The organism is Sphingomonas brevis, from assembly GCF_023516505.1.
Taxonomy (GTDB): domain Bacteria; phylum Pseudomonadota; class Alphaproteobacteria; order Sphingomonadales; family Sphingomonadaceae; genus Sphingomicrobium; species Sphingomicrobium breve.
Genome location: NZ_JAMGBB010000001.1, coordinates 497,628 through 554,300, shown reverse-complemented (window position 1 = coordinate 554,300; position 56,673 = coordinate 497,628). Strand labels below are relative to the sequence as shown.

General features: G+C 63.8%; 55 protein-coding genes (2 of these 55 running past the window's edge). 25 read left to right on the top strand and 30 right to left on the bottom strand.

Features of this window, described 5'->3' with window-relative positions; genetic code table 11:
• On the bottom strand, window positions 1-1,323 hold the 5' portion of the coding sequence (gene guaB / locus LZ518_RS02965) for an IMP dehydrogenase (protein WP_249914549.1). It extends 153 nt beyond the left edge of the window; only the first 1,323 of its 1,476 coding nucleotides appear in the window; the start codon lies at window positions 1,321-1,323; its stop codon lies off the left edge, out of view.
• Between the two features lie 39 nt (window positions 1,324-1,362).
• Entirely contained in the window at window positions 1,363-2,169 is an 807-nt protein-coding gene (locus LZ518_RS02960) for an HpcH/HpaI aldolase/citrate lyase family protein (protein ID WP_249914548.1), read from the bottom strand.
• Window positions 2,170-2,232: 63 nt separating this feature from the next.
• On the opposite strand from LZ518_RS02960, the gene LZ518_RS02955 reads away from it, so the two are divergent.
• Genes LZ518_RS02955 through LZ518_RS02945 form a run of 3 tightly spaced genes read left to right on the top strand, consistent with a single transcriptional unit; the run spans window position 2,233 to window position 5,496 of the window.
• Complete coding sequence (locus tag LZ518_RS02955) at window positions 2,233-3,192, top strand: SPFH domain-containing protein (protein ID WP_249914547.1); 960 nt, start codon at window positions 2,233-2,235, stop codon at window positions 3,190-3,192.
• Window positions 3,189-3,644: an NfeD family protein gene (locus LZ518_RS02950; protein ID WP_249914546.1), complete on the top strand. Its 456-nt coding sequence runs from the start codon at window positions 3,189-3,191 to the stop codon at window positions 3,642-3,644. Before LZ518_RS02955 ends, LZ518_RS02950 begins: the two co-directional genes overlap by 4 nt.
• 19 nt (window positions 3,645-3,663) lie before the next feature.
• Window positions 3,664-5,496 carry a DUF885 domain-containing protein gene (locus LZ518_RS02945; RefSeq protein ID WP_249914545.1) on the top strand — a complete coding sequence of 611 codons (1,833 nt, stop codon included), beginning with the start codon at window positions 3,664-3,666 and terminating at the stop codon, window positions 5,494-5,496.
• On the opposite strand, the gene LZ518_RS02940 is transcribed toward LZ518_RS02945, so the two are convergent.
• A complete protein-coding gene (locus LZ518_RS02940) occupies window positions 5,493-5,939 on the bottom strand; it encodes a hypothetical protein (RefSeq protein ID WP_249914544.1) in 447 nt (148 codons plus the stop codon). The two genes, LZ518_RS02945 and LZ518_RS02940, sit on opposite strands and share 4 nt — an antisense overlap.
• Window positions 5,940-5,986: 47 nt before the next feature.
• Window positions 5,987-7,594: a phosphoenolpyruvate carboxykinase gene (locus tag LZ518_RS02935; RefSeq protein WP_249914543.1), complete on the bottom strand. Its 1,608-nt coding sequence runs from the start codon at window positions 7,592-7,594 to the stop codon at window positions 5,987-5,989.
• A 168-nt stretch (window positions 7,595-7,762) separates the two neighbouring features.
• On the opposite strand from LZ518_RS02935, the gene LZ518_RS02930 reads away from it, so the two are divergent.
• The 8 genes from LZ518_RS02930 (at window position 7,763) to LZ518_RS02895 (ending at window position 14,001) form a co-directional block, all read left to right on the top strand.
• Window positions 7,763-8,488 carry a response regulator transcription factor gene (locus tag LZ518_RS02930; RefSeq protein ID WP_249914542.1) on the top strand — a complete coding sequence of 242 codons (726 nt, stop codon included), beginning with the start codon at window positions 7,763-7,765 and terminating at the stop codon, window positions 8,486-8,488.
• Window positions 8,457-10,031 (top strand): sensor histidine kinase, encoded by a 1,575-nt coding sequence (locus LZ518_RS02925; protein WP_249914541.1) that lies wholly within the window; start codon window positions 8,457-8,459, stop codon window positions 10,029-10,031. Before LZ518_RS02930 ends, LZ518_RS02925 begins: the two co-directional genes overlap by 32 nt.
• Window positions 10,028-10,465 carry an HPr kinase/phosphorylase gene (locus LZ518_RS02920; protein WP_249914540.1) on the top strand — a complete coding sequence of 146 codons (438 nt, stop codon included), beginning with the start codon at window positions 10,028-10,030 and terminating at the stop codon, window positions 10,463-10,465. The genes LZ518_RS02925 and LZ518_RS02920 overlap by 4 nt, the downstream gene beginning before the upstream one ends.
• A 3-nt stretch (window positions 10,466-10,468) precedes the next feature.
• Window positions 10,469-11,401 (top strand): RNase adapter RapZ, encoded by a 933-nt coding sequence (rapZ, locus tag LZ518_RS02915; protein ID WP_348538663.1) that lies wholly within the window; start codon window positions 10,469-10,471, stop codon window positions 11,399-11,401.
• The gene (locus LZ518_RS02910; protein ID WP_249914539.1) at window positions 11,402-11,809 is read left to right on the top strand and encodes a PTS sugar transporter subunit IIA; all 408 of its coding nucleotides are present in this window, start codon (window positions 11,402-11,404) and stop codon (window positions 11,807-11,809) included.
• Window positions 11,806-12,078 (top strand): HPr family phosphocarrier protein, encoded by a 273-nt coding sequence (locus LZ518_RS02905; protein ID WP_249914538.1) that lies wholly within the window; start codon window positions 11,806-11,808, stop codon window positions 12,076-12,078. The genes LZ518_RS02910 and LZ518_RS02905 overlap by 4 nt, the downstream gene beginning before the upstream one ends.
• Before the next feature lie 94 nt (window positions 12,079-12,172).
• A complete protein-coding gene (locus LZ518_RS02900) occupies window positions 12,173-12,973 on the top strand; it encodes a TrmH family RNA methyltransferase (RefSeq protein WP_249914537.1) in 801 nt (266 codons plus the stop codon).
• Window positions 12,974-13,002: 29 nt separating this feature from the next.
• On the top strand, window positions 13,003-14,001 hold the full coding sequence (locus LZ518_RS02895) for an META domain-containing protein (protein ID WP_249914536.1): 999 nt from the start codon (window positions 13,003-13,005) through the stop codon (window positions 13,999-14,001).
• Between the two features lie 173 nt (window positions 14,002-14,174).
• Here the strand turns inward: LZ518_RS02895 and LZ518_RS02890 are convergent, their stop codons facing one another.
• The 3 genes from LZ518_RS02890 to LZ518_RS02880 all read right to left on the bottom strand — a co-directional run bounded on the left by LZ518_RS02890 (window position 14,175) and on the right by LZ518_RS02880 (window position 17,490).
• On the bottom strand, window positions 14,175-15,512 hold the full coding sequence (locus LZ518_RS02890; protein WP_249914535.1) for a DNA recombination protein RmuC: 1,338 nt from the start codon (window positions 15,510-15,512) through the stop codon (window positions 14,175-14,177).
• A gap of 70 nt (window positions 15,513-15,582) precedes the next feature.
• On the bottom strand, window positions 15,583-16,938 hold the full coding sequence (locus LZ518_RS02885) for an alpha/beta fold hydrolase (RefSeq protein WP_249914534.1): 1,356 nt from the start codon (window positions 16,936-16,938) through the stop codon (window positions 15,583-15,585).
• 237 nt (window positions 16,939-17,175) lie between these two features.
• Complete coding sequence (locus tag LZ518_RS02880; protein ID WP_249914533.1) at window positions 17,176-17,490, bottom strand: hypothetical protein; 315 nt, start codon at window positions 17,488-17,490, stop codon at window positions 17,176-17,178.
• Window positions 17,491-17,745: 255 nt separating this feature from the next.
• Between LZ518_RS02880 and LZ518_RS02875 the strand changes: the two genes are divergently transcribed.
• On the top strand, window positions 17,746-18,288 hold the full coding sequence (locus tag LZ518_RS02875) for a hypothetical protein (protein WP_249914532.1): 543 nt from the start codon (window positions 17,746-17,748) through the stop codon (window positions 18,286-18,288).
• Here the strand turns inward: LZ518_RS02875 and LZ518_RS02870 are convergent.
• Window positions 18,285-19,532 (bottom strand): bifunctional alpha/beta hydrolase/OsmC family protein, encoded by a 1,248-nt coding sequence (locus tag LZ518_RS02870; protein ID WP_249914531.1) that lies wholly within the window; start codon window positions 19,530-19,532, stop codon window positions 18,285-18,287. The genes LZ518_RS02875 and LZ518_RS02870 overlap by 4 nt on opposite strands.
• Before the next feature lie 104 nt (window positions 19,533-19,636).
• Between LZ518_RS02870 and LZ518_RS02865 the strand changes: the two genes are divergently transcribed.
• Window positions 19,637-20,026, top strand: coding sequence for a four-helix bundle copper-binding protein (locus LZ518_RS02865; protein ID WP_249914530.1), 390 nt, complete (start codon window positions 19,637-19,639; stop codon window positions 20,024-20,026).
• A 105-nt stretch (window positions 20,027-20,131) separates the two neighbouring features.
• On the opposite strand, the gene LZ518_RS02860 is transcribed toward LZ518_RS02865, so the two are convergent.
• Genes LZ518_RS02860 through recR form a run of 3 tightly spaced genes read right to left on the bottom strand, consistent with a single transcriptional unit; the run spans window position 20,132 to window position 21,679 of the window.
• The gene (locus tag LZ518_RS02860) at window positions 20,132-20,503 is read right to left on the bottom strand and encodes a DOPA 4,5-dioxygenase family protein (protein ID WP_249916482.1); all 372 of its coding nucleotides are present in this window, start codon (window positions 20,501-20,503) and stop codon (window positions 20,132-20,134) included.
• Window positions 20,503-21,051, bottom strand: a complete 549-nt coding sequence (gene def, locus LZ518_RS02855) for a peptide deformylase (protein ID WP_249914529.1) — start codon at window positions 21,049-21,051, stop codon at window positions 20,503-20,505. Before def ends, LZ518_RS02860 begins: the two co-directional genes overlap by 1 nt.
• Before the next feature lie 31 nt (window positions 21,052-21,082).
• The gene (gene recR / locus LZ518_RS02850; protein WP_249914528.1) at window positions 21,083-21,679 is read right to left on the bottom strand and encodes a recombination mediator RecR; all 597 of its coding nucleotides are present in this window, start codon (window positions 21,677-21,679) and stop codon (window positions 21,083-21,085) included.
• 114 nt (window positions 21,680-21,793) lie between these two features.
• On the opposite strand from recR, the gene fmt reads away from it, so the two are divergent.
• Complete coding sequence (gene fmt / locus LZ518_RS02845) at window positions 21,794-22,762, top strand: methionyl-tRNA formyltransferase (RefSeq protein WP_249914527.1); 969 nt, start codon at window positions 21,794-21,796, stop codon at window positions 22,760-22,762.
• The gene (gene truA, locus LZ518_RS02840) at window positions 22,759-23,499 is read left to right on the top strand and encodes a tRNA pseudouridine(38-40) synthase TruA (protein WP_249914526.1); all 741 of its coding nucleotides are present in this window, start codon (window positions 22,759-22,761) and stop codon (window positions 23,497-23,499) included. The genes fmt and truA overlap by 4 nt, the downstream gene beginning before the upstream one ends.
• Before the next feature lie 98 nt (window positions 23,500-23,597).
• On the opposite strand, the gene LZ518_RS02835 is transcribed toward truA, so the two are convergent.
• Together LZ518_RS02835 and LZ518_RS02830 are read right to left on the bottom strand one after the other, a co-directional pair.
• Window positions 23,598-24,815: a pyridoxal-dependent decarboxylase, exosortase A system-associated gene (locus LZ518_RS02835; protein ID WP_249914525.1), complete on the bottom strand. Its 1,218-nt coding sequence runs from the start codon at window positions 24,813-24,815 to the stop codon at window positions 23,598-23,600.
• On the bottom strand, window positions 24,812-26,308 hold the full coding sequence (locus LZ518_RS02830; RefSeq protein ID WP_249914524.1) for an acyl-CoA ligase (AMP-forming), exosortase A system-associated: 1,497 nt from the start codon (window positions 26,306-26,308) through the stop codon (window positions 24,812-24,814). The genes LZ518_RS02835 and LZ518_RS02830 overlap by 4 nt, the downstream gene beginning before the upstream one ends.
• Before the next feature lie 130 nt (window positions 26,309-26,438).
• Between LZ518_RS02830 and LZ518_RS02825 the strand changes: the two genes are divergently transcribed.
• The 3 genes from LZ518_RS02825 (at window position 26,439) to LZ518_RS02815 (ending at window position 28,950) form a co-directional block, all read left to right on the top strand.
• A complete protein-coding gene (locus LZ518_RS02825; RefSeq protein WP_249914523.1) occupies window positions 26,439-26,711 on the top strand; it encodes an acyl carrier protein in 273 nt (90 codons plus the stop codon).
• A 146-nt stretch (window positions 26,712-26,857) separates the two neighbouring features.
• Window positions 26,858-27,919: a DUF47 family protein gene (locus LZ518_RS02820; protein WP_249914522.1), complete on the top strand. Its 1,062-nt coding sequence runs from the start codon at window positions 26,858-26,860 to the stop codon at window positions 27,917-27,919.
• A gap of 14 nt (window positions 27,920-27,933) precedes the next feature.
• Window positions 27,934-28,950, top strand: a complete 1,017-nt coding sequence (locus tag LZ518_RS02815; protein WP_249914521.1) for an inorganic phosphate transporter — start codon at window positions 27,934-27,936, stop codon at window positions 28,948-28,950.
• Between the two features lie 119 nt (window positions 28,951-29,069).
• Here the strand turns inward: LZ518_RS02815 and trxB are convergent, their stop codons facing one another.
• The 5 genes from trxB to tpiA form a co-directional block, all read right to left on the bottom strand.
• Entirely contained in the window at window positions 29,070-30,038 is a 969-nt protein-coding gene (gene trxB / locus LZ518_RS02810) for a thioredoxin-disulfide reductase (protein ID WP_249914520.1), read from the bottom strand.
• 46 nt (window positions 30,039-30,084) lie between these two features.
• Window positions 30,085-30,321 carry a hypothetical protein gene (locus tag LZ518_RS02805; RefSeq protein WP_249914519.1) on the bottom strand — a complete coding sequence of 79 codons (237 nt, stop codon included), beginning with the start codon at window positions 30,319-30,321 and terminating at the stop codon, window positions 30,085-30,087.
• Window positions 30,322-30,506: 185 nt separating this feature from the next.
• Entirely contained in the window at window positions 30,507-32,141 is a 1,635-nt protein-coding gene (gene pyrG / locus LZ518_RS02800; protein WP_249914518.1) for a CTP synthase, read from the bottom strand.
• A gap of 69 nt (window positions 32,142-32,210) precedes the next feature.
• Complete coding sequence (secG, locus tag LZ518_RS02795; protein ID WP_249914517.1) at window positions 32,211-32,555, bottom strand: preprotein translocase subunit SecG; 345 nt, start codon at window positions 32,553-32,555, stop codon at window positions 32,211-32,213.
• A 62-nt stretch (window positions 32,556-32,617) separates the two neighbouring features.
• A complete protein-coding gene (tpiA, locus tag LZ518_RS02790) occupies window positions 32,618-33,370 on the bottom strand; it encodes a triose-phosphate isomerase (protein ID WP_249914516.1) in 753 nt (250 codons plus the stop codon).
• A gap of 81 nt (window positions 33,371-33,451) precedes the next feature.
• On the opposite strand from tpiA, the gene LZ518_RS02785 reads away from it, so the two are divergent.
• From LZ518_RS02785 to LZ518_RS02770, 4 genes are all read left to right on the top strand, one after another.
• Window positions 33,452-35,389 (top strand): peptidylprolyl isomerase, encoded by a 1,938-nt coding sequence (locus LZ518_RS02785; RefSeq protein ID WP_249914515.1) that lies wholly within the window; start codon window positions 33,452-33,454, stop codon window positions 35,387-35,389.
• Window positions 35,390-35,402: 13 nt separating this feature from the next.
• Window positions 35,403-35,987 (top strand): anthranilate synthase component II, encoded by a 585-nt coding sequence (locus LZ518_RS02780; protein ID WP_348538662.1) that lies wholly within the window; start codon window positions 35,403-35,405, stop codon window positions 35,985-35,987.
• A gap of 55 nt (window positions 35,988-36,042) precedes the next feature.
• Window positions 36,043-36,693 (top strand): transcriptional repressor LexA, encoded by a 651-nt coding sequence (lexA, locus tag LZ518_RS02775; protein ID WP_249914514.1) that lies wholly within the window; start codon window positions 36,043-36,045, stop codon window positions 36,691-36,693.
• 126 nt (window positions 36,694-36,819) lie between these two features.
• A complete protein-coding gene (locus LZ518_RS02770) occupies window positions 36,820-37,164 on the top strand; it encodes a VOC family protein (protein WP_249914513.1) in 345 nt (114 codons plus the stop codon).
• On the opposite strand, the gene LZ518_RS02765 is transcribed toward LZ518_RS02770, so the two are convergent.
• A complete protein-coding gene (locus tag LZ518_RS02765; protein ID WP_249914512.1) occupies window positions 37,165-39,231 on the bottom strand; it encodes a ComEC/Rec2 family competence protein in 2,067 nt (688 codons plus the stop codon).
• Window positions 39,232-39,324: 93 nt separating this feature from the next.
• Between LZ518_RS02765 and gltX the strand changes: the two genes are divergently transcribed.
• Window positions 39,325-40,746 (top strand): glutamate--tRNA ligase, encoded by a 1,422-nt coding sequence (gene gltX / locus LZ518_RS02760; protein WP_249914511.1) that lies wholly within the window; start codon window positions 39,325-39,327, stop codon window positions 40,744-40,746.
• 16 nt (window positions 40,747-40,762) lie between these two features.
• Window positions 40,763-42,049, top strand: a complete 1,287-nt coding sequence (locus LZ518_RS02755) for a citrate synthase (RefSeq protein ID WP_249914510.1) — start codon at window positions 40,763-40,765, stop codon at window positions 42,047-42,049.
• Window positions 42,050-42,052: 3 nt separating this feature from the next.
• On the opposite strand, the gene LZ518_RS02750 is transcribed toward LZ518_RS02755, so the two are convergent.
• From LZ518_RS02750 to LZ518_RS02740, 3 genes are read right to left on the bottom strand one after another with little or no spacing between them, the layout of a single operon-like run.
• Window positions 42,053-43,387: a sensor histidine kinase gene (locus LZ518_RS02750; protein ID WP_249914509.1), complete on the bottom strand. Its 1,335-nt coding sequence runs from the start codon at window positions 43,385-43,387 to the stop codon at window positions 42,053-42,055.
• Window positions 43,380-44,384 carry a hypothetical protein gene (locus LZ518_RS02745; protein ID WP_249914508.1) on the bottom strand — a complete coding sequence of 335 codons (1,005 nt, stop codon included), beginning with the start codon at window positions 44,382-44,384 and terminating at the stop codon, window positions 43,380-43,382. The genes LZ518_RS02750 and LZ518_RS02745 overlap by 8 nt, the downstream gene beginning before the upstream one ends.
• Before the next feature lie 44 nt (window positions 44,385-44,428).
• Complete coding sequence (locus LZ518_RS02740) at window positions 44,429-45,628, bottom strand: hypothetical protein (RefSeq protein ID WP_249914507.1); 1,200 nt, start codon at window positions 45,626-45,628, stop codon at window positions 44,429-44,431.
• A gap of 131 nt (window positions 45,629-45,759) precedes the next feature.
• Here LZ518_RS02740 and LZ518_RS02735 point away from each other — a divergent pair, with 131 nt between their 5' ends.
• Complete coding sequence (locus tag LZ518_RS02735; protein ID WP_249914506.1) at window positions 45,760-48,072, top strand: coiled-coil domain-containing protein; 2,313 nt, start codon at window positions 45,760-45,762, stop codon at window positions 48,070-48,072.
• Window positions 48,073-48,081: 9 nt separating this feature from the next.
• Here the strand turns inward: LZ518_RS02735 and LZ518_RS02730 are convergent, their stop codons facing one another.
• The 8 genes from LZ518_RS02730 to nuoK form a co-directional block, all read right to left on the bottom strand.
• Window positions 48,082-48,342 carry a DUF1467 family protein gene (locus LZ518_RS02730; RefSeq protein ID WP_249914505.1) on the bottom strand — a complete coding sequence of 87 codons (261 nt, stop codon included), beginning with the start codon at window positions 48,340-48,342 and terminating at the stop codon, window positions 48,082-48,084.
• A complete protein-coding gene (locus LZ518_RS02725; RefSeq protein ID WP_249914504.1) occupies window positions 48,339-49,979 on the bottom strand; it encodes a ribonuclease J in 1,641 nt (546 codons plus the stop codon). The genes LZ518_RS02730 and LZ518_RS02725 overlap by 4 nt, the downstream gene beginning before the upstream one ends.
• Complete coding sequence (locus tag LZ518_RS02720) at window positions 49,976-50,752, bottom strand: type III pantothenate kinase (RefSeq protein ID WP_249914503.1); 777 nt, start codon at window positions 50,750-50,752, stop codon at window positions 49,976-49,978. Before LZ518_RS02720 ends, LZ518_RS02725 begins: the two co-directional genes overlap by 4 nt.
• A gap of 39 nt (window positions 50,753-50,791) precedes the next feature.
• Window positions 50,792-51,466, bottom strand: coding sequence for a biotin--[acetyl-CoA-carboxylase] ligase (locus tag LZ518_RS02715; protein WP_348538691.1), 675 nt, complete (start codon window positions 51,464-51,466; stop codon window positions 50,792-50,794).
• An 11-nt stretch (window positions 51,467-51,477) separates the two neighbouring features.
• Window positions 51,478-52,914 (bottom strand): NADH-quinone oxidoreductase subunit NuoN, encoded by a 1,437-nt coding sequence (nuoN, locus tag LZ518_RS02710; protein ID WP_249914501.1) that lies wholly within the window; start codon window positions 52,912-52,914, stop codon window positions 51,478-51,480.
• Entirely contained in the window at window positions 52,914-54,437 is a 1,524-nt protein-coding gene (locus LZ518_RS02705; RefSeq protein ID WP_249916480.1) for an NADH-quinone oxidoreductase subunit M, read from the bottom strand. Before LZ518_RS02705 ends, nuoN begins: the two co-directional genes overlap by 1 nt.
• 113 nt (window positions 54,438-54,550) lie before the next feature.
• A complete protein-coding gene (nuoL, locus tag LZ518_RS02700; RefSeq protein ID WP_249914500.1) occupies window positions 54,551-56,602 on the bottom strand; it encodes an NADH-quinone oxidoreductase subunit L in 2,052 nt (683 codons plus the stop codon).
• A protein-coding gene (nuoK, locus tag LZ518_RS02695) for an NADH-quinone oxidoreductase subunit NuoK (RefSeq protein WP_249914499.1) crosses the window boundary here: on the bottom strand, window positions 56,602-56,673 show its 3' end. The gene runs 234 nt beyond the window's last position; the window shows 72 of its 306 coding nt (coding positions 235-306); its start codon lies off the right edge, out of view; it ends in the stop codon at window positions 56,602-56,604. The genes nuoL and nuoK overlap by 1 nt, the downstream gene beginning before the upstream one ends.

Sequence of the window (56,673 nt, the reverse complement as noted above, 5' to 3'; positions counted from 1 at the left end):
CCCGCCGACCATCTGATGGATGACGTCGCGGACGGGCCCCTTGTAGGGCACCTGGCCCTCGATGCCTTCCGGCACCAGCTTCAGCTGGTCCTTGATGTCTTGCTGGAAATAGCGGTCGGCCGATCCGCGCGCCATTGCACCCACCGAGCCCATGCCTCGATACGCCTTGTAGGCCCGGCCCTGGTAAAGGAAGGTTTCGCCGGGCGCTTCCTCGGTCCCGGCAAGCAGCGAGCCGACCATGACGGTCGAAGCGCCGGCTGCCAATGCCTTGGCGATATCTCCCGAGGTACGGATGCCCCCATCGGCGATGACATGGACGCCACGATCGGCCGCGGCCTTTGATGCGGCCATGATCGCCGAAAGCTGCGGCACGCCCACGCCAGCGACAATCCGCGTGGTGCAAATTGAGCCCGGCCCGATACCGACCTTGATCGCGTCGGCGCCTGCGTCGGCGAGCGCTTTCGCCGCTTCGGCGGTGGCGACGTTGCCGGCGACGACCTGGACGCTGTTCGACAGGCTCTTCACCCGCTCGACTGCCGCACCGACTTCGCGATTGTGACCGTGGGCAGTATCGATGACGATGCAATCCACGCCGGCGTCAATCAGCGCTTCCGAGCGCTCGAACCCCTTGTCGCCAACGGTGGTTGCCGCGGCGACGCGCAGGCGGCCCTGAGCATCCTTGGTGGCCAACGGCGAAGCGACCGCCTTCTCAATGTCCTTGACCGTAATCAGTCCGACGCAATGATCCTGGTCGTCGACCACAAGCAGCTTCTCGATCCGCCGCTGATGCAGGATGCGGCGGGCGACATCCTGGCTCGTGCCAAGGCCAACCGTCGCCAGATTATTGTGGGTCATCAGTTCGCTGACCGGCTGCTTCGGGTTTTCGGCGAAGCGAACGTCGCGGTTGGTCAGGATTCCGGCCAGCTTGCCCGATTTCTCGACCACCGGAATGCCGCTGATGCGGTTGGCCTTCATCAGCTCCAGCGCCTCGGCCAGCGTTTGTTCGGGTGTCATGGTGATCGGATTGACGACCATGCCGCTTTCGAACCGCTTCACGGCGCGGACCGCGGCGACCTGTCCGTCTATCTCCAGGTTCCGATGCAGCACGCCAATTCCGCCCAAATGAGCCATGGCGATGGCCATGTCGGCCTCGGTCACCGTGTCCATCGCCGATGACAGGATGGGGATGTTGAGAGGGATTTCGCGGGTCAGGAAACTGCGGGTGTCGGCAGCGCTGGGCAGGACGCCGGATTCGAGCGGCTGCAGCAGCACATCGTCGAAGGTCAGTCCAAGCGGGATTTCGTCGTGGAGAAGGTCGGCCATATCGGCCCATGCCAGCATCTCGGCGATTCGCCAAGGGTGTCAGGCGCGCCCGGCTCTCCTGAGCAGCCGCTCCGCGGACTGAACATGCATCTGTTCGATCATTCCGCCTTCGAAGCGCTGTGCCCCGCCGGTCGATGCCGCCACGAGCCGCTCGGCGCGGGCAATTTCCTCTTCAGTCGGGGCGAAGGCCGCATGACATGGCGCAATCTGGCTGGGGTGGATCAGCGACTTGCCGTCGAAACCCAGCCGCCGGCTCTCCAATGCCTCCGATGCAAAGCCGTCGAGATCGTCGAGCTGGTTGTAGACACCGTCGAATACCGCAATCTCCTGAGCCCTGGCGGCTAGCACAACATGCTGAAGTGCCATCTGCAATGGCTGCCTTCCGGCTCCGGGCGGCAGGCGGAGGCTGGCCGAGAGGTCGTTCGTCCCAACGATCAGGCCCGCTGCTTCGTGACCGATGGCGGCAGCCGCAAGGACGCCCCTGGCCGTTTCGATCATTGCCAGCACCGGCAGGCCGGTCTGATTACGGACGAAGCCCAGTTGATCCTTGGTCTCAACCCGCGGCACTACGACCGCGTTGGGCTTGTCATGCATCACTGCGACGACGTCCGGCCCATGCCATTCGGTGTGGGAGCCGTTGACCCGGATTGCGACCGGCATCGGCCAAGGTTCCTTGAGGGCAGCGACCGCCGCTTCGCGTGCGGAAACCTTGTTTTCCGGCTTCACCGCATCCTCAAGGTCAAGGATTACGAGGTCGGCGTCGCTTTCCCGCGCATGGGCGATCGCCCGCGGATTGCTGGCCGGAAGAAACAGCAGGGCCCTTTTGTCGAACAGGTCGAGCGTCATGCCGATTTTCCTTCACCTAGCCCCAAAGCCGTTCCATCATGGCCGTGAAAAAGGGGTGAGGACATGTTGGAATATTTCCTGATCGCAGCAGTGGCACTGGTGGTGCTCGTCATCATGATGAGCGTCAAGATTGTCAGCCAAGGGTATCGATACACGATTGAGCGGTTCGGCCGCTTCGTTCGTGTTGCCGAGCCGGGCCTGAACCTGGTGACGCCATTCGTCTATCGCGTCGGCCACAAGATCAACATGATGGAGCAAGTGCTCGACATTCCGGGCCAGGAAATCATCACCAAGGACAATGCGATGGTAGCGGTCGACGGCGTGGTGTTCTTCCAGGTGCTGGATGCGGCTAAGGCGGCCTATGAGGTCAGCGACCTTTACCTGGCTATCATGGCGCTTTCGACCACCAACCTGAGGACGGTGATGGGATCGATGGATCTCGACGAAACCCTGTCGAAGCGCGACGAGATAAACGCCAGGCTGCTGTCGGTGGTCGACCAGGCGACCGAGTCCTGGGGCGTCAAGATCACGCGCGTCGAGCTGAAGGACATTCGCCCGCCGTCGGACATTGTCAACGCGATGACCCGGCAGATGAAGGCCGAGCGCGAGAAGCGCGCGGCGATCCTGGAATCAGAAGGGCTCCGAGCGTCGGAAATCCTTCGCGCCGAGGGCGAGAAGCAGGCCAAGATCCTGCAGGCGGAAGGTCTCAAGGAAGCCGCGTTTCGCGAGGCCGAAGCGCGCGAGCGGTCGGCGCAGGCCGAGGCCGCCGCCACTAAATCGGTCAGCGACGCGATCGAGGGCGGCAGCGCCCAGGCGATCAACTATTTCATCGCCCAGAAATATGTTGAGGCGATCGGCCTGTTCGCAACCTCGCCCAACGCCAAGACCATATTGTTCCCGGTCGAGGCGACCCAGCTGATGGGCACGCTGGGCGGGATCGGCGAGCTGGCCAAGGAAGTACTTGGCAAGGAAGCGCCCAAGGCTCCGCTGATCAAATCCGGAGTGCCGAAGGTCGACCAATGATCGACGGGCTGGAACCAGGCTGGCTTTGGGCGATTGGCGGCGTCCTGCTGCTGATCGCCGAGATTATCGCTCCCGGCTTCTTCCTGGTGTTCGTCGGCGCGGCGGCGATCGCCACCGGCATATTCACGCTATTGTTCGATCTCGGCACCGCGCCGCAGCTCGCCCTGTTCGCGATCTACGCGGTACTGGCGGTGATGATCGGCAAGCGCTGGTACGGTGAGCCGCATGGCGGCGACCAGCGTCATGCGATCAACCAACCGGCCAAGCGGTTGGTCGGAAAAACCGTGACCGCGGTGACCGAGATCGACGACCATGGCGGCCGCGTCAAAGTCGGCGATGGCGAGTGGAACGCTCGCGGTGGGCCAGCAGCAGCGGGCGACCGGCTGACCGTTACCGACGTTGAGGGCAATTGCCTGATTGTCGAACCGGTCAAGGCCCTGCCCTCAATGTGATTTATTGGAGAGCGATCAAGTGAACGATCTTAGCTTTTCGCGCCGCCAGGCGCTCGCCACCCTGTCTGCCGGGGTGGCGGCCGTTGCACTTACCGGAACGCGCGCCTTCGCCCAGGCTCCTGCCGGCGAATCCCAGGCCGTGGCGTTGCTCGACACGATCGGCGAAAATCTGGTCGCCCTGTCGCCGGAGGGCGCGACCAGCCTTGGTATCGACACCGGTCTTCGGGCGTCGCTTCGGTCCAAACTGGCCGATCGCAGCCAAGTCGGGCGGGATCGGCTGGCGGCCGTGTTGCGCGCCGACCTGGCGCGGGCCGAAGCGATCGACACCGCCCCCCTCTCCCACTCGACACGGACCAGCGTCGAAGTGGTCCGCTCTGCCTATCGCACCGCGATCGACGGCTTTTCGCAACCCTATGGCGATGTCGCCGTCGGCGGCTGGCGCAACACGCCCTATGTGGTGATCCAGAATGTCGGTGCCTATCTCGACGTCCCGCGCTTTCTCGACGCCGACCATCCGGTCAATAATGCCGCCGACGCCGAGGCCTATCTGGCCCGACTTGAGAGTTTTGCGACGCAGCTCGACGGAGAGCTGGCGCGGCTGAAGGCGGCGGAAGGCAAAGGCCTGATCGCTCCCGGCTTCCTGATCGACAAGGCCGTCAACCAGATGACGATGAGCGTAAAGGGCGCTCGCGAGGGCGGCGGCCTGGTCGAAAGCCTGGTTCGCCGGACCAAGGATATTCCCGGCAATTGGGGCGAGCGCGCCCGGGCGATCTCCCAGCAGAAGATCGCCCCAGCACTCGAACGGCAGCTGGCCGCGCTTCAGGCACAGCGCCCGAAGGCGACGATGGATGCCGGCCTTTGGGCTCGCCCTCATGGCCCGGAATTCTATCAATGGGCCCTTCGCGCCTCGACCACGACAAGGATGACTCCCGACGAGATCCACCAGATGGGCCTCGACCAGGTCGCCGAACTTCACGGCCGGATGGACGGGATCCTGAAGAGCCTTGGCTATACCCAAGGCACGGTCGGGGCGCGGATGACGGCATTGTCCGACGACCCGCGCTACAAGTTCGCCGAAGGCGATCCCGGCCGCGCCGAAATAATGGCTTTCATCCAGGACCGGATAAAGATCATCCGCGCCCAGCTCCCCCGTGCCTTCCGCACGCTGGTTCGCGGCAACCTGGAGGTGAAGCGCTTGCCGCCCGAGGAAGAGCCTGGCGCGCCCGGAGCCTATGGCGGAGCCGGCTCGATTGACGGCACCATCCCGGGCAAATTCTGGATCAACCTGCGGACCACCGACCTGCATCGCAAATATGATCTGCCCGACCTCGCCCACCATGAAGCGATCCCGGGCCACGTCTGGCAGGGCGAATATTCGAACCAGCTCCCGCTGATCCGCGCCCAGCTCGCGTTCAACGCCTATAGCGAAGGCTGGGCGCTCTACGCCGAGCAGCTTGCCGACGAACTTGGCGTCTATGACGATTTCGTCGTTGGGCGGCTGGGCTATCTGCAGAGCCTGGCATTCCGAGCGATCCGGCTGGTGGTCGACACCGGCCTCCACCACAAGCGTTGGACCCGCGAACAGGCCGTGCGTTACTTCGTCGAAACCAACGGCTCCAAGCCCGAGGAAGTGGCGAGCGAGGTCGACCGCTATTGCAGCTGGGCCGGCCAGGCGTGCGGCTACAAAATCGGGCATACCGAGATCGTCCGGCAGCGCGGCCGTGCCCAGAAGGCGCTCGGGTCGCGCTACGATCTGCGCGACTTCGACGATGCGGTGGTCAAAGGCGGTAATGTGCCGATGGACGTGCTGGCCAAGAACGTCGACGAATATATCGCGACGGCGAAGCGCTAGGGCATCGCCGCCAGGTCCGGTTCGACCCAGTTACGCCGAGCCTCGACGCTCATCAGCCGCTCCTTCGACCAAAAGCGGAGCGGCCAGTCGCGACGGCCCATCGGCGACATCAACAACTCGTTGACCAGGTCGTGCACGGGGCGGGCAACGTCTGCCTCGCTCAGGAACAGGCGAATGCCGCGCAAATAGGCGTGGGTGATGGTGTCGTGATAGCCTTCGCTATCGCTGTTCACGCCGCCGACGCTTTCATTGTAGCGAGAGATGATCCCGCGCAGCTCGGTATCGAGGTCGATCTCGGGATGCTTCAGGACAAGGTAGGTCGTCGCGGCAAGATGGGCCTCATGGGTCCATTCCTCGCGCGGCAGGGTGCGGGCAAGCAGGCCCTCGCCGATATGGGCGACGGCTTCGTCGGACAAAAAATGGCGTACTGGAAATTCGGTCATTGATCGGACTTTCTTGGAAGAAGGAGCCCGATCGAATGACCGGGCAATCAGGCGGCCGCCGTCACTTGCGGCCCCGATTGTCGCACGCCCTCATCCACATGCTCGGCAAACTCGGCGAAATTCTCGATGAACAGATCGACGAGCTTGGCCGCTGTGCGGTCATAGTCGGCCTTGTCGGCCCAGGTCGACCGCGGGTCGAGGATCGAAGTGTCCACGCCCGGAACCGCGACCGGCACGTCGAAGCCGAAATTCGGATCCTTGCGGAACTCGACATTCTTCAGGCTGCCGTCGAGCGCGGCATTGAGCAGCGCCCGCGTTTCCTTGATCGGCATCCGCTTGCCGGTGCCATATTTGCCGCCGGTCCAGCCGGTGTTGACCAGCCAGCAATCGACACCGCCCTTGGCGATGCGGTCCTTGAGCAAATTGCCATAGACCGAAGGATGACGCGGCATGAACGGCGCGCCGAAGCAGGTCGAGAAGGTCGCTTCCGGCTCTGTCACGCCGATTTCCGTACCGGCGACCTTGGCGGTGTAACCGCTGAGGAAGTGATACATTGCCTGGTCCGGCGTCAGTCTTGCGATCGGCGGCAGCACACCAAACGCATCCGCCGTCAGCATGACGATGTTCTTCGGGACCGGCCCCATATTCTTTTCCGACGAGTTTGGAATAAACTCGATCGGATAGGCGCCGCGGCTGTTTTCGGCGAGGCTGCTGTCGTCGAGATCGAGGGTACGGTTGACCTCATCCATCACGACATTCTCAAGCACCGTGCCGAAGCGCTTGGTGGTGGCGTAAATCTCGGGCTCGCTCTCGGCCGAGAGGCGGATCATCTTGGCGTAGCAGCCACCTTCGAAATTGAAGACCGCGGTGTCCGACCAGCCATGCTCGTCATCGCCGATCAGGGTGCGATTGGGATCTGCCGACAGGGTCGTTTTGCCAGTGCCGCTGAGGCCGAAGAAGATGGCGGTGTCGCCATCCTTGCCGATATTGGCCGAGCAATGCATCGGCATCGTGCCTTCGACAGGCAGCAGATAGTTCAGCAGGCCGAACACCGACTTCTTCATCTCGCCGCCATATTCGGTGCCGCCGATCAGGATCAGCTTCTCGCTCAAATTGACCGCGATGACGGTCTCGCTGCGACAGCCGTGGCGCGCCGGATCGGCACGAAAGCTCGGCAGGTCGATGATCGTGAATTCCGGCACGAAGCCGGCCAGTTCGGCGGTCTCCGGCCGCACCAGCATCGTGCGGATGAACAGGTTGTGCCAGGCATATTCGTTGACGACGCGAACGTTGACGCGATGCTCGGGCTGCGAGCCGCCGAACAGGTCGGCGACAAACAGCGTCTCGCGCGTCTTGAGATGCGCCAGGAAATCGGCCTTGAGCCAAGCGAAGGCTTCAGGGCTCATCGGCTTGTTCGATTTGCCCCACCAAACCGTATTTTCGGTCTCGGCATCGCGGACGGTAAACTTGTCCTGCGCAGAGCGACCGGTGTGCTTGCCGGTCTTGACGACGATCGGGCCATCCTTGGCAAGCTTGCCTTCGCCACGCGCCACCGCCTGCTCGACCAGCGGAGCGGTCGTCAGGTTCCAGTGGATGGTCGCCGCAGAATCAATTCCCTGGGCTTCCAGCCGGTGCGCGGGGATGCGCTCGCTCACTCCGATTCTCCCTTAAATATCAAGGGCGACGCCCGGCCCTGGACGTCGCCGCCTCGCGATGCGTCGGGCCTATACATATCACAGGGGTCCGGGTCAAAGCGACGTCGGGCGCTTGTTTCGCCCAGCAGCCATGGCTATCGCTCACGTGCCGGAGCCTAAGGAGAGGGAATGAGCCCTGTGATCGCGCTCGTCGATGACGATCGCAACATCCTGACATCGGTGTCGATCGCGCTCCAGGCGGAAGGCTTCCTGACTCGCGTCTATACTGACGGCCAGACGGCGCTCCGGGCCTTTGCCGACAATCCGCCCGACCTTGGTGTATTCGACATCAAGATGCCGCAAATGGACGGGATGGAACTGCTCCGCCGAGTGCGCGAAATGGGCGGCGAGACGGGCGGCATGCCGGTCATTTTCCTGACATCCAAGGACGATGAGCTTGACGAGGCGCTCGGCCTTGCGATGGGCGCCGACGATTATATCGCCAAGCCTTTCTCGCAGCGGCTGCTGATCGCCCGAATTCGAGCGCTGCTGCGACGGCAGGATCTTGCCCGGGGAGCCAGTTCCGTCGATGAACCCGGCGCCGAGGAGCCGCCGTTGATCGAGCGCGGGCGGCTGGTCATGGATCCGGCCCGGCACAAGGTGCGCTGGGACGGGAATGACGTCACGCTGACAGTGACGGAGTTCCTCATTCTGGAAGCGCTGGCCCAGCGCCCCGGCGTGGTGAAGTCGCGCAACCAGCTGCTCGATGTCGCGTACCAGGACGACGTCTATGTCGATGACCGGACCATCGACAGCCACATCAAGCGCATCCGCCGCAAGTTCCGCAGTGCTGACCCCCAATTCGATGTGATCGAGACCCTCTATGGCGTCGGATATCGTTTCGGAGAAGAGTGAAGAGGGCGACCTCGTCCTGACCTGGTCAGGACGGTGGACCCTCGCTCACCGCATCCTGGCGGTGAACGTACTGACTCTGGCTCTCGTCGGTCTCTCGATCGTGTACCTCGACAGCTATCGCAACCGGCTGGAAAAAGAGCGCGTCCACAAGGTCGAGGCCGAAGCCGCACTGGCGGCGGCAGCGCTGCCGAATGTCGTGCCGGCCCGGCGCCAGGAACTGCTGGGCGACCTGGGGCGCAAGAGCGAGGTCCGAATGAGGCTTTACGGGCCGGACGGAGCGCTTCAGCTGGACAGCTGGCGGGAAACCGGGCCGACTTACCGGCTGCGCGATCCGACGACGCAGAAATGGACCAAGGATGTCGCCCGCGCGCTCGACCGGGGGTTCAATGCGCTGGTCGGCGAGGAAAGCCTGGAGGATTTCGTCGAGCCAGCGCATGATCACGCGCAAGCCTGGTCGGAGATCGCGGCTTCGCGCCGGTCCGGCGAGACCGAGATTGAAATCCGCCAGGCGCCGGAACTGACTCCGGTGTTTTCCGCGGCTACGCCAGTGGCGGGCGGATCGACGCTACTGGCCACCGACAATGACCGCGACTTCACCCGCCGCGTCCGCAAGCAACGCGCTTCGTTGCTGATCGCGCTTGGCTGCATCGCCGGCCTGTCGATCCTGCTGTCGCTGTTTCTGGCGCGAACGATCGTCCGGCCTCTGCGCCGCATCGCCATGGCCGCGCATCTCGTGCGCCTGGGCCGGGCACGTGAAGTGAAAGTGCCGCGGCTGCCATCGCGCACCGACGAGATCGGCCTATTGGCCCGCTCGATAAGCGACATGAGCCAGTCGCTGCGGCACCGGATCGACAACATCGAAGCCTTCGCCGCGGACGTGACGCACGAACTCAAAAATCCCCTCGCTTCGCTGCGCTCGGCGGTTGATGGGCTGGAGCGGATTGACGACCCTGGCCTCAAGAAACAGCTGATCGACGTCATTCGCCAGGATGTGGTCCGGCTTGACCGGCTGATCAGCGACGTTGGCGAAGCAGCTCGCACGGACGCCGAACTGGCCCGGGCCCGGTTCGAGCCCGTCGATCTAGGAGCGCTGATCGAACAGCTGGTTTCGGCTTGGGAGACCCGGCGGGAAACCGGTAATGTGAGGATCGCGTTCGCGCGGCCCCGGCGAGCCAGTGCAATCGTGATGGGCGAGCCAGGCCGCCTGGCTCGGGCGATCGATAATATCATCGATAACGCCATCAGCTTTTCGCCGCCCGATGGTCTGGTAGAGGTCGCCGCAACCCATGTCGGCGATGAAATTCGTATCCGGATCGACGATGAGGGCCCCGGCGTTCCCACGGAACTGCGTGAAGCGATCTTCAACCGCTTCCATTCGGTGAGGCCGGATGCTGAAAGCTTCGGCCGCCACTCCGGGCTGGGGCTCGCGATTGCCCGCGCGATCGTCGAAGGGCATGATGGCGAGATTGCCGTGGCCGATCGGGACGATGCACCGTCGGGCGCTCGCTTCACCATCATCCTGAAGGCGGCCGATCGGGCATGACCTCGCGCCTCAGTTCGGAGAATCTGCACGCCTCCTGTGTCGCCCTGGATGGGCGCGCGGTGCTGATCTCCGGTCCGTCGGGTTCGGGCAAGTCCGACCTCGCGCTACGCCTGCTTGATCGCGGCTTCATCCTGGTCAGCGACGATCGGACCATCATTCGCAAGGACGGCGGCAAGCTGATTGCCTCCGTGCCCGACGCGATCAAGGGCAAGCTGGAAGTGCGGGGAATCGGTATCGTCGACGTGGATCAGCTGCAGGATGCGCCGATCGCCCTGGTGGTCGAATTGACCACTGAAATTCCGCGGCTCCCCGATGACAGCCGAGAACGGCAGATTCTCGGCATTGGCGTCCCGCTGATCAGCGTGGATGCAACGACTGCATCGGCACCATCGAAAGTAGCATTGGCACTCGACCGGCTCGGCCTTAGATTCTGAGCCGTGCCAGCCAATCCCTCCCTGCCCCGACTTCTCCTGGTCACCGGCATGTCCGGCGCCGGCAAGTCGACGGTCCTCGACGCGCTTGAAGACATGGGCTGGGACTGCGTCGACAATTTGCCGACCGCGCTGCTCGACCAGTTCGTTCACGGCGAGCGGGAGGCGCGCCAGCCGCTGCCGGTAGCCGTAGGGATGGACGTCCGCAGCCGCGGCTTCGATCCGTTCGACCTTCCTGCGCTGCTTCGCTCGATCAAGGACGTTAAGCCCGAGATTCTCTACCTGGATTGCGCTGGCGCCGAGCTGGTCCGGCGGTACGACGAGACCCGCCGGCGTCACCCGCTGGCGCCCGACCGGCCGCCCGAGGATGGGATCGCCCGGGAACGCGACCTCACCGCTCCGCTTCGCCAGATGGCCGATGCCGTGATCGACACCACCGATCTTAGCCCGGCCGAACTTCGCGAGGAATTGCTTCGCCGCTACGGCGGCGATGTCGACCAGCCGGTCCTTACTGTCGCCTCCTTCGGCTTTGCCCGGGGAATTTCTCGCAGCGCCGACCTTGTGTTCGACATGCGCTTCGTCGCCAATCCCCATTGGATCGACGAACTCAGGCCGCTTACCGGCAAGGACCAGGCGGTGCGCGACTATGTCGCTGAGGACCCGGCCTGGCCCGAAACCATCGATCGGATCGAGGCTCTGTTAATCGGGCTCATTCCCCGCTATTGGGCCGCCGGCAAAAGCTATCTGACGGTGGCATTCGGCTGCACGGGAGGGCGTCACCGGTCGGTGGCAGCGGCAGTCGAGATGGCGGAACGGTTGCGCGGCGCGGGATTTTCACCGAATGTCCGCCACCGCGACCTCCTGTCGCAACCGAGCGATACTATTGAAGGTTCACCCGCGAGTTCAGGGGCGCGGGAAAGTGCTGAAGCGGGTGAGTGAATGATCGGATTAGTATTGGTGACCCACGGTCGGTTAGCGGCCGAGTTCATCACTGCCATGGAACATGTTGTCGGCCCCCAACAGGCGGTCGAGGGCATTTGCATCGACGCCGAAGACGATATGGAAATGCGCCGCAAGGAGATTTCCGATGCGATTCAGCGCTGCGACCAGGGCGAAGGTGTCATCATCCTGACCGACCTGTTCGGCGGGACTCCGTCCAACCTCGCCATCAGCCTGATGAAAAGCGAGAATGTAGAGGTTATTGCCGGCGTCAACTTGCCAATGCTGATCCGGCTGGAGGGCGCCCGAAAAGCAATGTCGGTGCGTGCCGCGGTGGCGGCAGCTCGCGAAGCCGGTCGCAAATATATTTCGGTCGCGTCCGAAATCCTTGGCGAGGCCGCCGCTTGAGTTCGATCTCAAAGACGATCGAAATTACCAACAAGCGCGGGCTTCATGCCCGGGCCAGTGCCAAGTTCGTCAACGTCGCGTCCCAGCTTACGGCCAAGGTGGAAGTCGAAAAGGATGGCAGCCGCGTGGTCGGCACCTCGATCATGGGACTGATGATGCTTGGCGCGGCGATGGGCGACAGCATCACCATTTATTGCGAAGGCGAAGGCGCTGAGGCAGCATTGGCCGAGCTTGCGGAACTGGTCGAAACCAGATTCGGCGAAGAGTGACGTCGATCGTCATTGCGAGCAAAGTAATCCAGCCACTCCTGCTCTGCCGTTCTGGATTGCTTCGTCACTCCGTTCCTCGCAATGACGAATTGTAATGCCTCGCCAGATCACTTCCTTTTCCAACGAGACGGTGAAGCGCCTGCGCGCGCTGCGCGACAAAAAGGCGCGCAAGGCTGACGGGCTGTTCCTGGCCGAAGGCTTGAGGATCCTGGCCGAAGCGCGCGACAGCGGCCGGCTGCCCGAGATCGTCGCTTATGCGCCGGCGGGCGGGGTGCATCCGCTCGCCGCCGAGATCATTGCCGCCGCCGAAGCCGAAGGTGCCGATGTAATCGAGACCACGGCGGACATCCTCGCCAAGATGAGCGGCAAGGACAATCCGCAGGCGATTCTCGGCGCTTATCGTCAGCCCGACACGTCACTGGCGTCGATCGATCGCACAGCATCGCCGTTGTGGATCGTCGCGCAGGCGCTGCGCGATCCGGGCAACATCGGCACGATCCTCCGCACCGGCGACGCAACCGCGGCCGGCGGATTGATCCTGCTCGACGACAGCGCCGATCCTTATTCGGTCGAAGCCGTGCGGGCATCGATGGGCGCGATCTTCACCCAGGCCGTCGTCACCGCGCGCTGGGATGAATTCTTGGCGTGGCTAAGGTCCGGTCCCGGCCAGCTGGTCGGAACCAGCCTCAATACCGACAGCGATTACCTGGCGGCAGAATATCAGCAGCCCTGTTTCCTCCTGATCGGCAATGAAAGTCAGGGATTGCCGGCGTCCTACGAAGCCGAATGCGACCTGCTGGTGAAGATGCCGATGCTGGGCAAGGCCGACAGCCTGAACGCAGCAATTGCGGCGGCCGTGATGGCCTTTCATGTTAGAGCAAGCTGGCGACGCTGATAATGTCGGCCTCAGGGAGGTCAGTTCCAATGAAATTAATCGCCGCATTCCCTCTTCTCGCGCTCGCCCTCGCCGGTTGCGAGCCCTACGGTTACGGGCAGGGCCCGCAGCCCTATCCGCAAGGGCCGCAGGGCTATCCGGAGCCCTACCCCGGCTATCCCCAGCCCGGTTATCCGCAAGGCGGGCCTCCGATGCCGCCGGGCGGACCGGTCTATCCGGGACAGGGCCAGCCGGTCCCCGCACCCGGCTATCCGAACCCTAATTATCCGACCGGTGAGACGAGCTATCGAGCGGTCGGTACGGAGCCATTCTGGGACCTGGAGATCGGCCGCGAACTGATCTTCACCGACCGCGGCAACAATGTCAGCGTCAACGATCCGACACCAACGGCCGTCAACGGCGTCGCCGGCGAAACCTACCGGACACAGCGCCTCGAGGTGAATATCGTCCATCGTCAGTGCAATGACGGGATGAGCGACCGCAGCTACCCCGACACGGTCGACGTCCGGGTCGACGGCAGGCAGCGCTACCGCGGTTGCGGCGCACCGATCGCCTATTTCGACCAGACCAACGAGACCGGACAGCCGAATAGCCCGGCGCAATCATATTACCCACCACAGCAAGGCTATCCGCCACAGCAAGGATACCCCCCGCAACAGGGTTACCCGCCGCAGCAGGGCTATCCCGCCCCCGGCGCCCCCGGCGCAATGATGCTGGGCGGGACCAATTGGCGGGTGACGGCGATCAATGGCCGGCCGACGCCGCCGCAGAGCTTTTACATGAACTTCATGCCCGACAACCGGATCGGCGCGAAGTTTGGCTGCAACACGTTAAGTGCCAGCTTCAGCCAACAGGGCGCCACGCTGACGACCGGCCCGACCATGGCAACCCGCATGGCTTGCCCGGACATGAGCTTCGAAAGCCAGGGCACCAGGGTGCTGGGCAAGCCGATTACCGTGTCAGGGTTCGGCAATCATTTGACGCTGACCAGCGCCAACGGGACGATCGATTTGGTCAGGGCTCACTAAGCCCGACCAAAAGCGAATCTTCACAAATGTTCGCGGTCGCGGCGGATCCAAAAGTCACAAGAGTCGCACCGGCTAGCGTGCGTACGCGCTTGCCCGTACGCACGTGAAGCGAATCCTACGGTTCAATGAGCCGCGGCACGCCAAGCAAATCAATTCCTACATTGGAAGCGAAATCAGGCCGCGTCCTCATTGTCGGCCGCCTTCGGTCCGGCGAGCTTGGTCATGGGGCGCGGCGCGGTCTCGACCATCGGTGGTTCCGGCAACTCCTTGGCGCTGCCGGCACCGAGCGCCTCGAACCGTCGGGCCTGGGTGAATACCTGGCTTTCGAAGCTTCCGACCATCTGGTTGTAGGCGGTGTTCGCGGTGGCAAGGTTCTTGCCCACCCGCTCCATATGCTGCGCCATGGTTGCCAGGCGCGAATGAAGCTCCTTGCCCAAGTCGGCAATTTCCTCGGCCGCTTCGGTCAGCTTCTCCTGCCGCCAGACGCTGGCGACGGTGCGGGCGATGGCCACAAGGTTGGTCGGCGTCGCCAGCAATACCTTGCGCTCGAACGCCCATTCCCACAGCAAATGATCCTGTTCGAGTGCCGCGGTCAGGAAATGTTCGCCGGGGACGAACATCACGACATAGTCGGCCGCATCGCCAAACTGGCTCCAATAGCTTTTCGATCCGAGTTGCTGGACGTGAGTTTTCATGGCGTTGAGGTGCTGCGTGAGGTGCACCGCGCGACGCTCGTCATCGACCTCTTCCGAGGCATCGAGAAAGGCGTTCAGGGAGCATTTGGCGTCGATCACCAGCTTCCGCCCGCCCGGCAGGTTGACGATCGCGTCGGGACGCAGCCGCCCGTCGTCCGTATCGACGCTTACCTCAGTGGCGAAATCGGCATGTTCGACAAGGCCGGCTTGCTCCAAAACATTTTGTAGCGTCTTTTCGCCCCACCTGCCGCGCGCCTTGGGCGAGGAACGCAGCGCATTGACCAGGTTGCGGGTCTCGTCGCGAACCTGGCCCTGCCCCGCACGGACCAGTTCGACGGCTTCACGCAGCCCGGCATAATGGTCGACCCGCTCCTTCTCGACCTTGGCCAGCCCCTCCTCATAGCGTTTCAATGTGGCTTCGACCGGCTGAAGCAGGTTCTGCAGCTTGGCCTGGGTCGCCTTGTCGGCCTCGGTGAAGCGCTCGCCGGCCTTGGCAAGGAAATCCTTGTGCGCCTTTTCCAGCAGCTGATCGCCAACTTCGCGGAACTGCGCGATCAGCGCGTCGCGATTGGCGGCAAGGTCCTTCATCCGCTGGTCGAAATGCTCGGCCTCGGCGCGCAGACGGGCCAGCTCGGCATTCATCGGGCCGATCTCGGCCAAGGCCTTATCCCGCTCGGCAACTACACCATCAAGTTGCATTCGGAGCGATTCGGCGGTTGCCCTGCCCTGCTCGCCGCCGCGCGACCCAAGCAACCAGCCGATCACACCGCCAAGCGCGAGCGCGACGATCGCGACGATGATCAGGCTGGCGTCCATCGGCCCCTCCAACACGCGGAACAAAAAAGGAACTTACAAGGGTTGGACGGCTTCCTCAAGGCCAACGGCATCACTTTTCGATCTTGAACGGCGCCGGCGCCATATCGGCGAAACATCGGTCATCGACCACGGTTGGATCCGCCGTTTCAAGGAAGCGAAGAACTTGAGGGTCGTAGCAGGTGTCAAAGCCACTCAATCCGTCGACGATATGGCCGGCCCAGGGAATGACGATCTGGCGCGATCGGGAGAAGCCCTTCGCCGTTTCGCTTGCCCAGCTGGACGGCGTAACGGGGTCACGGCCGCCAGAAAGGAACAGGACCGGCACCGACGAGCGGATGGGGTCGAAGAACCCTTTGTCGACATGCGCGCGCGGCCAATTGGCGCACGCGGCCTGCTGTCTTTCCAGCCGGTAATATCCGAACATGGTGCGTCGCCCGATTTTCATCGCTTCCTGCTGATCGAACCAGGGCAGGCTCTCCGAGCAGGTGATGGTGAGGTAGACGCCGTCATAATAATTGAAGCCGGCCCGCGCATTGTTCGACACCAATATGGTTGTGCCCCCAAGCGCCAACCGATGGATGATGGACGGAAGCTCGCGCGCTCCGCCGGGCGAATGGAGCTTGGTCCGCAGCCGCTCCATCGCCACCGCCGGGGTAACGCGCCGACCGTCGCGCAGCTTGCGAACCGCGATGCTTAGGTCCGACGGGATGTTCGGATAGGCTGCGCTGCAGGCGCTGTCCGCCCGGCAGTCGGCGATCATATGGTCGAGGGCCTTTTGCGCCGCTTCGGCATGGTGGCGAGGCGGCATGGCGGAAGGCGGGACCGCCGACAGCAGCACCGCGCTTCGTACCCGATCGCCATGAACTGCCACATAGCGGAGAGCGAGCGTCGTTCCATAGGATAGTGCGGAAAGGTCGACCTGCTGATAGCCAAGCGCAGTCCGGACTGCGTCGAGGTCGGCGACAGCATCGTCTGTCGTATAGCGCGTCAGGTCGGCGACCTTGCTCAACCTTTCCCGGCACGATCGAACGGCCGCATCGGGGAACATCGGTTTAAGCGCGCGATCCGCCTCGTCGAATTCCGGGCAATCGAGCGGGTTGGATTCGCCGGTTCCCCGCTGATCGAACAGAACGACATCGCGGGTCGCGGCATAGGGTGCGCCATCGGTCAGGTAAAAACCGACATTCTTGGTGACTGCCAGGCCCGGCCCGCCCTCGAGGTCGAACAAGGCCTGCGGTTGCGGAGCCGGTTTTGCCGCAGGAATGACGATGACATTAAGCCCGATTTGGCGCCCGTTTGGCTTGGCGCGATCCTCCGGCACCGTGACCGTCCCGCATCGCGCCTTCGCCAACTCCGCCGTCGGGCAGGGCTTTGTCGTAAATGTAGGGCTGGCCGCCGCCAGCATCAGGGCAATCGCGCTGAGCATAAATATCCCCCACCGTCGCGCTGCAACTTAGCTACAATGCAATTGCCCGCAATGGGTGGGCCCGGGATGCAAGCGCCGAAATGGCGGCGTGCCAGCCCGGCACAACCTCAAGGAAGCCAGTGGCGCCGCTCGAACCCGATCGGGCATATTGAGGCCGGCGCATTCCGCATGCGTTTCGTGAGAGTATCGGCCCTCGGCGTACTTTCCCCACGCCGGGGGCCTTGTCAGCCCAGGGATTTAGCCCGCATCCCGTTCGGCGTCGTAACGCAACCTTTTCAGCTCCAGCCGCGCCTCCTCGACCGCCAGGCCGATCAGGCTGACCGCATCGCCAACATCGCCGCCTTGCCGCAGCGCCACGGCGGCAAGCGATATGGCCGTCAGGCTTTGCCCCAGCTGCTCGACTGTCGCGATACGGTCGGCGTGGTGCCGTCGAGTCTCGGTCGGCGCCGCCCGAGTCCGGGTGCGATCGTGCCTCGCCCGCGAGATCCCGGGCTGGTCCTCGTGGTGAACGATCATTCCACCGATCGAACTATTGAGCGGGCGAGCATTCATGCGCAGATTCCTGCCGGCACAATGACAAGCCAGCCCAAAATGTTCCGCCCAGATAAGCTGATTGTGCCCGCCGCCGATGTCCGGATCGGGGACATTTCGAACCGCGATGTTGCTTCGGCCCGCCGCCCTTGCAATCAGGGAGCAATGCCGTCGACAATGGGGTTTCGCCGGATGGTCCGTCGGTGGCAATTGGTACATGCTTAGGCTGGCACGCCCACGTGCGCTTGACCTTAACCCTGGGAAAGGGAAACGTTCGTGCCTAACTGCGTTAAGGGTGTGATGTCAGGTACCTATCGTACGATCTTCGCAAGGCCCCTTGCGCTTGCCGCCGTGCCGATCGCGATGCTCGGCTCCGCATCCGCTGGATCCGCGGCGGTCGAATTGCCGTCAGATCCGATGCGTTTCTTCGAAGGACGCACCGAAAGCACCAGTACCGTCAAGCTGTTCATGCATCGGCCCTTCAGCTCCCGGTCGATGGGCCAGGGCGAGATTGCCAACGGCGTGCTGAACCTTGTCCAGCGAGTGGAGGAGGATGGCAAGACGCCTTTCGACCGTCGGTGGAAGATGCGTCAGGTGGGCCCGGGCCACTTTACCGGCTCCATGAACGAAGCGGTCGGGCCGGTCACGGTCGAGGAAGTGGGCGATCAATATCGCTTCCGCTTCAAGCTGAAGGGCAGTCTTTCAGTGGAGCAGTGGCTGACGCCCCTCCCCGGTGGAAAAGTTGCCCGAAGCAAGACGACCATCCGCAAGCTGGGAATGACGGTCGGACGCTCCGATGGGACTGTTCGCAAGCTTTAGGGGTTGCGGTCGGCGACCCGGCCCATCGCCTCGGCGTGGGCCTCCGGCGGCTCCATCGGCGCCGGCTCCATGCTTTCCTCGAAAGTGAAGCGCGCTCCATCGGACAGCGCCTTGTGCACCGGGCATTTGCCGGCGATTTCAACCAGCCGCTCGCGCTGTTCGGCGTCCAGGTCGCCGTCGAAGGCGATGCGGACATCGAACCGGTCGCGAGGGGTCTGATCGAGTTCGCGGGTGTGGCCGACGGACGATCGGATCCGTTTCAGCGCCCATTGCTTCTGTTCGGCATAGAGGCGCACCGTCATGGTCATGCACGCAGCCAATGCGCTGCCCAGCAGCTGAAACGGCGACGGCCCGCTGTCGAGGCCGCCGAAATCGACGGGCTCGTCGGCGAACAGCTGATGCTTGCCGGTCTTGATCAACAGCTGGAACTTGCCCCGCCCGGTCTCGACCGCCTCGACGTCGGCCGGCAGGACAGCGTCCGGCGCTGGCTCGATATAGGCGTCGCCCCAGGCGGCGATCAGATTTGCCGCGCGCGCGGCATCCCCCTTGCCCGTCAGCAGATGGTCGGCCTTGTCGAGTGAAATGAAGCTCTTGGGGTGGCGTGCAGTGGTATAGATTTTGGTCGCATGATCGATCGACACGGTATTGTCAGTCGGGGCGTGAAGCACGAGCAGCGGCCGGTGCAACGAGGCGATCCGCCGCCCTTGTTCCTGGTCGCGCAGATTCTCGACAAACTCCCTGCTGATCCGGAACGGCCGGTCGGCCAGGCGAACCTCGGCGATGCCGTCGCGCTCGATCGCCGCAAGGTCGTCTGGCGCGAACTGCGACAGCGCGTGGGCGACGTCGAACGGCGCGTTGATCGTGGCCACGGCCCGGACCGTGGCGCAATTGCCGGCGGCGGCCAGTACCGCCGCGCCCCCCAGGCTGTGCCCGATCAACAGGCTGACCGGCCAGCCTCGCTCAGCCATGGCCGAGCAGGCGGCGACAATGTCCCCAACGTTGGACGAGAAGCTGGTCTCGTGGAATTCCCCGTCGCTTTCGCCAAGGCCAGCGAAGTCGAAGCGGAGGACGCCGATTCCCTGCCCCGACAGGGTACGGGCAATGCGGACCGCCGCGAGATTATCCTTACCGCAAGTGAAGCAGTGGGCGAATAGCGCCCAGCCGCGCACGCGGCCCGATGGGGATTCCAGCTTGCCGGAAAGCCGGCGGCCTTCGGCCCCACGAAACTCGAGCGAGTCGATCATTTCAGCCCGTCATTGCGAGGAACGAAGAGACGAAGCAATCCATTGGGGGGTGCATGGATTGCCGCGCCCGGCTATGCCGTGCTCGCAATGACGGGAGAATTCTATTGTCCATCCGCAAGATGATCGCGCTTCACCCGGCATCCAAGGACCATGTGAACCAGCCGCTCGGCGATGCGGTCCATCATTTGATGTACTGCGCGAAGATGTGCCTGAGCTGTGCCGACGCCTGCATGGCCGAGGCGATGGACATGACCCAATGTGTCCGGCTGTGCCTCGATTGCTCGGACATCTGCGAGGCGACCGCACGCCTGGGCCTCAGGCGAACCGGCAACGACCAGCCGATCCTGCGCGAGCTTCTCCAGCTGTGCGCGCGAATGTGCGAGCAATGCGCCGCCGAGTGCGAGCAGCACGACCATGAGCATTGCAAGCTGTGCGCGCAAATCTGCCGCGAATGCGCCAGCGACTGCGCCAATGCGGCGGCGAGCCTGGCCTAAATAATTTCCGTCATTGCGAGCGTAGCGAAGCAATCCAGCGTCGCAACTGGATTGCCGCGTCCCCCGGACCAAGTCCGGGGTCCTCGCAATGACGAAGACGGCCGACTAGAAATCCGATTTGCCGAAGCGCGGGACGCCCTGGTTGATGCCGGGCGGATCGAGCACCGACACGTCCAGTTCCAGTGGCTCGCCGATCCAGTGGGCCAGCGTCGTATGGTCGACAAGGTCGTCGTTGGTCAGCGGATGGACCAGCGCGCGCAGGCCCGATGCTTCGATCGCGGCGATGACGCTGTCGCGCGACGATCCAAGGAAGTGCACCTCATATTGAGGGATCGGGTGCGGGCCAACGCCGCGGTCGGTCATCTGGCCGGTGAACAGGATTTCGGGGCGGGCGGTGAATTGATCGCGCAGGGCACTCGCGGCCGATCGTTCCCCGTCGGAGTAATAAATATGGGCGTGATAGGGCGCGTCGCCCATCAAGCGGCGCGCAATCCGCGCTCTTTCCGCGCCTTGGCCAGCTTTTTCAGGACCATGTCGCGCTTCAGCTTCGACAGATGGTCGATGAAGAGAATACCCTCGAGATGGTCCATTTCATGCTGCAGGCAGACGGCCAGTAGCCCGTCGAGGTCCTTCTCGTGGCTCTTGCCATGCTCGTCGAGCCAGCGGGCGCGGATCCGGTCCGGCCGCATCACCTCGGCATATTGGTCGGGCACCGACAGGCAACCCTCGGTGTAGGGCACTTCCTGATCCGAGTGAGAGATGATCTCGGGATTGATGAACACACGTGGCTCGCGGATCGGCTTGCTCTCCGGATCGTCCTCATCCTCCGGCTCCTGCAAGTCCATCACGAGAAGCCGCTTGGGAACGCCGACCTGCACCGCGGCAAGGCCGATGCCCGGCGCGGCGTACATGGTTTCGAACATGTCGGCGATTAGCGCGCGCAGCTCATCGTCCACCTTTTCGACCGGCGTCGAAATCTGGCGGAGCATCGGATCGGGCGTCTCAAAGATGGGCAAAAGGGCCATGGCGGCGATTTAGTCTTTCAAGTGAAGGGGTTCAAGCAACGGGTCGCCGCGCGCGCAAGGCCTGGGCGAGCGTCCCCTCGTCAAGATAGTCGAGCTCGCCGCCAACCGGAAGACCGTGGGCCAACTGCGTGAGACGAATAGGAAATTTCTCCAGCCGCTCAGCCAGGTAGTGGGCCGTGGTCTGGCCCTCCAGCGTCGCGTTCATGGCGAGGACGACCTCGTCGATCCCGCCGGCGGAAACGCGCTGGACCAACCTGTCGATCGACAAATCCTCGGGCCGCACCCCTTCCAGCGCCGACAGCCGGCCGCCTAGCACATGGTAACGGCCGGGAAACAGCCGCGAACGGTCCAGCGCCCACAGGTCAGCGACTTCCTCGACCACGCACAGCAGGCGGTCGTCGCGCTTCGCGTCTCGGCAGATGCTGCACGGATCGCTGGTGTCGACATTGCCGCAGGTCGAACAGGTCGACAGCGTATCGGCGACGGCTCGGAGGGCGGCCAGCAGCGGCTCAAGCGAGGCCTCGCGCTTCTTCATCAGGTGCAGCACCGCCCGCCGCGCGGAGCGCGGGCCAAGGCCGGGGAGCCTGGCAAGCGCCTGCGTGAGCGCCTCTATTTGGTGGCTAGCCATGACTGGATTGCTTCGCTTCGCTCGCAATGACGACAGAGATACCGTCATTGCGAGGAACGCAGTGACGAAGCAATCCATGTAGGAATTTTCCCTCTGCTCGGCCATAGGGCGCCGATGCGGATCATCTTCATGGGCAGCCCGGACTTTGCGGTACCGACGCTCGAGGCGCTGGTCGACGCCGGCCATGAGGTGGTCGCGGCCTATACCCAGCCGCCTCGCCCCGCCGGCCGCGGCAAGGGCGAGCGAGAGACCCCGGTGCAGCAACGCGCCGAAGAGCTGGGCATCGAGGTTCGCTATCCGAAGTCGCTCAGAGGTGAAGCGGAGCAGCAGGCCTTCGCCGAGCTGGAGGCCGACGTCGCGGTGGTCGCCGCCTATGGCCTGATCCTTCCGCAAGCGATCCTGGATGCCCCGATGCTGGGATGTTTGAACGTCCATGGCTCGCTGCTGCCGCGCTGGCGCGGCGCCGCGCCGGTACAGCGGGCGATCATGGCCGGCGATGAGGCGACCGGCATCACCATCATGCAGATGGAGGCGGGCCTCGATACTGGCCCGATGCTGTTCAAGCGCGCGGTTGAAATCGATGACAAGAATGCTGCACAACTCACGGAAGAGTTAGCGAAATTGGGCGCGGCGATGATGGTCGAGGTGCTCGCCGACCTGCCCAATTACGATCCGATCGAGCAGCCCAAGGATGGGGTCACCTATGCCGGCAAGATCAGCAAGGCCGAGGCGCGGATCGACTGGTCACGGCCAGCGGCCGAGCTGGTCCGCCTCGTCCGTGGCCTGGCGCCCTTCCCAGGCGCCTGGTTCGAAGCCAATGGCGAGCGGATCAAGATCCTGGCCGCGGAAGTTGAACCTTCAGCTTGTCATCCCCGCGAAAGCGGGGACCCAGCGGACCAAATAGAAGATCTGGGTTCCCGCTTTCGCGGGAATGACGGACAGGTATTGGACGATGGCTTGCTAATCCAGTGCGGCAATGGCGCCCTTAGGCCGACGCTCCTGCAGCGCGCCGGTAAGGGCGCGATGAGCGGCAACGAGCTGCTTCGAGGCTTTGCAATCGCAAAGGGCACGATGCTTCAATGACCCGCTGGCGCCTGACGATCGAATATGACGGCGGGCCGTTCATGGGCTGGCAGCGGCAGGACCATGGCCCGTCGGTGCAGGAGGCGCTGGAGCAGGCGGCGTTCCGGATGACCGGGGAGCTGGCCACGATCCATGCCGCAGGGCGCACTGACGCGGGCGTGCATGCGCTGGCGATGGCGGCCCACGTCGACGTTATGAAGACGCTGACTGAACATCGGTTGCGCGAGGGGATCAACGCATTGGTCAGGCCCGCCCCGGTCAGCGTGACGGCGGTCGAGCCGGTTGCCGACGACTGGCATGCGCGATTCAGCTGCGTCGGCCGGCGATACCTCTATCGGATCCTGAACCGCCGCGCCCCTCCCGCGCTGGACAAAGGCAAGGTGTGGCATGTGCCGATCGCATTGGATGCGGAGGCGATGGCCGAGGGCGCGGCGCACCTTGTCGGGCGCCATGATTTCACCACCTTCCGATCGGTCCATTGCCAGTCGCAAAGTCCGTTGAAGACGCTCGACAGCCTGACGGTCAGCCAAGTCGGCGAGGAAATCCATATCCGCGCCGCCGCCCGGAGCTTCCTCCATCACCAGGTGAGATCGATGGTCGGCTGCCTGGCCCTGGTCGGGCGCGGTCGGTGGACGCCGGGGGATGTGAAGACCGCGCTGGAGGCGAAGGACCGGCAGGCGCTCGGCCTCAACGCGCCGCCGGAAGGGCTGTATTTCGTCGAGGCGGTGTATCCCTGATTCCACCGTCATCCCAGCGAAGGCTGGGATCCACGTCATTCAAAACAAGCGTTGCGGAGCGACATGGGCCCCAGCCTCCGCTGGGGTGACGGTTCGAGCTAAACAAGCATCTCCCTCGCCATCGGCTGGTTGAGGAAGCCGGTCGGGCTGGCGCTGAGGCCATAGGCGCCGGCGCAGAAGATGGCGACCAGGTCGCCGACCTCCGCCCGGGGCAATATCGCCTCGTCGGCCAGGAGGTCGAGCGGGGTGCACAGGCAGCCCGTAATGGTCACTTCTTCCTCGGCCTCAGCGCCCATTCGACTGGCGATGGCGACAGGGTAGTTGCGGCGCAGCAGCTGGCCGAAATTGCCCGAGGCCGCGAGCTGGTGCTGGAGCCCCCCGTCGGTCACCAGGAAGGTCTTTCCGCGGCTCTCCTTCTTGTCGACGATGCGGGTCAGATAGACCCCCGCCTCGCCAACCAGCCATCGGCCCAGCTCAATTGCAAACTTAGTGTCGCGAAGAATTTTAGGTCGTTCCGTCAGAGTCTTGGCAAGCGATTCTCCCACCGCTTCGACGTCAAGCGGCTCGTCCTTGGAGAAATAGGGAATGCCGAAACCACCGCCGAGATTGACGTGCGGAGGCACTTGGCCGGCCTCCTCGCAAATCGAGGCCGCCAGCGCGACCGTTTCGCGCTGCAGCTCGATCAGCGCATCGGCCTGAAGCGCCTGGCTGCCGGCAAATATGTGCAGGCCCTGCCAATTGGCGCCTGCCTCGACGATGCGACGGACCAGTGCCGGGACGCGGTCATGGTCGATTCCGAACTGGCTCGGGATGCCGCCCATCTTCTGCCCCGAGCCCTTGAGCCCGAACGGCGGATTGACCCGCACCGCCAGCTTGGCCTCCAGCTCCTCGCGCTTGCAGATCGCCAAAGCCCGCTCCGCTTCGCCTTCGCTTTCGAGGTTGATGGTAATTCCCGCGCGGATCGCGGTCTCAATTTCAGGCGAGCGCTTGCCCGGCCCGGCAAAGCTGATCGGCAGGCCGAGATGCGCGACCTTGCCGAGCTCACCCGACGAAGCCACGTCGAAGCCGTCGACCAGATTTGCCATGGCTTCGAGTAGCGGCGCGTAAGGATTTGCTTTGACGGCATAATGCAGCCCCAACTCCGGAAACGCCGTCCGCAACCGCCGGACCTGCAGGGCGATCCGCTCGCTGTCATAGACGAACAACGGCGTGCCACCCGCATGTTCGACCAACGTCTCGACATCATGGCCCCCGATCAACAGCCGGCCTTCGCCGTCATTCTCGAAACCAGGCGGGATCGGTCCCAGCGCCTTCATGCGAGCTCAGCCTTCAAGGCAGCGCGGTCCAGCTTGCCGTTCGGCCCGACAGGCAATTCCAGCTTCCACATGACCCGCTGCGGCAACATGTGCGCGGGAAGCTCGCGCCGGAACCAGGTCAGCAGCCTCTGCTCTGCGTCCTGACCCTTGGCCACCGCGACAAGCAGGATGGCCTGCCCCAGCCGCGCATCAGGCACGCCGAATGCCGCTGCCTCGCTTACCGCGCCGCTGGCGAGAGCTGCTTCCTCGATTTCGGTCGGACTGATGCGATTGCCCGCCACCTTTATCATTGCATCGTCGCGGCCGCGGAAGCGCAGCAACCCATCCTCGCCCTTCGCTACCGTATCGCCCGACCAGACGGCGATGCCGCCAAGCCTGCTGAAGCCGGGCGCCGGCTTGAACCGTTCGGCGGTGCGCGTCGCGTCGTGCCAATAGCCTTGCGCGACGAGCGGCCCGGCATGGACCAGCTCGCCTTCCTCGCCAGCTGGCGCTTCGCTTCCGTCGGGGCGAACGACCATCAGCTCGGCGAAAGGAATGGCCGAGCCGACGCTGTCGGGATTCGCGTCGACCAGCGAAGGATCGAGGCTCGATGAGCGGAAGGCTTCGGTGAGACCGTACATCAGGTGCAGTTTCGCTTCAGGGAAGAGTGCGCGCAAGCGGCGGACCACGCGCTCCGGCAGATGACCCCCGCTATTGGTCAGCGTTCGCAAGCTTCGGCCGGCATCGCCCCAATCCTGTTCGGCCAGTTGCAGCCACAAGGGTGGGACGCCGGCCAGGACGGTGACGTCATGACGTCCGACCGCCCGAACCACGTCGCGCGGCAGGAGATAGTCGAAGGCGATCGCGCAGCCACCCGCCGCCCAGGTCGAGAGCAGCTGACTCTGGCCATAGTCGAACGCCAGAGGCAGCACGCACAGCGTCCGGTCGCTTGGCGAAAGCCCAAGGTAGCGAGCCACGCTGACCGCACCCAGCCAAAGATTGGTGTGGCTCAGCATCACGCCCTTGGGCCGGCCGGTCGAGCCGCTTGTGTACAGCAGCGCGACGAGATCGTTCGGATCGCACGACGATGGCGGCAATGCCTCCGCGCCATCGGCCCAATCCTCCAGAGCGATGGCATTCGCACACGCCAGTTCGCCGGTCCCGAGACTATCCAGCCGGCCTCGATTGCCAATCAGCAGCTTCGTCCCGCTGTCGGCGAGAATATGCGCGGCCTGGGCGTGCTTCAGGACAGGATTGATCGGCACATGGACCAGCCCGGCGCGCGCCGCCGCCAACGGCATCAGGCAGGCCATGCGGGTCTTGCCCATCCAGGTTGCGATGCGGTCCCCAGGCTCCAGACCCTTAGACATCAATGCGAAAGCCATACGCCCGACGGCAGCATCCAGCCCGGCGAATGTCAGCGGCTCATCACCCGCCACCAGGGCAACCGCGTCCGGCGCGCCGCGCAGCGCCAGATGGTCGAGCGGATAGGGTGTCGGACTAAGTGTCGTCATTGCGAGCGTAGCGAAGCAATCCAGATGTTGGATTGCTGGATTGCTTCGTCGCTGCGCTCCTCGCAATGACGAATTGCATTGAGCCTGCAGTTTCCTTAGGCCCCGGCATATCGACCATGGGGGACCGCAATTGGCGTTGGACGATCGCAATCAAGTCGATGAAACGGTGCGATCGCTGTTGGTCGACGTGCTCAGCCTGGCCAAATCGCGGGTCGCCAAATTCGATGACGAGACCGAGCTGTTCGGCGCCCTTCCGGAGTTCGATTCAATGGCGGTCGCGACGCTGCTCACCGAAATGGAGGAGCGGCTCGGAATCCTGATCGAGGATGAGGATGTCGAGGCAGAAGATCTAATGACCTTTGGAAGATTGGTGGGTCTCGCCGAGCGGCTCTCGCTAAGCTGACCTGTAACATCATTGTCATTGTTCTTGCGGGGGCAATCCCTCGGCTCTAGGTCCGTCGCCAACGCTCAACAGGGGTAAGAGCCATTCGCCAAATTGCCGCACTGCCTTATCGAAACGTCGGCCGCGGGCTCCGCGCGCCGGTCCAGGTGCTGCTGGTGACGTCGCGCGAATCAGGCAGGTGGGTGATTCCCAAGGGCAATTTCGCAAACACGGTATCGCCTCACTCCGCCGCCGCACAGGAGGCGGAGGAAGAGGCCGGGGTTCGTGGCGCGGTCTGCCCGACTCCGCTTGGCACCTATCGCTACCGCAAGCGCAAGGGCAGCGGCGCGGCGCTGATGGCCGACGTCGAGGTGTTTCCCCTGTCTGTGAGCGAGGAACTTTCCGACTGGAAAGAGAAGAAGCAACGCAAGCGGCGCTGGTTCAGCCTGAGCGATGCCGCAAACGCGGTCGAGGAACCCGATCTTCGCGACCTCATCCGTTCCTTTAACAGCAGTGAATTCAACCAGGTGGCGCGCCGGACTTCGGTCCTCAGCGTCGTCGCCGAGAAATCGAAAGTGGGCCCGATGTTTGCCTGGTTCCAACGGCTGCTACCAAAAACCGGCGGCTTCTTTGAATTGTTCGAAGCGCATGCCGTGGCCATCACCGGCGCTGGCGACGCGATCGGCCGCCTGATCCAGGGCGGGCCGGCCATGCACGAAAATGCGCGTGAGATTTACGAGCGCGAACATGACGCCGACGAGATCATCCGCGAGGTGCTGAAGACGGTTCGGCAAACCTTCCTCACCCCGTTCGATCGAAGCTCGATCACCGCGCTGATCGGGGCGATGGACGATTCGATCGACGAAATGCAGGCGGCGGCTTCCGCCATCGAACTTTATGAAGTGACTGAGTTCGGCCAGGAAATGAAGGACATGGCCGCAATCATCGTCGACTCGGCAAGGCTTGTCGCGGAGGCGATGCCGCTGCTGCGCAACGTCGGCGACAATGGCACCCGCCTCCACGAACTGACCGAACGGCTGGTCCGGATGGAGGGCCATGCCGACGAAATTCACTCGCTCGGGCTGAAAGCCGCGTTCCAGACCCACCGCGACGGGAATGCGATCGAGTTCATCGTCAAGCGCGAACTGTTCAAGCACCTCGAGCGGATCGTCGACGCATTCGAGGACGTGGCAAACGTCATCGACAGCATCGTCATCGAACATAGCTAAGCGGGCCGCCTCTGATGCATGAACTGGCGATGCCGCTGCTGATCGGACTAATCGTCCTGGCGCTGGCGTTCGATTATTTGAACGGCCTTCACGACGCGGCCAATTCGATCGCCACCGTGGTTGCGACCAAGCTTCTGGGGCCGGTACAAGCGGTGGCCTTTGCCGCCTTCTTCAACTTCGCGGCCTATTTCCTTACCTTGTGGTTCCCGGCCCTGCACAAGGTCGCTGACACGATCGGCAAGGGTCTGATCGACAAGGACATGGTCACGCCGGCCGTGGTCTTCGCCGCGCTGATCGGGGCCATGTTCTGGAACGTGGTGACCTGGCTGAAGGGCATCCCCTCGTCATCGAGCCATGCGCTGGTCGGCGGAATTGTCGGCGCGGGCGTGGCGGCGGCAGGTACCGGCACCATCCAATGGTCCGGCCTCAACAAGACCCTGCTGTTCATTCCGCTGGCGCCGCTGCTCGGTATGCTGGTGGCGATGCTGATCATGCTGTTGACCAGCTGGGCCGCGCTGCGCGCATCCAACCGTGGGGCTGAGGGGACGTTTCGGGCGCTGCACCTGGCGTCGGCCGCAGCTTACTCGGTCGGGCACGGCCTCAACGATGCGCAGAAGACGATGGGCATCATCACCGTGCTGCTCTATTCGACGGGCTATCTCAGCGGTGAATTCCACGTACCGCATTGGGTCGCGATCAGCTGCTACATCGCGATCGGCCTCGGGACCATGACCGGCGGCTGGCGGATCATCGAGACGATGGGCAGCCGGATTACCAAATTGTCGCAGCATCAGGGCTTCGCCGCCTCAACCGGCGGATCGGTGATGTTGTTCGGAGCGAGCTGGTTCGGAATCCCGGTGTCGACCACTCACACCATCACCGGCGCGGTGATCGGCGCCGGCGTGGCCAAGCGGGCGTCGGCTGTCCGCTGGGGAGTAGCGCAGAATGTCGTGATGGCCTGGCTGATCACCATCCCGGCCTCGGCGGCCGTGGCGGCGCTGTTTTTCTGGATTACAACGCTGTTCGACTAAAGCGCTGAGCAGACAGTAAAATTTCGTCTTTCCCGCGAAAGCGGGAACCTAAATCTATTGATTCCGCTGGGTCCCCGCTTTCGCGGGGATGACGAGGAGGTTGTGCACGATGCCGCAGCCTATTCAGCGGCTTGCAGGGCTCCAAACTCTTCGGCGGCGAGGAACTTCTCGGCGTCGAGCGCAGCCATGCAGCCGGTCCCGGCGGCGGTCACCGCCTGTCGGTAGATCTTGTCCATCACGTCGCCGCAGGCGAAGACTCCGGGGACGGACGTGCGGGTCGTTCCGGTCTCGACCTCGATATAGCCGTCGCTGTCGAGCTTGAGCTTGCCGGCAAATAACTCGGTTGCCGGCTTGTGGCCGATGGCGACGAATGCCCCATCGACATCGATCCGGCTGATCGAGCCGCTCTTCACGTTGCGGATGTCGAGCCCGACCAGCGCTTCCGGCATGCCGCCGGCGACGAACTCGGCGACTTCGCTGTCCCAGATGATCTTGATGTTGGGATGGGCGAACAGCCGGTCCTGGAGGATTTTCTCGGCGCGAAGCGAATCGCGGCGGTGGATCAAGGTCACGTCATGGCTGTGGTTGGTGAGGTAAAGTGCTTCCTCGACCGCGGTGTTGCCGCCGCCGATCACCGCCACCTTCTTGCCGCGGTAGAAAAAGCCGTCGCAGGTCGCGCAGGCCGAAGCGCCTTTCCCCTTCATATGCTCTTCCGACGGCAGGCCGAGCCATTTGGCCTGGGCACCGGTAGCAATGACCAGCGCATCGGCGTGATATTCCCCGCCGCTGTCGCCTTTGAGAACGAACGGGCGGCGCGACAAATCGACCTCGGAGATGTGATCCCAGACGACCTTGGTGCCGACATGCTCGGCCTGGGCCTGCATTTCGTCCATCAGCCAGGGTCCCTGGATAACGCTGCGAAAGCCCGGATAATTTTCGACGTCGGTCGTGGTGGTCAGCTGGCCGCCCGGCTGGATGCCCTGGACGACGATCGGATTGAGGCCGGCGCGCGCGGCATAAATGGCGGCGGTGTAGCCGGCAGGACCGGAGCCGAGGACGATCAGGCGACTGGAAACGATATTGCTCATCGCCGTCAATTAGGGTGCGACTCGCGCTCCCGCAATGGTTTGAAAATCAGAGCAGGAAGGTCGGAGTTGGGTCGACCACGGACGGGATCATCCGGGTGATCGGGCAGCCCTGCGGCTTGACCTTTGCCTGCTGCTGGTTCGCAACCTGCTGCCGCTGCTGTTGCACCTGCTGAGGCGGGTCGCCTTTCTGGCAGGTCTGGCGTTTGACCGGTTCGCCCGCCATCGCCGGGACGGCGCCGAAGGCCGTTACCAACAATGCTCCGATGATGAGCTTCCCCTGCATGGAGCCGAGGTAGCGCCTCTGTCGATGAACGCCAAATGAATCGGCATGAGGCGCGGAGCCGAAGCCTGGCTTCGGCGAACAGTCGACGAATGCCGGCCAGCGCGCGCAGCAGCGACTGACGTCACGAATTCACTTCGTGACGGCCCCCTGTCCCGCATGCCGATCATCAAGTCCGGGATGACAGCTTAGACCAACCTGCTCTGCTTGACCGCGGCCGCCACAAAGCCGGCGAACAGCGGGTGCGGGTTGAACGGGCGGCTCTTCAGTTCGGGATGGAACTGCACGCCGATGAACCAGGGATGGTTGGGCCGCTCGACTATTTCGGGCAGCTCGCCATCGGGCGACATGCCGGAAAAGATCAGGCCGCCCTTTTCCAGCGCATCACGATAATGGACGTTGACCTCATAACGGTGGCGGTGGCGCTCGCTGATTTCGGTCGTGCCATATTGCTCGGCCACCTTGCTGTTGTGGCCCAGCTTGGCGGCATAGGCCCCCAGCCGCATGGTCCCGCCCAGGTCGGTCTCCGCATTGCGCTTCTGGAGGCCTTCGGGGCTCATCCACTCGGTTATGAGGCCTACGACCGGCTCGTTGGTCTCGCCAAATTCGGTGGTCGAGGCATCCGAAATTCCGGCGGTATTACGGGCGCCCTCGATGCAAGCCATCTGCATGCCCAGGCAGATGCCGAAGAAGGGCACCTCGCGCTCGCGGGCGAATTGGACAGAAGCGATCTTGCCCTCGCTGCCGCGCTCGCCGAACCCGCCGGGAACCAGGATGCCGTGCAGCGGCTCGAGCTTGGCGGCGAGGTCGGCATCTTCGCCCTCGAACATCTCGGCATCGAGCCACTGAATGTTGACCTTGACCCGGTTGGCAATGCCACCGTGGACCAGCGCCTCGCGCAGGCTCTTGTAGGCGTCCGGCAGGCCGACATATTTTCCGACAACGCCGATCGTCACCTCGCCCTCCGGATGGTCTACCCGGTCCATGATGTCGTCCCACCGCGCCATTTCCGGATCCGGCGCGTCGGTAATCCCGAACACCTTCAGCACTTCGGCATCGAGGCCTTCGGCATGATATTGCAGCGGCACGTCGTAGATCGAACGGGCGTCCAGCGCCTGGATCACCGCTTCCTGGGGAACGTTGCAGAACAGGGCGATCTTGGCGCGGTCGCTCTCGGGGATCGGCCGGTCGGCGCGGCACAGGAGGACGTCGGGCTGGATGCCGTAGCTCGTCAATTCGCGGACGCTGTGCTGGGTCGGCTTGGTCTTCAGCTCTCCCGCCGCCGCGATATAGGGGACCAGCGTAGTGTGGACGAAGCAGCTTTGGCCACGCCCAAGGTCGTTCTTCAGCTGGCGGATCGCCTCGACGAACGGCAGGCTTTCGATATCGCCGACAGTTCCGCCGATCTCGCAGATGACGAAATCGAGGCCCTCGATGTCGGCCTGGGCGAATTCCTTGATGGCGTTGGTGACGTGCGGAACGACCTGGACGGTCGCCCCGAGATAGTCGCCGCGCCGCTCCCGAGCGATGATGTCCCGGTAGATGCGGCCCGACGTGATGTTGTCCGACTGATGCGCCGAAACGCCGGTGAAGCGCTCATAATGTCCAAGGTCGAGGTCGGTCTCCGCCCCGTCGTCGGTCACATAGACTTCGCCATGCTGATAGGGCGACATCGTACCGGGATCGACGTTCAGATAGGGGTCGAATTTCCTGATGCGCACGGAATAGCCGCGCGCCTGCAACAACGCCCCGAGGGACGCTGCGAGAAGACCTTTGCCAAGCGAGGAAACCACGCCGCCGGTGATAAAGACATACCGCGCCATGGGAGTCGGGCCTTACGGGCGCTTTGCCATTCGTGGCAAGCGCCCGAGTCAAATAAAGTTGAAAAAGCGCTACTGAGCGAGCGGGACGGCAGGCGTAGTCTCGTTGCCGGCCGGGGGCGCCGTGGGAGCAATCGGAGCCTGCTGCACCGGCTGCTGCTTCACCAGGCTGGTGTCGACGGCGGTCGATTCGCGGCTGACGCCGGCAATCGCAGCCAGCACGATGGAGATGGTGATGAACAGGCCGCCCAGGATCGCCGTGGCGCGGGTCAGGAAATCCGCCGCCCCGCGGGCGGTCATGAGGCCGGCCGAGGAACTGCTGACACCAAGGCCGCCGCCTTCCGAACGCTGCATGAGAATGACTGCGACAAGCGCCGCCGCGACCAGGGTCTGGACGACCAGCAGGAAGGTGAACATTGAAAAGGCCTAACCGAAAAAAGGAAATTCGGACCGCCAGATAGCGGCGGATCCTGGATTGTTCAACGCGCTGCTTCGACGATCGGCAGGAAGTCGCTTGTCTTGAGGCTCGCCCCGCCGACCAGCGCTCCATCAACGTCATCGACGCCGAAGATTTCGGCGGCGTTCGTGGCCTTGACCGATCCCCCATAGAGAATCCGCACGCCTTCCCCTGCTTCTCCATAGGCGGCCTTCAGCCGTTCCCGCAGCGCGGCATGCATTTCGCCGATGTCCGCGATCGACGGCACCTTGCCGGTACCGATTGCCCAGATCGGCTCATAGGCCACGGCCAGACGGTCCGGGACGCCGGCCGAAGCAACGTCACCGCGAGGCAGGGAAGAATCGAGCTGGGACGACACCGTCGAGACGGCATCGCCCGCTTCGCGGACTGCATCGCTTTCGCCGACGCACAGGATCACCGACAGCCCGGCGAGCAGCGCCGATTCTGCCTTGGCTTTAACGTCGGCGTCGCTTTCGCCCTGCGCCTCGCGCCGCTCGCTATGGCCGACGATGGTCAAGCTGGCGCCGGCATCGATCAGCATGGCCGCCGACACACAGCCGGTATGCGCGCCCTTGTCCGACTGGTGCACATCCTGGCCGCCGATTGCAAAGCCTGGCGCTGCCCGCACGGCGCGCTCGATCAGGGTTGCCGGAAGGCACAGCGCGACATCGGCGCCGGCCGTCTCCGCGGCAATCGAAACGGCGGAAATTTCGCCGAGATCAGCCGCGAGGCCATGCATCTTCCAATTTCCCGCGACCAGCTTTCGCCGTGCCATAAATCTCCCCTTCAGCCCGCTTGCCGTTGTTAGATGCGGCCCCTAAAGCGGCGCGAACCTTTTTCAAAGCCAAGAGATCCCATGCTTTCATTCTTCCGCCGCCTGTCCAAATCCGCGGTCGGTACCGGACTGATGGTCCTGATCCTGCTGATGATCCTGGCCGGCTTTGCGATGCAGGACATCCGCAGCGTCTTTTCCGGCAATTTCGGGATGAGCAAGGGGACGCTGGTCAAGATCGGTGGCGAGCCGGTCAGCGAGCGCGACCTGGATAGTGCGATGAAGCGTGCACTCGCCGACGCACGGCAGCAAAATCCGGAAGCGAGCTATGCGACGCTCGCCAAGCAATTCGACCAAATTCTCGAGGCACTGGTCAACGAGCACGCGCTGATCGCTTTTGGCGAAGATCATGGTTTCGTCATGTCCAAGCGACTGGTCGACGGCGAAATCGCCGCCCTGCCGCAGACCAAGGGGCTCGACGGCAAATTCAATGAGCAGGCCTACAATGCCTTTCTGGCGCAGGAACAGCTCACCGATGCCGACGTCCGCCGCCTGATTCAGGTGGCGATAACCCAGCGGCTGATTCTGGCGCCCGCCGCAGTCGAGGCCAAAGTCCCGGTAGGGGTTGCCCGGCCCTATGCGGCAATGCTGCTCGAGCAGCGCGAGGGCCAGATGTCGGTGGTGCCGGCCGATATTTTCCGCGGAGGCCTCAACCCGTCCGATGGAGATCTTCAGTCCTTCTACACCCAGAATCGTCCGCGCTACATGGTTGCGGAGCAGCGAATCTTGCGGCTGGCCACGATCAGCCCCGAAACGGTAGCTGGAGCTGCCCCGAGCGAGGCCGAGATCGCCGCCTATTACAAGGCCAACCAGGCGAATTATGCCGGCAGCGAAACCCGCGTGTTGAGCCAGGCCGTGGTCCAGGACAAGCAGCAGGCCGACGGCATCGCGGCGCGGGCGAAGGCCGGTGGCAGCTTCGCCGCCGCCGCCGCCCCGGCAGGATTATCCGCTGCCGATGTGGCTGTCGGCCCGCAGACCCGCGCCCAATTCTCGACCCTTGGCGGAGCGGCAATCGCCAATTCCGCCTTCGCCGCCGCCAAGGGCGCGATTGTCGGACCGGTCCGGTCGGACCTCGGCTGGCACGTGATCAAGATCGAAGACATTCGCAATGCGACCGGCAAGAGCCTGGCCCAGGCGCATGATGAGATCGCCGCGCTGCTCGCGACGAGCAAGCGCAAGGAGTCATTGACCGACGCGGTGACCAAGGTCGAGGACAGGATCGACGATGGGGCCAGCTTCGCCGAGGCGGTTGGCGCTGCGAAGCTGCCGGTCGTTACCACTCCTGCGATCAATGCCGGCGGGGCTGCGCGCGGCGACGCCGCCTACAAATTCCCGGCGGAGCTTCAACCCGCGCTAAAGGCCGGCTTTGCGATGGCGGTCGACGACGACCCGGAAGTTGTCACGCTGGCAAATGACGGCGGCTATGTGATTGTCGCGGTCGACCGGGTCATCGAAGCCGCGCCTGCCCCGCTGGCGGAAATAAAGGATCAGGTCCGCGCCGACTGGATCCGCCGCAAGGCGATGGACCGGGCCCAGGCGGTCGCTTCCCAGATCGCGGCCAAGGTAGCGCGCGGCGAACCGATGGAAAAAGCTATCGCCGAAGCCGGTGTGGCACTTCCCCCGGTCGAGCCGGTTGTAGCGCGGCGCATCCAGATCTCGGAAGCCAATGCCGATGCCGCCGCGCCGCTCAAAATGCTGTTTTCCCTGACCCAGGGAAAAAGCCGCATGGTTGCCGACCCGCGCGACCGTGGCTTCTTCATTGTCAAAACCAACAAGATTGTGCCCGGCAACGCCTTTTCCGCGCCTGGCCTGATCGTCAGAACTCAGCGCGAGTTCGAGGGCGCGGTCTCCGATGAGCTCGGCCAGCAGCTGCTGGCGGCGATGAAGATCGAGCAAGGGGTCAAGCGCAACGATGAGGCGATCGCGGCCGCCAAGCAGCGCTATTCCGGCGCCGAACAATGAGCTGAGGCGGCCAGTGACCGCTCCGCGGATCCTGGTGGTCGATAACTTCGACAGCTTCACTTACATGCTGGTCGACTATCTTGCCGCTCTTGGCGCCGAGGTGGCGGTCAAGCGCAACGACGCGTTGACAGTTGCCGAAGCGATTGGTTCTGGCGCTGACGGCATCCTGATCTCGCCTGGCCCCGGCAAGCCCGAAGACGCCGGAATATCAGTTTCACTGGCCAAGGCGTGCATCGAACGGCGGAGATCGCTGCTTGGCGTCTGCCTTGGCCACCAGGCGATTGCGGTTGCCTGCGGCTCTGCCGTCGGGCGGACCCATCCGGTCCATGGCAAGATCGCCCAGGTGCGCCACGACGGCAGCGGACTTTTTGCCGGAATCCCCTCGCCCTTCGCCGCCACCCGCTATCATTCGCTGGCGGTAACCGATCCAAGACCTCCGCTTTTGCCCAATGCCTGGAGCGACGATGGGACGGTAATGGCGATGCGGCATGCCGACGCGCCGGTTCACGGCATTCAATTCCACCCCGAAAGCGTTGCCTCGGAACAGGGTCGGCCATTGCTCAACGCATTCCTAACCGCCTGCTTCGTTACTGCTTGACGCCGGACTTTTTGTTGCCTACACGTTCTCTGTTCGTTCCGCACGGAGGGGTCCGATGCTCACCGCCAAGCAGCACGAGTTGCTGAACTTCATTCACCAGCGGCTGTCCGCAACCGGCGTTTCGCCAAGTTTCGACGAGATGCGCGAGGCGTTGGACCTGAAATCCAAGTCAGGCGTGCACCGGCTCATCTCGGCGCTTGAGGAACGGCAGTTCATCCGCCGCCTGCCCAATCGAGCCCGGGCGCTGGAGGTGGTGAAGATGCCCGAGGTCGCGGCCCCTGCGCCAGTTGCTCAGGCCCGGCCGGTCGTGCCCACTGCGGCCAACGACACGATCGAAATTCCGCTGCACGGCCGGATCGCCGCCGGTACGCCGATCGAGGCATTGCAAGGCAATGAGGGCTTCGCTGTCCCTGCTGCCTTGCTTGGGCCGGGCGAGCATTATGCGCTGGAGGTGTCGGGCGACTCCATGGTCGACGAAGGAATTCTCGACGGGGACTTCGCCCTCATTCGCAAGGTCGACAGCGCCCGTGACGGAGAGATCGTCGTCGCGCTTATCGACAATGAGGAAGCGACGCTCAAAACCTATCGTCGCGAAGGCCAGATGATCCGCCTCGATCCCGCCAATCGTTCCTATGAACCGCAGCGCTATGACGAAAGCAGGGTGACCATTCAGGGACGCCTGTCCGGCCTGATCCGGCGCTACTGAGTTTGACTTACCAACCCCTCCGTTCGTCCTGAGCGGAAGCCCGAAGGGCTGTAGTCGAAGGGCGCGCATGGGGATGACGGAGTTCTGGGTCTATCTCTCGCTCAGGACGAACGGTTAGGAATGGACATGCCCTCACCCCGCATCGACTATGTCGAACTCCCCAGCGTCACGGCGCATGAGCTGACGCGCGGCTTTTACGCCAAGGCGTTCGGCTGGAAGTTCACCGACTATGGTCCCGACTATGCCGCGACAAGCAGCGGCGATGTCGACCTGGGATTGAACGGACAGCCGTCGGAGGCGCTGGCAGCGCCGCTCCCGGTGATCCGGGTTGACGATCTCGAAGCGGCATTCGACGCGGTGATGAAGTCGGGCGGGATCATCGCCAAGGCGATCTTTTCCTTCCCCGGCGGCCGGCGATTCCATTTCATCGACCCATCCGGCAGCGAATTGGCTGTGTGGCAAGAGGCCTGATCAACTCCTCCAAGGATGACGCGCGACCCTTTCGGCAACCGTGGAAACGCGCGGGCTGCCGTCGAGAAAAACTACGACGCCACCATTCTTCTCCAGAGATTGGCGGTCGAGCTTGAGCCAGCGCGGTGAGCATCCTCGCGGCAAGCGGCGATCGGCAACGACGATGTCGGCATCCGCGCAAGCCTTGGTAAGCTCCGCCCAGTCGATCCGGTCGCGGCCGCGGGTTGCGAGCAAGCGCCAAACCGTACCGTGCCGCACAATGTCGGCGACGCATGCATCGCGGCTGCAGCGGGCGAAACCCTGTTCCTCAAGGGAAAGCGGGTCGCCGTCATAGGCCGACGCCTCGCTCATCAGGTCACGGACAAAATCGCCGGTCCGGCTGCGGAGCAGGACGGGCACTCCATCGTCGCGGATCAAGGCCAGGTGCCGGCCATCGCCGGTAATCAATATGTCCGGAACCGGCGCCATGGCAGCGCCGAGCGCGCCCATCGCAAACGGCAAAAGGCCCCATCTCCGGACGGGACCGCTCCATAGGGTCAGCCATAGCCCGCCTCCAATCATCAAGGCGAACGCCCAGCTCGGCATGGTTGGCAGCATCGCGACCGCCCCCTCGGCCTCGCCCACCCGATGAGCCAGGACCAGCATGGCATCGATCGACCATCCGGTGGCCGTCCAAATGGGCGCGCTTAGGCCAAGCGGGTCCAGGATCAGCGCCAGCGCTTCCAAAGGCATGACGACGAAGGTGGTGAGCGGGATTGCGATGAGATTGGCCGCCACGCCGTAGAGGCCTGCGCGATGGAAATGATGAAGCGCGAACGGGATTAGCGCGAGCTCGACCACCAGCCCGGTCAGCAACAGGCCGACGGCGCCGCGCAATATCCTCGAGAACCGGCTTTCATCGCGCGGCCCAAACATTTTCCGAACCGGTTCCCAATGATGCAGCGCAATGATCGAAGTGACGGCGGCGAAGCTCATCTGGAAGCTCGCGCCGGCCAGCGCCTCGGGCCGGATCAGCAGCACCGCCAACGCCCCGACCGCGACCAGCCTCAGGCTGATCGCATCGCGGCCCAGCGCGATTCCGCCGAGTACCAGCAGCGCCGCGATGCACGCCCTTACGGTTGGCACCTGCATCCCGGTCAGCAGCGTGTAGCCCAGGCCCGCCAGCGCTCCCGCTCCCGCTGCGACCAGCACGAGGTTGAAGCGCAGCGCCAACCGCTCGCTGAGCGCCAGCAGTTTGAGCGTCAGCAACATTGCCGCGCTGATCACTGCGGCAATGTGCAGGCCGCTGACAGAGAGGAGATGGGCAAGGCCGGAGCGGCGCATCGCTTCGGCATCTTCGTCACCGACCGCGGACTGGTCTCCGGTCGCCAGCGCGGTGGCGATGCCGCCGGCCCTGTCCCGCAATTGCCCGCGGATATGGCGGCCGAGCCGTTCGCGCAGCGCGTCGAGGCCACCGCCTGGAGAGGGCTCGATAACCTCCACCGGGCCAATTGCGCGGCCGACCGCGCCGATACCCTGAAACCAGAGGTCGCGCGCGAAATCATGGCTGCCCGGCAACGCCATCGGCGGCGGAGGCTGCAGCCGCGCCCTGACACGGATCCTGGCGCCAATGCCTAGGCCGATCGCGACATCCTCGTCAGGAACCGAAATGCGTACCAACCGCGGCAGCCCCTGCGTGGCGGTAACAAGGGTAAGGCGAACGTCGCCCTTGGCGGCACGCATTTCATATCTGTCGACCCTCGCTTCGAACGCCGCGACCCGGGGCCGATCGAGCCGAGGCGCTGCGACATGCTCGCTTCGCCACCAGATCAGGGTGCAGCCGGCGGCGAACGCCAATCCGCCGAACTGCAAGGCCCCGCCAATGCGCCTGGTGCCGATCGCAGCCCCCACCGCGGCCAGGCCGAGGCCGAGCAAAATCGCCGCGCTCCAGCCGCTCCTGTCCGGAATCCATAGCCAGGCGGCGATCCCGGCGCCGAACGCGGCCGTGAACCACGGTGGCACCTGCGCCCGCTCATGCTCGAGAAAGGCTTCAACCGCCGCGAAAACTGCCGAAAATGCCGCAGGCAAAAAGCGTCGATGCGCCGGTTCCAGCGGCGCGTCCTCTGTGATAGGGGCGCTCGTCCAGTCCATTCGGCCCCAGCAGACAAGAGGAAAGATCGGTTGAGCGCAAGCGGCAAAATCGCCCAAGTGGGACAGCCTGTCGTAACCCGCTTTGCGCCCTCGCCCACCGGCTATTTGCACATCGGCGGCGCCCGCACCGCGCTATTCAATTGGCTGTTCGCCCGCCACCACGGCGGCAAATATCTGCTTCGGATCGAGGATACCGACAAGGTTCGCTCGACGAAGGAAGCGATCGACGCGATCCTGGACGGGCTCGACTGGCTGGGAATCGATGGAGACGGCGAACCCTATTTCCAGTCGCAGTTCGAACAGCGCCACGCCGAGGTCGCGCACCAGCTGCTCGATATGGGTGCCGCCTATCGTTGCTACATGACGCAGGACGAGCTGGCGGCGGCGCGCGAGAAGGCCCAGGCCGAGCGCAAGCCCTTCAAGATCAGCAGCCCGTGGCGGGATCGCACCGATTGGCCGGAGGGCGACCCCTATGTCATCCGCATCAAGGCCCCCCAGGATGGCGAGACGGTCATCGACGACCTGGTCCAGGGTCGCGTTACCGTGGCCAATGCCGAGATCGACGATTTCATCCTGCTGCGATCGGATGGAACCCCGACCTATATGCTTGCCGTGGTCGTCGACGATTTCGACATGGGTGTGACTCACGTCATTCGCGGCGACGACCATTTGAACAACGCGTTTCGCCAGCTGGCGATCATCAAGGCGATGGGCTGGCCCGTGCCGACCTACGCCCATGTTCCGCTGATCCACGGTTTTGACGGCGCCAAATTGTCGAAGCGGCATGGCGCGCTTGGCGTCGATGCCTATCGCGACGAGCTCGGCATCCTTCCGGAGGCGCTGTTCAATTACCTCCTCCGCCTTGGCTGGGGTCATGGCGATCACGAGATCATCAGCCGCGACCAGGCAATCGAGTGGTTCGACGTCGACCATGTCGGCAAAAGTCCGTCGCGGTTCGACCTCAAGAAACTCGAAAATCTCAACGGTCATTACCTCCGCGAGGCCGACGACACGCGCCTTGCGACCCTTGCTTCGCGCAAACTCGGGCTGAGCTACGAGGAACTTCAGCTGCTCGTCCGCGCTATGCCGGAGTTGAAAGCCCGCGCGCATAATCTGAACGAACTCGCCGACGGCGCGGAATTCCTCTTCGCGCAGCGGCCGCTCGCGATGGACGAAAAGGCCGCGGCCCTCCTCAATGACGAAGGCCGCGCCCATCTCGCACTTGCACACGCGGCGCTTGCTGCAACGCCGCAATGGGAGCACGATCCGCTGGATGCTGCAGTGCGGGAGGTTGCGGAACGCAACTCACTTAAGCTAGGCAAACTCGCCCAGCCGCTAAGGGCGGCATTGACGGGCAAGACAACCTCGCCGGGGATTTTCGACGTCCTTGTCCTGCTTGGCAAAGACGAGAGCCTCGGGCGCATTGCCGACCAAATGCCAAAGCCGAATTAAAGCCGGAGCCGACCTCATGACCGCAAAGACCGTCACACTCACCACCGAAGGCGGCGATTTTCCTTATCCCCTTCTGGAAGGATCAGTCGGCCCTGACGTGATCGATATCCGCAAGCTTTACGGCCAGATCGACAAATTCACTTACGACCCCGGCTTCACCTCGACCGCAAGCTGCCAAAGCGCGATCACCTACATCGACGGCGACCAGGGCATCCTGCTCCATCGCGGCTATCCGATCGACCAGCTTGCCGAGCATTCGAGCTTCATGGAGGTTGCCTATCTGCTGCTCCACGGCGACCTGCCGAAGAAGAAAGAGCTGGAAGAGTTCGACTATACCATCAGCCGCCACACCATGCTGCACGAGCAGCTGGCGACATTCTATCGCGGGTTTCGCCGAGACGCCCACCCGATGGCGATCATGTGCGGCGTGGTCGGGGCGCTCAGCGCCTTCTATCACGACAGCACCGACATCACCGATCCGCAGCAGCGGCTGATCGCCTCCCATCGGCTGATCGCCAAGATGCCGACGATCGCCGCGATGGCGTTCAAATATTCGATCGGCCAGCCGTTCCTCTATCCGGACAACAGCCTCAGCTACACCGGCAACTTCCTTCGCATGACGTTTGGCGTCCCGGCGGAATCCTATGAGGTCAACCCGATCATCGAAAAGGCGATGGACCGGATTTTCATCCTCCACGCCGATCATGAGCAAAATGCATCTACCTCGACCGTCCGCCTTGCCGGATCGTCGGGCGCAAACCCGTTCGCCTGCATCGCCGCCGGCATCGCTTGCCTGTGGGGCCCGGCCCATGGCGGCGCCAACGAAGCGGCACTGAACATGTTGCGTGAAATCGGGGACGTGAAGCGGATCAAGGAATATGTCGCCCGCGCCAAGGACAAGAATGATCCGTTCCGGCTGATGGGCTTCGGCCACCGCGTCTACAAGAATTACGATCCGCGGGCGAAGGTGATGCAGCAGACCGCCGAGGCGGTGTTGAAGGAATTGAAGCTCTCGGATCCGGTGCTGGACGTCGCCCAGGAGCTGGAGCAGATCGCGCTCCACGACGATTATTTCATCGAGAAAAAGCTCTACCCCAACGTCGATTTCTATTCGGGCATCATCCTCAACGCGATCGGTTTCCCGACCGAGATGTTCACCGCCCTGTTCGCCCTCGCCCGCACCGTCGGCTGGGTGGCTCAATGGAACGAGATGATTTCCGACCCCGAGCAAAAGATCGGCCGCCCGCGCCAGCTATATGTCGGCGCGACGCAGCGCGATTACATCCCGGCGTCGAAGCGCTAGGCGCTAGGCCGAAGGCAGCAGCAATGTGAAGCGCGCCCCTTCGCCGGGCTCGCTTTGCAGTTCGATATCGCCGCCCATCGAGCGCGCAAGCCTGCGGGAGATGGCGAGACCGAGGCCAATTCCGCCCTTACTGTCATCGGCCCGTTCATAACGCTCGAATATCCGTTCCTGGTCTGCTTCCGCGATTCCAGGGCCTTCGTCGGCAACCGTGACCGCGGCCTGCGCGCCCCGTTGCTCCAGGATAACCGCAACCGTGCCGCTGGCAGGAGAGTGGCGGACCGCATTGGCCAGCAAATTGACCAGTATCTGCACCACGCCCCGGCTCTCGCCGGCGGCAGGCAAGGGGCCGTCCGCGCCGACCAGTTCTACCTTGACCGATCGTTTTTCGGCGGCTTCCTCGACCAGCTGCACCGCCTCGGCGGCAGTACTTGCCAAATCGACCTCGGCATCCCCCTTGGCTGCCTCCTGCTCGCTCATCGTGCGAATAACCGACAGCAGGTGCCGCCCCGCCGCGGCGATGTCGCCGGCGTAGGCGGCATAATCGCTCCTCAACGGACCCTCGCTGCGATCGACGATTCGCTCGGCGGCGGCGATGATCCGGTCGAGAGGCGAGCGCAGCGCCTCATCCAGCGCAGGATCGAGCACTGCGAAGGGGGATGAATCCATCTCCGCCGGCCGGTCGATTTCGATTTCATATCCGTCAAAGCGGTCTCCGGCGGTCCGCAAGGCCAGGCCTTTCAGTGTCACCAGCGATTCCCGGTCCTGCCCGCGCAACTGGGCACTCTGCCCGGAGAAGTCGGCGCGGCTGACGAGCGCCATCAACAGCGGCATTGCGCCATCGCCATTGTCGACCAGCAGGAAATGACGAGTGAGCGGCTGGCCAATCGCATCGGCAGGGGCGACTCCGATCATCAGCGCCAGTTCTTCGTCGATCCGCTTGATCTTGAGCTCGCCGTCGGTGGTGAAGCTCAACGGCCGGGCGACCCTTTCCTCTACGTCGAGCGACTCGTTAGTGACCAGCGTGAGACGCGGCGGCGCTGCAGGCCGGGCCTTCCACCCTTCGATCGTCAGGCTGGCGCCCTCGGCATCGGGCACTGCCCTAACCCATAGGTCCAGGTCGCGATCGCTCGATGCGGCAACTACCGAGCGCGCCAATGGCACGCCAAGCTTGATTGCGGAGCGTGCAACCGCTGCAACCTGTGGCAGTGCCAGTGGCGCACCGAGCGACGAGCCAGCTTCCTCCTGAAGCCTCAGCAGCGCGGAATCGGCCTCCGTCAGGCGTCCTTCGCGATCGACGCGGCCGGTGACCGGTCCGAGGTCGAAGGGAGCGCTAGCCATTGCCCGGCTCCAGGGCGTCGCGCGCCGCACGGTAGTGGGGGTCAAGCCGCAGCCAGCGACGGCAACGCTCGACGGCCGCATCGTCAATTGAATCGTAGCGGTCGATAAATCGTTCCGCGGCGCTTGCGCCGGCCATTGGCTCGAAAGCCGCCAGCATCTGGGCGGCGGCGGTGCGGTCGCATCCGGCCAGGCGGGCAAGCATCATCGCATCGCCGCCAGTGAAGAAATTCCATGCGTCCAGCTGGTCGATACCGGCGCGGCGCGCCAACAAGCCGACCAGCAGCGATGCGTCGCCATCCTCGGCAACCCTACGGACCAGGACATCGTCGGCGCGGTTCTGCGCGTCGAGTACCCGGGCCAGTGCGGCGACGGCAGCTTCAAGCCGCCGGCCTTCGTCGTGCCGAGAAAGCAGGCCATGGGACGCCGAGCCTAGTGCCTCATCGGCGTCTTCAGTCAGCGCGTCCCGAAGACCTGCGGCAACGGCGTGGACCAGTGCCACGGCATCCTCGGCATCGAGATCGTCGAACTCGACGCTCATCCGGCCGAACCGGTCACGGCGGCGGCCGCGAGCCAAGGCAAGCGCCATCGCGGCCTCCGCGACTGGCGCGCTATCGTCGCTGACCAGCGATGCGACCGTCGGGTGGCGGGGATCCGCGCGAGCCGACAATTGCTGCTCATCGGCCCGGCGCAGGAGCAAGGCGACCAGCCCCTGCCGTTCCATCAGCCCGGCCGCGCGGAGGCGCCGGTAAAGCCCCTCCCGACCCCTGTCGGCCTGCGCAGCCAGCATTGCCGGAAGGCCGGCAACGAGCTCATCAACAATATCTCCAACCAGCCCGCGAAGCATCGCCGCGATCAGCGCCCGCTCCTCGTCAGTCAGCCGCGAGCCTTCGTCCAGGAAGAAATCAGCCATTGCGACGCCCAGCCGGTCGCGCCCCACGCGCGGGCGCGCAGGATCGACCGGGCGGTCGGCTGCCGATGCAGCGAGCGGCCATTCCACGGGCATCATCCAGTTTTTATAGAACGGATCGGGTTAACGCGCGGTCAATTATGAGGTGCTGATTCCACCGAGTGCCGGAAATGCTGAACGATGAAGAAACTGGCCGTGGCGTAGAGGGCGACACTGGCAAGATATAGGTTCCACCAACCGCCGACCGCGAACGGAATTGCCAGCCAGATCGCGTTGCGGCGCGCAAAATGCCATTCGATGCCGGGAAGCTGGCGCCCGATGCGCTCGATCCGCCCGGCCTCGCCGAATGCGGTGGCGGCCAGCGCCGCCATCATTGCGCCCCAACCCGAACCATGCCGAGCTTCGAACCAGCCCAGCGCCAGCAACGCCAATCCGCCCGCGGGCCACAACAGCCGGCGGGACAGCATTGCCGGACTGAGCGGCTGCAGCCTAAGCATTGCGAGACGTTGGGCCACCAGGTCGAACGGGGTCGACAGGATCAACAGGGCGAGTGCCGCCAAATGCCAGCCCCTGCTGAAGCAGAAAGCGCCGGCGATGGCCATTATCAGCGCCGCCATGACCAGCCAGCCGGGTCGCACTCCGGTCTCCATCAGCTTTTCGGTCGCCATTTCCTCGACGACGGGCAGGAAATAGCGGGCGACCGCGTCCTCCCGCGCGGTGCGCGAAGCGACCAGCAAACGCCGCTCGAAGCCCGCCATCACCGCTTCGTCGTTGGCAAGGAAAGGCCCCCGCCCCTCTCCCGGAGTGGATGGGATCAGCCGCGCTCCGGCCTGCACCGCACGCCGAAGCAAGGTTGATTGCAGGTCCCAGTCGCCAAGCATCGCTGCCGTCGCGCCGAGCATGTTGGAATCGACCTTGGCGAGGCCCGCCCAGCGATTGTGGCCGTCGATCCGCTCAAAAGCTTCATGTGCCTCGTCATCGGGCACGGTGATGATCGCGCCATCGCCTTCCTCCAGCAGCAACTGAAGGTCTCCCATGTCGGGCGCCAGGCCGTCGGCCAGCAGGATCAGCTGGCTGCCTGCCTCGAAACGGCTGGCGGCTTCATTGCCGTCGCTGACCGGGACCACGGAGATTCCCTCTCCGCGAAGCCGCTCGAATGCCTCGTTCAGCGCCGGCGGCACCCGCTCGACCAGCACGGTCAACGGCGCCGCCCCGGCGATGGCGAGGCAGCGCGCCTGATATTCGATCAACGTCCGACCGGCGAGCGGAAGCAGGGCGCGCAAACCGCCCGCATCGTCTTCCTGATAGGCACCGATCAAGGCGCCAAGCGCCATAGATTACCCCGCGATCCGGTAATTCCCCCCTGAGGGCATCGACCATAGGGCAGCGAGTGTCCCAATTTCTAGCCTCGACTGTGCCCATTTGTCGCTTTCGCCTGACAACAAAGGTGGTAAACTCCCCGATCATGAGCACCAACCCGTACCGCGCCCAGGGCAATCGCTATCCCGAAGACCGGGATGACCCAACTCCGGTGATCGAAGGCGAAGGGGCTGGTTCGGAACCAAGTTTCAGCCGAGCGGATTGGGCCGAGATCCGCGACGTCCATGACGTTGCCAGCGAAGGCGGGCGATTGGTCCTTGGCTGGGGCCTCGGCATCCTTGCATTGCTTTGGACCGGCTACACTGCCTGGTCGGCGGGCCGGGTTCTTGCCGCTGAACCTCTGACCAGTCCGGCAATCGCGCAATGGGTCGCGATCCTGGCCGGCCCTCTGGCGCTGATGGGGTTGGTCTGGCTGATGTTCGGCCGCACGCGGCGCAAGGAAGCGGAGAAATTCACGCGCTCGGTAATCGCGATGCGCAAGGAAGCGCGCTCGCTGCAGGATATTTTGGCGGCGCTGTCGCACCAGATTGCCGAGAATCATCGCACGCTCGGGGTCATGGCCGGCGACTTGATGGGCCTCGGTGACCAGGCTGCCACCCGGTTGGGGGCGATCACCGCCGACTTGAATCGCGGATCGCAGACGTTGGCCGAACATGGCGCGGCGCTGGATCGGGCGGCGGAATCGGCACGTACCGATATCGGCGTACTTCTGACCGACCTGCCGCAGGCCGAGGAAACTACCCGGCGAATGGCTGATACGCTGCGCCAGGCTGGCCAGGCCGCGATCGAACAGGCCGGCGGGTTTGAATCCCAGGTCTCGAGCCTTTCCGCGCACGCACAGCAGGCCGATTCCATCGTTCGCGAAGCGTCCGAACGGTTGCTTGCAAGCCTCGCCAACATAGAAAGTGCCGGTGCGGTCGCCACGCAGCGAGTAACAGAAGTCCGCACCGAAACCAGCGCCACTGTCGACGCGTTGCTTGCTCGATCCGCTGAAGCCTTGACCGAAATTCGTACGGGCATCGATGCCCAGGCCGCTGCCATTTCCGCCCTTGTCGCCCAGAGCCAGGCGAGCATCGGCCGCGCCGGCATGGACGCATCGGAACTTCTTGGCGAACGGCTGACCCATGCCGGCTCCGCGCTCGACGGCCTGAGTTCCCGCATTGCCGAGCAGGAGCGCGCTTCGCAGCGGCTGATAGCCGATCTCGACAGCGGAATGGCTGCCCTTGACGAGCGGTTCCTGGACCTTGCTCGTTCAGGCGACGAGCGCGCGAGCCATGTGCAGACCGCATTGGGCCGCCTGCGGGGCGAGCTTGAAGCCCTCTCGTCGGCGACGGCGGGCCACGACAACAGCCTCGATGGGCTGGCCGACCGATCCGAGCGGCTGCGCGAAGGTCTCGATCGGCTTGGCGCGGTGTTGTCGGGAGAGATGATCGCGACCCTCGGGGAAGCCGAAGCAGGTGCGGCTCGGATGCTGGCGTCGGCAGAAGCTGCGCGGCCCCATGTCGAGCAAATGCGCGATGCCTCGATCGAAGCGCAGAGCCGGATCGAATCGAGTGCATCGATCGTCGAGCATCAGCAGGACCGCTTGGCCACGCTGATGACCTCGGTTGACCTTGGCGTCCGCCAGGCGGAGGAGCGGCTCGCCGAGCTTGGCGCCGCCATTGCATCCGCCAGCGACGAAGCCAATCGCCTGTCGAGCGAGACCGGACCGGCGCTGGTCGAGGCCCTGGTGCGGGTCAAGGAAACCGCTGCCCATGCCGCCGATCGAGCCCGCGAAGCGATCGCCAAGGTTATTCCGGAGTGCGCCGGCGAACTCAGCGAGCAGACCCGCATCGCATTGGAAAAGGCGGTTCGCGACAGCGTCGAGTCCAAGCTGGCCGAACTCGACCAGGTTGCCGGGCGGGCGGTGGAAACGGCGCGCGAAGCTTCGGACCGGCTGACCGCGCAAATGTTGTCGATCGGACAAAGCGCCGCCGCGCTCGAAGCGCATATCGAGCGCAACCGGGAAGCCCAGATGAAGGACAGCGGCGAAGACTTCGCCCGCCGCGTCTCGCTGCTGATCGACTCCATGCATTCGGCGTCGATCGATGTGCAGAAAATCCTCAGCGACGAAGTCGATGACAAGGCCTGGAACCACTATCTGAAGGGCAATCGCGGGGTGTTCACCCGCCGCGCGGTCCGGCTGTTGGATGGAGCGGAAAGCCGCGGCATCGCGGCCCATTATGAGTCCGATCCCGAGTTCCAGAACGCGGTCAATCATTATGTCCACGATTTCGAAGCGATGCTCAGGCGCGTGCTGGCCGAGCGCGATGGCGGGATGATCGCGGTGACATTGATGTCGAGCGATATGGGCAAGCTCTACGCAGCGCTGGCGCAGGCGGTGGAGAAGCGCCGCTAAGTCTCTACGTCAATTGTAGAAGTCGAGATCGTCGGTGGTGATCCAGCCGAACTTGTAGTTGGCGACATAAAGCGCCGTCAGCAGGCAAGCGACCAGCGCCGCCCTAAGCAGATGGCGCGGCAGGTCGAACCTGTGTGGTGCGCTATCCGCCTGGCCCGGCACTCGTTCGGCGCCGACTTCCTCGTGGGTCCGCACCCCGAATGGCAACAGCAGGAAAGCGGAAAAGCAGAACACGAGGAAATAAATCGCCAGGACCGAGGTCCATTTCATTGGGCAACCTCGACCAGCATCACTTCCACCACCGGCTTTTTTCCGGTCCAAAGCGTGGCGCAGCGGCGCACCGCCAACCGTACAGCCTCGCGCAGTTTCTCCACGTCTCGCGTCGGTTCGTAAGCGCGCTCCGCGGCGTCGGTCGCGTCGGCAAGGAAATCGTCGCGATCCTCTTCGATCGGAACGCCGAACGGCCGCACCAGCACCCTGCCGGCCAACCGACCTTCCCCGTCGACCGGCACCGCGACGGTGATCAGGCCGTTGATTGCAATCTTGCGGCGCTCATTGATGGTCGATCCATCGGCGGGAAGAATTACATCCCCGTCGAGCACCAGCCGCCCGATCCGTTCCTCGCCAATCTTCTCCGGGCCATCAGGCGCAAGGCGAATGAGATCGCCGTTGCGTTGCACCACGGCGTGCGGAATGCCCTGTGCCAGGCCGAAGCGCGCCTGCTCCCGCATGTGGCGAATCTCACCGTGGACCGGAACCAGGATTTGCGGCCGGATCCACCGGTACATGGCCTCGAGCTCGGGCCGGCCCGGATGTCCGGAAACGTGGACATGTGCCTGGCGGTCGGTGACGATCAGCGTCCCGATATCGCTAAGCGCGTTCATGATCCGGCCGATGGCGATTTCGTTGCCGGGAATCTGCTTCGAAGAGAAGATTACCGTGTCGCCTTCGACAAGTTTCAGCTCATGCTGGCCGAATGCGATCCGGGCCAGCGCGGCACGGGCTTCGCCCTGCCCCCCCGTAGCGATGATCAGCAGTTCCTGCTTGGGCAGCATCATCGCTTCATCGAACCGAACCGGCTCGGGGAAGTCGCGTAGATAACCGGTCGCCTTGGCGACCTTGAGAATGCGGTCGAGGCTTCGTCCGGCAACGCACACCCGGCGGCCCGTTTCCAGCGCAACCCTGCCGATCGTTTCCAGCCGGGCTGCATTGGATGCGAAGGTGGTAACCAGCACCCGCCCCTTGGCCTTCATTACGGCTTCGAGCAGCCCGGCATGAACACCGGATTCGCTACCCGATGCCTTGTCCTGAAAAACGTTGGTTGAATCGCACACCAGCGCGAGCACGCCGGCATCGCCGATCCCGGCCATCGTCTCGGCCGAGCTGGGCAAGCCGAGCACGGGCGTTTCGTCAATTTTCCAGTCGCCGGTGTGGAAAATATTGCCGAACGGGGTTTCGATCATCAGGCCGTTGCCTTCGGGGATCGAATGGGCAAGCGGCACATAGGTCACCCGGAACGGATCGAGGTCGATGGTTCCGCCGCGCTCGATGATGCGCAAAGCGACCTGCCCGGTCAGGCCTTCCTCTTCCAGCTTGCCGGCGATCAGCCCCGCCGTGAACGGCGTCGCATAGAGTGGAACTTTCAAATCGGCGGCGAGGTAGGGCAGCGCACCGATATGATCCTCGTGGCCGTGGGTCAGGACGATCCCGACCAAATCGTCCATCCGCTGTTCGATGAATTCCAGGTCGGGCAGGATCAGATCGACGCCCGGATAATCGGTATCGGCGAAGGTCAGCCCAAGGTCCGCCATCAGCCATTTGCCGCGGCAGCCGTAGAGATTGACGTTCATGCCGATCTCGCCCGACCCGCCCAGGGCCAGGAACAGCAGCTCTTCTCCCGGTGTCATTTGCCGGCCCGCAGAGCCAGCAACGCCAGTCCCTGAACGGTGAGGTCGGGCTCGATCACGTCAAATACATCCGTATGCTTGTCGAACAGGATGGCGAGGCCGCCGGTCGCAATTACGGTCACCGGCCGCCCAATCTCGGCCTTCATCCGCGCAACCAGGCCCTCGATCATTGCCACATATCCCCAATAAACGCCGATAAGCATCTGCGTTTCCGTGGTTCGCCCGATGACAGTCTCTTCTTCCGGCGCGGAAATCGCGATGCGCGGCAGCCTCGCCGCCGCTCCGACCAGCGCATCGAGGCTGAGGTTGATGCCCGGCGCAATGATCCCGCCCTTATAGGCTCCCGAAAAATCGACTGCATCGAAGGTGGTCGCCGTGCCAAAATCGATGACGATCAAGTCGCCCTTGTGCTTTGTATGCGCGGCGATGGTATTGAGCGCCCGGTCGGCGCCCACGCTTTGCGGCTCATCGACGTCGAGCGCGATGGGCCATTCTGCCTTGCCCTGTCCGGCAATCAGTGGTTCGACCTTGAAATATTTGGTCGCCAGCACCTGCAGATTGTGCAGCGCGCGCGGCACGACCGTGCCGATGATCACCTGGCTGACATCGCCGTGGCCATAGCCTTCCAGTTCGAGCAGCTGGTGGAGCCAGACCGCATATTCGTCGGCGGTCCGGCGCGGATCCGTGGCGATCCGCCAACGCGTCCTGATCTCCTCCCCGTCGACCAGGGCGAAGACGCAATTTGTATTACCGGCATCGATCGCGAGCAGCATGGGCGCCTCCCTAGCCTTCCTTGCCTGACATGGCGAGCGTCACGCCAGCGTGACATCGCCGGCGCGGACGATGTCGATCATCCCGTCGCGCTTCAGCCGCATTGCCCCATCCGGTTCGATCCCGTCGAAGGTTCCCGCGACACTTTCGCCTGAACCGCTATGCACTTCCAGCGGCGTTCCGACCGGATGAGCACGGGCCAACCAGGCCTGGGCGAATTGCACCGGGTCCGACGCGCGCCAGGCGGCCAGCAATTGGGCGAATTTGCCGGCAAGGAGCGGCGCGAATGACTGCGGCGCTATAACCGCGCCCAGGTCGGCGGTCTTGCGGCCCTCGATCCTTGGCGCCTTGGCCAGGTTTGCGCCGAACCCGACGACGATCCGGTCGCCCGAGCGCTCGAGCAGTATCCCGGCAAGCTTGGCATCGCCAAGCATCAGATCGTTGGGCCATTTGAGCGAGGCCGGCACAGCAGGAGCCGCGATGTCGACCGCCTCAATCAGCGCCAGTCCCGCTACCAGCGCCAACGAAGGCGCCGGTGGATCGGCCGCCCGCAGCTGGACCAGGGTCGAACCGGTGAAATTGCCCTCGATCGATTGCCAGGCGCGGCCCTGACGTCCCTTGCCGGCGTCCTGTCGCAGCGCAACCAGCCAATCACCCTCGATCGCCTGGGTGTCGCCCAGCAATGCACTATTGGTTGAGCCGAGCCTTTCGACGATGCGGATTCGGCTCAGAACAGGCTTCCCGCGGCGTTGTTGGTCAGCGTCGCGATCGGATCGATCAAGGCATAGCCGAGCGGCGAGACGATCAGCGCCGCGAGCAGGATCAGCACGCCTTCGACGTTGGCCCGCCCCTTGGCGTAAGGCGGCCCGCTGGGTGCATCGAAATACATCACCTTGACGATGCGCAGGTAATAATAAGCGCCGATCACCGTACCGAGGATGCCGAACACCGCCAGCATGTTGAAGCCCTCAGCCACCGCCGCCTGGAACACCAGCAGCTTCGGCCAGAAGCCGAAGAAGGGCGGGAGGCCAGCGAGACTCCACATGAAGGTCGCCATCGCTGCGGCAAGTCCCGGGCGGGTCTGGGCCAGCCCCGACAGGCTGTCGATCGATTCGAGATATTCGCCATCTTCTCCCCGCATGCGCTGCACGCAGAGGAAGGCGCCAAGCGTCATCACGACATAGATGGCCATATAGAACAGCACCGCGCTGGCACCGGCAGTGCCGCCCGCGACCAGGCCGATCAGCGCGAAGCCGACATTGTTGATCGACGAATAGGCCAGCAGCCGCTTGATGTTGGTCTGGCCATATGCGGCGACCGCACCGAGCATGATCGAAGCCAAAGCCGCGAAAATCATGATCTGCCGCCAGGCGTCGATCGCCGGTCCCAGCGCATCGAGGCAGACGCGGACCCCAAGTAGCACCGCCGCGACCTTGGGCGCCGACGCGAAGAAGGCAGTGACCGGCGTGGGGGCACCCTCGTAGACGTCTGGCGTCCACATGTGGAACGGCACCGCGCTGATCTTGAACGCCAAGCCGGCAAGCAGGAACACCAGGCCGAACAACAGGCCGATCGATTGGGTGCCTTCCCGGGCAAACGCCGCGGCGACACCTTCGAACTGGGCGGTGCCGGTAAAGCCGTAGAGCAGCGAAATCCCGTACAGCATGATGCCCGAGGCAAGCGCGCCGAGGACAAAATATTTGAGGCCCGCTTCGGCCGACCGCTCGTCGGTGCGGCGATAGGACGCCAGCACATAAGCGGCGAGGCTGTTCAGTTCGACGCCGACGTAAAGGGTCACAAGGCTGGTCGCCGAAACCATAACCGACATGCCAACCGCGGCCATCAGCACCAGCACCGGATATTCGGCGCCATGCTCGAAATCGCGCTCGAACCAGCTGTGCGCCATGACGATCGCCACCGCCGCGCAAAGGTAGATGATCAGCTTGCCGAGTGCGCCAAAGCCGTCGGCCGCCAATTGCCCGCCGAACAGCATGCCGGCGCTTTGTGGCGGACCGATCAGCGACACGCAGGCTACGAGCAAAAGCGCAACCGAAGCCCAGCTGGTCAACGCGCTGCCGCGACGGCCGACAAAGGCAGCGACCATCATCAGCGCGATCGAGCCGATCGTCAGGATGAGTTCGGGAAGGATCGGTGCGAGGTTCATCAATGCGCTTCCGCATGGGCTGGGGTGGCGGCGGGCTTGCCGGCAGTGAGATGCGCGTCACCCGGCGGGGCGGCGCGCTCGACCCGCTCGATCAGCCGGCCGACATCGGCACGGATCGGCCGCAGGAAGCTTTCCGGATAGACGCCCATCCAGAACACCGCTGCCGCGATTGGGCCCAGCAGCCACAGCTCACGCATGTTGAGGTCGGTCATCGCGGCCGCGTCTGCATGAACCAGCTTGCCGAAGCAGATGCGCCAGTAAAGATAGAGCATGTAGCAGGCGCCGAGGATGATGCCGGTCGTGGCGACGATGCCCGCCCAGCTCGACACGGCGTAGGTTCCGACCAGGGACAGGAATTCGCCGACGAAGCCGCTGGTGCCGGGAAGTCCGACGCTGGCCATGGTGAAGATCATGAACAGCAGCGCATATTTCGGCATATTGTCGCTAAGGCCGCCGTAGCGCGCGATCTCGCGGGTATGCAGCCGATCGTAGATTACGCCGACGCACAGGAACAATGCGCCCGACACCAGGCCGTGGCTCAGCATCACCAGCATCGCGCCTTCGATGCCCTGGCGATTGAAGGTGAACAGGCCGAAGGTGACGAACGCCATGTGCGCGACCGACGAATAGGCGATCAGCTTCTTCATGTCGGTCTGGGCCAGCGCGATCAGCGAGGTCACGACCACGGCGATGCCGGAAAGCGCATAGACGAACGGGATGAAGGCATTCGACGCTTCCGGGAACATCGGCAGCGAAAAGCGGATAAAGCCGTATCCGCCCATCTTCAGCAGCACGCCGGCTAGGATTACCGACCCGGCGGTTGGCGCCTGGACGTGGGCGTCGGGAAGCCAGGTGTGGACCGGCCACATCGGCATCTTGACCGCGAATGAGGCAAAGAAGGCCAGCCACAGCCACCATTGCAGGCTGGGGTCGAAATCATAGGCCATCAGCGCCGGGATCGAGGTGGTGCCGGACTTCAGGATCATCACCAGCATGGCGATCAGCATCAGCACCGATCCGGCCAGCGTGTAGAGGAAGAATTTGTAGCTCGCCTTGATCCGCTCGACGCCGCCCCAAATGCCGATGATCAGGTACATCGGGATCAGACCGGCTTCGAAGAAGATGTAGAACAGCAGCAAATCCTGCGCGGTGAACACGCCAATCATCAGCGACTGCATGATCAGGAACGATGCCATATATTCCGGCACCCGCTTGTCGATCGCCTTCCAACTCGCACCGATGCAGATCGGCATCAGGAACAGGGTCAGCTCGATCAGCACCAGCGCGATGCCGTCGATCCCCATCGCCCATGCGACTCCGCCGCCGATCGGATGAAATTCGGTGAATTGCCACTGCGGGCCATCGGCGTTGAACGCGGTCCATAGCCAGACGCCTAGGCCCAGGCTGACGAGCGTGGTGATCAGCGCATTCCAGCGGGCTCCATTGGCCGACTGGAACAGGGCGAGGACGCCGGCGACGAGCGGCAGCAGGACCAGGATGGAAAGGATGGGAAGATTGGCCAGCACCTAGCGGTCTCCCCACAACCGTTCGTGCCGAGCGAAGTCGAGGCACGTTGGTGCTCTGGTCCCTCGGCTACGCTCGGGACGAACGGAACTTAATTGGATGCCCAACGCGCTCATTTCACCCACCAGAAGACCCAGGTCGCGGCGCCGATCAGGCCGAGCAGCATCACCAGGGCGTAGCTATAGACATATCCGTTCTGCAGCCGCGCGGTGATGCGGTTGCCGACGCCGACCGCATAGGCGGCGCCGTGCGGGCCGAACCGGTCGATAATCTGCTCGTCGCCGCCCTTCCAGAACAGGCGGCCCAGCCACATCGCCGGACGGACGAAAATGACGTCGTAGAGCTCGTCGAAATACCATTTGTGCATCAGGAAGCGGTGCAGGTGCGGGAACATGGCGACGAATGCCGCCGGCGCTTCCGGTTTCACGATGTAATTGCGATAGGCGATGGCGAGCCCGATCAGCATTACCGTGAACGGCGACCATTTCACCCAGTCCGGAACCTCGTGCATCGCATGGGCCAGATGTTCGCTGAAGGCGACGCTGCCGCGCCAGAACTCCGGTCCGCCTTCGGGCTGGATGAAGCTGTGGTTGAACAGGAAACCGGCGAATATCGCGCCCACTGACAACAGTACCAGCGGCAGCAGGATGACCCACGGGCTCTCGTGCGGGTGATAGCCGGCCGTGCCCTCGACCTTGGCGCAGCCATGGTCGGCGGCGCTATCATGATCCGACGCGATTTCGCCCGCGTCTTCATGAACATGATGAACCGCATGCTGGATGTGCTCGCTACCCGCCCAGCGCGGCTTGCCATAGAAAGTCAGGAAGATCAGGCGCCAGCTGTAGAAGCTGGTCAGAAGCGCCGCGAACACGCCGAGGAAATAGGCGACATGGCCGTGCACCGTGCCGCTGGCAAAGGCGCTCTCGATGATCGCGTCCTTCGAATGATATCCAGCGAAGCCAATCCCGAACAGGCCGACGCCGGTGATCGCCAGCGTGCCGGCAATCATCGTCCAGAAGGTGATCGGGATCTCCTTACGGAGCGCGCCGTAATAACGCATGTCCTGCTCATGGTGCATGGCATGGATCACCGAGCCCGCGCCGAGGAACAGCAGCGCCTTGAAGAAAGCGTGGGTGAACAGGTGGAACATGGCCGCGCCATAGGCGCCGACGCCGGCCGCGAAGAACATGTAACCGAGCTGCGAGCAGGTCGAATAGGCGATCACCCGCTTGATGTCGTTCTGGACCGTTCCGACGGTGGCGGCGAAGATCGCCGTGGCGGCGCCGACATAGGTGACGACGGTCATCGCGGTGCCGCTGGTCTCGAACATCGGCGACAGGCGGCAGACCATGAACACGCCGGCGGTGACCATCGTCGCGGCGTGGATCAGCGCACTTACCGGTGTCGGACCCTCCATCGCGTCGGGCAGCCAGGTGTGCAGGCCAAGCTGGGCCGACTTGCCGCAGGCGCCGACGAACAGCAACAGGCACAGCAGGGTCATGGTGTCGACCCGCATGCCGGCAAATCCGATGGTCGATCCGGCCATTCCGGGAGCTGCCGCGAGGATCGCCGGGATCGACACGGTGCCGAACACCAGGAAGGTGCCGAAGATGCCGAGCGAGAAGCCGAAATCGCCGACGCGGTTGACCACGAACGCCTTCAGCGCCGCAGCGTTGGCGGAGGGCTTGTGATACCAGAATCCGATGAGCAGGTAGGAAGCGAGGCCGACACCTTCCCATCCGAAGAACATCTGAACCAGGCTGTCGGCGGTAACCAGCATCAGCATGGCGAAGCTGAACAGCGAGAGATAGGCGAAGAAGCGAGGCTGGCCCGGGTCTTCTTCCATATAGCCCCAGCTGTAGAGGTGGACGAGGCTCGACACCGTCGTCACCACCACCAGCATTACCGCGGTCAGCGTATCGACGCGCAGCGCCCAATCGACGTTCATCGCGCCGCTTTCGATGAACTTCAGCACCGGTACGACGATCGGTTCGCCCGATCCTGCGACATAGCTCAGGAAAATCGGCCAGCTCAGCACCGCGCCGATCATCAGCGCGCCGGTGGTGACGATCTTTGACGCGGTCTTGCCGATCGCGCGGCCGCCTAGGCCCGCGACGATCGCGGCAAGGAGCGGCAGGAAGACAATGAAGAGTACTGGGTGCATCAGCCGCGCATCCGGTTGACATCGTCGACCGCGATCGAACCGCGGCGACGGAAGAAAATGACGAGGATCGC

Excerpts from the sequence above, each read along its gene's own strand:
- LZ518_RS02770 (WP_249914513.1), top strand. The coding sequence starts at position 36,820 with ATGCCCTCACCCCGCATCGACTATGTCGAACTCCCCAGCGTCACGGCG.
- LZ518_RS02900 (WP_249914537.1), top strand. The coding sequence starts at position 12,173 with ATGCCTCGCCAGATCACTTCCTTTTCCAACGAGACGGTGAAGCGCCTG.
- LZ518_RS02955 (WP_249914547.1), top strand. The coding sequence starts at position 2,233 with ATGTTGGAATATTTCCTGATCGCAGCAGTGGCACTGGTGGTGCTCGTC.
- LZ518_RS02880 (WP_249914533.1), bottom strand. The coding sequence starts at position 17,490 with ATGAATGCTCGCCCGCTCAATAGTTCGATCGGTGGAATGATCGTTCAC.
- secG (WP_249914517.1), bottom strand. The coding sequence starts at position 32,555 with ATGTTCACCTTCCTGCTGGTCGTCCAGACCCTGGTCGCGGCGGCGCTT.
- LZ518_RS02830 (WP_249914524.1), bottom strand. The coding sequence starts at position 26,308 with ATGACGACACTTAGTCCGACACCCTATCCGCTCGACCATCTGGCGCTG.
- LZ518_RS02870 (WP_249914531.1), bottom strand. The coding sequence starts at position 19,532 with ATGATCGACTCGCTCGAGTTTCGTGGGGCCGAAGGCCGCCGGCTTTCC.
- LZ518_RS02925 (WP_249914541.1), top strand. The coding sequence starts at position 8,457 with ATGGCGTCGGATATCGTTTCGGAGAAGAGTGAAGAGGGCGACCTCGTC.
- LZ518_RS02835 (WP_249914525.1), bottom strand. The coding sequence starts at position 24,815 with ATGAAGGCGCTGGGACCGATCCCGCCTGGTTTCGAGAATGACGGCGAA.
- LZ518_RS02895 (WP_249914536.1), top strand. The coding sequence starts at position 13,003 with ATGAAATTAATCGCCGCATTCCCTCTTCTCGCGCTCGCCCTCGCCGGT.
- LZ518_RS02885 (WP_249914534.1), bottom strand. The coding sequence starts at position 16,938 with ATGCTCAGCGCGATTGCCCTGATGCTGGCGGCGGCCAGCCCTACATTT.
- LZ518_RS02735 (WP_249914506.1), top strand. The coding sequence starts at position 45,760 with ATGAGCACCAACCCGTACCGCGCCCAGGGCAATCGCTATCCCGAAGAC.
- LZ518_RS02755 (WP_249914510.1), top strand. The coding sequence starts at position 40,763 with ATGACCGCAAAGACCGTCACACTCACCACCGAAGGCGGCGATTTTCCT.
- truA (WP_249914526.1), top strand. The coding sequence starts at position 22,759 with ATGACCCGCTGGCGCCTGACGATCGAATATGACGGCGGGCCGTTCATG.
- nuoL (WP_249914500.1), bottom strand. The coding sequence starts at position 56,602 with ATGCACCCAGTACTCTTCATTGTCTTCCTGCCGCTCCTTGCCGCGATC.
- LZ518_RS02740 (WP_249914507.1), bottom strand. The coding sequence starts at position 45,628 with ATGGCGCTTGGCGCCTTGATCGGTGCCTATCAGGAAGACGATGCGGGC.
- LZ518_RS02960 (WP_249914548.1), bottom strand. The coding sequence starts at position 2,169 with ATGACGCTCGACCTGTTCGACAAAAGGGCCCTGCTGTTTCTTCCGGCC.
- LZ518_RS02940 (WP_249914544.1), bottom strand. The coding sequence starts at position 5,939 with ATGACCGAATTTCCAGTACGCCATTTTTTGTCCGACGAAGCCGTCGCC.
- LZ518_RS02725 (WP_249914504.1), bottom strand. The coding sequence starts at position 49,979 with ATGACACCGGGAGAAGAGCTGCTGTTCCTGGCCCTGGGCGGGTCGGGC.
- LZ518_RS02815 (WP_249914521.1), top strand. The coding sequence starts at position 27,934 with ATGCATGAACTGGCGATGCCGCTGCTGATCGGACTAATCGTCCTGGCG.
- LZ518_RS02930 (WP_249914542.1), top strand. The coding sequence starts at position 7,763 with ATGAGCCCTGTGATCGCGCTCGTCGATGACGATCGCAACATCCTGACA.
- LZ518_RS02860 (WP_249916482.1), bottom strand. The coding sequence starts at position 20,503 with ATGGGCGACGCGCCCTATCACGCCCATATTTATTACTCCGACGGGGAA.
- trxB (WP_249914520.1), bottom strand. The coding sequence starts at position 30,038 with ATGAGCAATATCGTTTCCAGTCGCCTGATCGTCCTCGGCTCCGGTCCT.
- recR (WP_249914528.1), bottom strand. The coding sequence starts at position 21,679 with ATGGCTAGCCACCAAATAGAGGCGCTCACGCAGGCGCTTGCCAGGCTC.
- LZ518_RS02720 (WP_249914503.1), bottom strand. The coding sequence starts at position 50,752 with ATGCTGCTCGCGATCGATGCCGGTAATACAAATTGCGTCTTCGCCCTG.
- pyrG (WP_249914518.1), bottom strand. The coding sequence starts at position 32,141 with ATGGCGCGGTATGTCTTTATCACCGGCGGCGTGGTTTCCTCGCTTGGC.
- LZ518_RS02785 (WP_249914515.1), top strand. The coding sequence starts at position 33,452 with ATGCTTTCATTCTTCCGCCGCCTGTCCAAATCCGCGGTCGGTACCGGA.
- LZ518_RS02805 (WP_249914519.1), bottom strand. The coding sequence starts at position 30,321 with ATGCAGGGGAAGCTCATCATCGGAGCATTGTTGGTAACGGCCTTCGGC.
- def (WP_249914529.1), bottom strand. The coding sequence starts at position 21,051 with ATGGCCCTTTTGCCCATCTTTGAGACGCCCGATCCGATGCTCCGCCAG.
- LZ518_RS02730 (WP_249914505.1), bottom strand. The coding sequence starts at position 48,342 with ATGAAATGGACCTCGGTCCTGGCGATTTATTTCCTCGTGTTCTGCTTT.
- LZ518_RS02910 (WP_249914539.1), top strand. The coding sequence starts at position 11,402 with ATGATCGGATTAGTATTGGTGACCCACGGTCGGTTAGCGGCCGAGTTC.
- LZ518_RS02950 (WP_249914546.1), top strand. The coding sequence starts at position 3,189 with ATGATCGACGGGCTGGAACCAGGCTGGCTTTGGGCGATTGGCGGCGTC.
- fmt (WP_249914527.1), top strand. The coding sequence starts at position 21,794 with ATGCGGATCATCTTCATGGGCAGCCCGGACTTTGCGGTACCGACGCTC.
- LZ518_RS02920 (WP_249914540.1), top strand. The coding sequence starts at position 10,028 with ATGACCTCGCGCCTCAGTTCGGAGAATCTGCACGCCTCCTGTGTCGCC.
- tpiA (WP_249914516.1), bottom strand. The coding sequence starts at position 33,370 with ATGGCACGGCGAAAGCTGGTCGCGGGAAATTGGAAGATGCATGGCCTC.
- LZ518_RS02750 (WP_249914509.1), bottom strand. The coding sequence starts at position 43,387 with ATGGCTAGCGCTCCCTTCGACCTCGGACCGGTCACCGGCCGCGTCGAT.
- nuoN (WP_249914501.1), bottom strand. The coding sequence starts at position 52,914 with ATGAACCTCGCACCGATCCTTCCCGAACTCATCCTGACGATCGGCTCG.
- LZ518_RS02890 (WP_249914535.1), bottom strand. The coding sequence starts at position 15,512 with ATGGACGCCAGCCTGATCATCGTCGCGATCGTCGCGCTCGCGCTTGGC.
- lexA (WP_249914514.1), top strand. The coding sequence starts at position 36,043 with ATGCTCACCGCCAAGCAGCACGAGTTGCTGAACTTCATTCACCAGCGG.